We start from the raw sequence: 57,205 nt of genomic DNA, 5'->3' as shown, positions 1-57,205 counted from the left end.
AGGGCCTGGCCGACCTGCGTGGGCTGACCCCGCGCAAGCGCGCGCAGGTGCTGATCGACAACTGCGCGCATCCGGATTTCCGCCCGCAGCTGCAGGAATATTTCGACCGCGCCAGCCGCGAGAGCTACGGCAAGCACACCCCCCACCTGTTGCCGGAAGCGTTGTCGTGGCACCAGCGTTGGCTGGATACCGGCACGATGAAGGGCTGAGGCCCGCTCTTGTAGAGTCGAGCCATGCTCGACTGCGTTCCTCGGCAGCCGAGCATGGCTCGGCTCTACAAAGAGCAGCTCCGCAGAATCAATGTAGAGCCGAGCCCACGCTCGGCTCCACGGCAAGCGGGTTACCCGCGCAGCGCCGCCAGCGATTCGGCCTGCAGCCGCTCGTAGATCTCGAACTCGTCATTCACCGCCACGCCCAGCGCCTGCTCGAAGGCCTCGCGGTTGGCGTGTGCGGCATAGGCGCGCTGTTCTTCGCCCCCCAAGTTCGACTGGAAGATGCCTGCGGCGCTGACCGGCAGGAAATCCTCGTAGACGATCGGGTCGGCCGTGGCCAGGCCGGCGGCCACCAGCACTTCAGCCGGCAGATCCGCCACGCGCTCGGGCGCGGCACGGCCGGCGTCGGTCAGCTGGTAGCGGTAATAGCCCAGTCCTTCCTGGCGCAGCGTGTCATGGTCATCCGGGAAGCTGGCGAACACCGCCTGCAGGCGCTGGCCGTAGTCGCCACCGGTACTGCCTTCGCCACCGGCATCGCGTGCCTGCGACAGCAGCTGGTCGTACAGCGCGCGGCCCTTCGGGGTCAGCGCAAGGCCGCGCTGTTCGATCTCGCCGAAGCGCGCGGTGTGAGTGCCGGCATCGCCGCCTTCGTCGCCCGGGAAATGCACGGCTTCTTCCAGCGCCTTGAAGCTGGTCTGACGCAGCAGGATCGGGCAGGCGCGGCGCGGCGGGCCTTCGATGACCGCCTTGGCCGCCATGCCGTGTTCGATCATCGCGGCCTGTGCGGCGTCGATGTCCAGCGTGCGCGGGGTCAGGTGATTGATGTGCGGGCCACGGAAACTGACCACGTCGGCCACCAGCCGATGCGCGTTGTGCAGCGCGTGGTAGGTCGGCAGATCGACCGTGGCATCGCCGTGCCAGCGGAAGGTTTCCAGTGCTTCCTCGACGAAGTGCTCGGCATCGGCCTGCGCCAGGCCACCGTCACGCTCGGCCTGGTCGATCAGTGCCAGCGCGCCGTCGGTGAAGATGCGGCGGCGTTCGAGGATGCGCGCGGACTCGGCACGCAGTGCTTCATCTTCGATCAGCTCCAGGCGCAGCAGCGAGGTGAACACGCGGAATGGGTTCTGCGCCAGCGCGGCACCGGTCAGCGGGCGGAACGCGGTGGAATGCACCGGCACGCCGGCCACCGACAGGTCGTAGTAGCCGACCGGGTACATGCCCATCACCGCGAACAGGCGGCGCAGCGTGGCCAGCTCCTGCACGGTGCCGACGCGGATCGCGCCATGGCGCTCTTCATCCAGGCGCGCACGCTCATCGTTGCGCTGCAGCTGCGCGGCCAGCGCCGGGTCCTGGGCAAGCACCTGCGCGTTGATCCGCTCCACCAGTTCCACCAGCGTGCCGTACAGCGGCACTTCGGTGCGGTACATGCGGGACATGGCCTGTGCGAACAGGCGGCGGATCACATCAGGCGAAACGAAAGAGGCGCTCATCAGTCACTCGATTACGGGAACGGGGAACAGCTCGAACCCGTATTGTCGCCGGAGCGCACGGCGGCGGCGATATGCAGAGCAACATGACGCCTGGCCTGTTGCCAGGAGGACGACCTGTGAGCCGCTCTTGGTGGGTGCGAACCTTGGTTCGCACTGATCTGTCAGCGGCCGGTGCAGAAGCAGTGCGAACCAAGGTTCGCACCCACCAGACGCAGCCCAACACTACCGCTTGAGCTGGCGCTTCAGGGTGGCATCCAGGGTGATCGGCCGGTCCCAGTGCTGGTAGCTGGCCACGATGGCGTGGCGCACGGCACGGTAATGCAGGTTGTCCGGCTTGATGGGCATGCGCTTCACCACCGCCTCCCAGCCGCCCTCCGGGTCCTGGCTGAAGGCGCGCACGCTGTCGCGGCAGGTCTGGCCGCTGGCCTTGGCCCAGAAGCAGGCGAAGTAGATGTCCCCGGCCTGCCAGCCATGGGTGGTGAACAGCGCGCTGATGTAGCCGCGCGGCACGCCCGCATAGCGCGACACTTCGTCGAGGAAGGCGTCGGGGTAGCGCTCGGCGTAGTGATTGATGTCCTGCAGCTGGGCATCGACCCAGCTGTCACCGGTTTCTACCTCGTAGGCCGCCGAACGCTCGGCGGTCTGCTGGGCCAGCACGGTGGCCGGCACCAGCAGCAGGGACAACAACAGCGCGCGCAGTCGGACGTTCATGCCCCGATTCTGCCGCAGCCGCCGGGGTCCTGTCAGGCCGCCGCAGCGGCCTTGGCCTCGATCGCCGCCAGTGCGGCCGGCCAATCGTGGGCGGTGTCGGCGGTGACCATGCGCGGTTCGTCGTCGGCCACGCCGTGCTGGGTCTCGTGGGCCCAGGTCACCGCGTAGGGGGTATGCACGCCCCAACCACCGAGGGTGACCACCGGCTCGATATCCGAACGCAGCGAGTTGCCGACCATCACGAACTGCTGCATCGGCAGATCGAATTCGGCCAGCACGCGGGCGTAGGTTTCCGGGTCCTTCTCCGAGACGATCTCGATGCGCGGGAACAGCTCGCCGAGGTTGGCGACCTTGATCTTGGCTTCCTGGTGGAACAGGTCGCCCTTGGTGATCAACACCACCGGGTAGTGCTCGGCGATGGCCGCCACGGCTTCGCGCACACCGTCGATCAGCTCGACCGGGTGGCGCAGGGTATCGTGGCCGATATCGAGGATGCGCTGGATATCCTTGGCCTCGATGCGCTGGCCGGTGATGTCGATGGCCGCTTCGATCATCGACAGGGTCATGCTCTTCACGCCGTAGCCGAAGGTGCCCAGGTGGCGCTGCTGCACTTCCAGCAGGTGGCGCGCAGTCTGGGTGTCATGCACGTCGACATAGCGCGACAGCAGGTCAAGGTAATCCTGCTCGGCCTTGCGGTAGTAGTCCTCGCTCTTCCACAGCGTGTCGTCACCGTCAAAACCGACCAGGCCGATGGCGCGCGACGGCGCAGGCGTGGAGGTGTTCATCGGCCAAGGATACAGGGGTGGCGATGACGAGAAAAACCCGGGCGGCCGCAGCCGCCCGGGTCCCCATGCACCGGTCTTCCCGAATCAGGTGTAGATCAGCGGCCCTGGGCCGCGCCGGCACCTGCACCGGCCTGCTGCGCGGCCACGTAGGCCTTGTACTCATCGGCGCTCAGCTCGCCGTCCTTGTTGGTATCGGCCTGGTCGAACACCTGGGCCAGGCCCGCGTTCACCTGTGCTTCGGTCTTGCTGATGGTGCCGTTGCCATCGGTATCGATGCTGGCCCAGGTCTGGCCACCGCCATTGGCCTGCGCCGATGCCGCTGCGGCTGCGTTGGTCGCCTGGTCGGCGGCCTGGCCAGCCTGTGCAGCCGCCTGCTGGGCCTGTGCGGCCTCATTCTGCGCATGCGCCGCCTGCTGCTTGGCCGACTGCGCCATCGCCGGAATGGCCAGCACGCTGCCAGCGGCGACGATCAGGGCGATCAGGGGCTTGCGGTTGCGAATAGTCATCAGGGGTGTCTCCTGCCAATTGGGTGGTGTTGCGCGGCGTGTTGTCTCCGCACGGCACCTACCCTGCCACCGCGTTTCTGAATCGATTTTGCGTCGCGAGTGGCGTGCACACACACGATTAACCACTCGCCTCCACCCATGCATTAGCGCGGTGGTTAGCAGCAAGTGAGCAGCTCATAAGATGCGCATTCAGCGCCGCAGGATTTAACCGGCAACCAACGAAAAACCTGCGTCAGTCGACGGTTTTTTTTCGATGACCGCGAACTGAACAACACCCAGCCGAGCGCAACACCAGCGAGCGCGCCGGCGATTTCCAGCACCACGCGACTGCCGAGTTCGTTCGGATCGTGGATGGTTGCCAGGAACAGGCGCGCATACAGCGGCGACTCCAGCCGCACGATGCCCATGTAGAACAGCTTCCATGCATCGATGCCGGCGGAGATGATCACCGCGATGACACAGGACCAGCCGATCGCGTGACCGACTGTCCAGTGCAGGAGCCGGCACAGCTGCGACCACAGGAAGTACACCAGCAGCCCGACCAGCAGGGCGATGGCGCCGGCTTCCAGGGTACCGAGCAGGCCGAAGTGCAAAGGAAGGTTCATCGGATGGGCAGGGATGAAGAGGCGGCCAGTGTAAGGGATCTGCCCCGGACCCAATCCGGCAGCCACGGTAGATCCACGCCATGCGTGGATGAATCTCCACCGAGATCGAGTATCTCGACGATTGAACGGAAAGCATCCACGCATGGCGTGGATCTACCGTGTCGACCAAGGTCGACACCTACCAAGAGCAGCGGGAAATTGTCAGGGCGCAGCCCTGCCGATACCCCCTAAAGCACTGGCACGTCGTACGCGGTGCCGGGATCCGGTTCGGGCTGCAGAGTGTAATGCCACCACTCCTGCGGATAGTTGACGAAGCCACGGCGCGCCATCGCCTGCACCAGCTGCTGGCGGTTCGCCTGCTGCACAGTGCTCAGCCCGCTCGTCCGGGTATGCGCGCGCGGGCCAAAGAAATCGAAGTCGGTGCCCATGTCCAGTGGCGTGCAGGCGCCAGTGCGGCAATCCAGCAGGCCCAGATCAACCGTGGCGCCACGACTATGGCCAGAGCGCTCGGCGATGTAGCCGTCGGCCAGCAGCCGTGGCTTGTCCAGATCCGGGTACTGCTGTGCCTTGCGCGAGAGCTCGCGCGGATCGTTCACCCAGGCCATGAACGCCTGCACCGAGCGCACCGGCCGGTAGCAGTCGTAGAGGCGCAGGCCAAAGCCCTGCGCGCGCAGATCCTGTTCTACCTGCGCCAGCGCTTTCGCCACCGTCACCAGCAGGTAGCAGGACGGCGCCTCATAACCGGGCACGCGCGCGCCGGTGAAGTTGTTGGCACTGGCGTAGCGGATGTCCATGTCGATGCCTGGCGACAACGTGCGGATCTCCACCAATCCGCCGCTGGCCGCATCGGTGGCGGGTGAAACGCGCGGTGGCTCAGCGGCGTTGGCGGTCGCCGCCAGGGCAGTCGCCAGTACGAGTGAAATGCAGGTCCTGGAAGTCATAGCTGAAGTCGATGTCCGGGTCGATGGCACGCAGGTCCAGTGTGGGCGGCGCACCCTCACCTGGCTGCAACCAGGCCTGTGCGTCGTCGTCCAGCGTATCCCAGCGCAGCAGCCAGCGCCCCTGCAGTTGCAGCACGGCCCCCTGCAGCCTGGGCGACTTGTCCACGCTGAAGCGCAGGCCATCCTTGCCCGGGCACAGCGAAGCCGGGCCCAGCCACGGATCGGAGTAGCGGCCCTGCCAGCGCGGCAGGTCATTGCCCCGTGCCGGCTGTGCTGCTGCGGTCGCTGGCCGTTGATGGCCAGATGCTGCCTGCGCTGCCCGGTCAGCCTTCAGTTCGGCCAGGTACTCCATCGCAGGGCGCGCATCGTCTGGTGCGGTGAAGCGCTTCAGCGTGGCCTGCATCAGCGCTGTGCGCGCGTCCTCGCCGTCGCCATTGATCAGCATCACCACACCCACCTTGCGGTCGGGCAGCAGCGCCAGCGACGAGTACATGCCCGACAACGTGCCGGTATGCGCCACCTTCCACTGCCCGTCCATGTCAGACACCCGCCAGCCATATCCATAACCGTAGAAATGCGCGTTGTCCCAGCGCCGCTGGCGTTCACCCAACGGCATCGGCATGTGGAGGGTCCACAGCGTGCGCCGCTGCTCGCTGCCCAGCCAGTCCGGCACCAGCGCGGGATCGAGCAGCACCTGCATCCAGCGTGTCATGTCGCGCAGCGAACAACGGATGCCTCCCGCCGCCATCGAGGGCAGGTCCGGGCTGATCGCAGCATCGGCGTTCACCACCTCGTTGCGTTCACCACGCCAGGCATGCGGCTGTGCCACGTTGCCCACGCGCTTCACCGACCACGCACCCACCTGGCAGCGCGTCATGCCCAGTGGTTCGAACACCTGCTCGCGCATCAGCTGGTCATACGGCTTGCCACCCGCTGCCGCCGCCACTTCGCCGGCCACCACATACATCAGGTTGTCGTAGGCATAGTGGCTGCGGAAGCTGCTGACCGGTTTCAGGTGCGCCAGCCCCGCGATGATGTCGGCACGGGTGAACGCGTTCGGCTCCGGCCACAGCATCAGGTCACCGGCGCCCAGGCCAAGGCCACTGTTGTGGATCAGCAGGTCGCGCACCTGCATCTGCTCGCCCACCCACGCATCGTGCATGCGGAAGCCCGGCAGGTGTCGCTGCACCGGATCATCCCAGCGCAGCGTGCCCTGCTGCACCAGCCGCGCCAGCAGCGCGGCGGTCATCGCCTTGCTGTTGGAGGCGATCTTGAACAGCGTGTCCTCGTCGATGCGGCCGCCGTCACCGCGCGCGCCGGCCGCGTGGCGATGGACCACCTGTCCGTTCTCGACCACCGCCATGGCCAGCCCGGGCAGATGCTCGGCCCGGACCACGGTGGCGATGTCGGCCTCGATGGCTGCACTGTCGACCGACGAAGCGGACGCTGCGGCCAGTGCCGCCGCGAGGATCAGCAGGTGGTGCATGCGGGCAGCCCCTCCATTGCCCGCGCCGTCACGGTGGACGGCGCGGATCGTGGCCTCAGAAGTTCCAGGTCACCACCAGCTGGGTGTAGCGCGGTGCCTGCCAGCGCGTACCGGTAGCGAACGTCGCCTCGCGATACTGGCCGGGCTGCGCCTCGTAGCGCTGGTGCACGTTGATGGTCTTCTGGTTGTTGAACAGGTTGTACACCGACAACCGGGCACTGAGGTCGATGCCCTCCACCGGCAGGCGCCAGGTCACGTTGGCGCCCATGGTCCAGGTCCACGGCAGGCGACCAAACGCGCCGCGCGGGCTGTACTCGAACTGGCGCTGGTTGTACGGGCCCGAACAGTTGGCCACGCACAGCCAACCGGTGCCACCACCACTGCCTTCACTGGAGGTGCTGCCACCGGCGATGGAGTCGTTCGGCCACATCACGCCGTAGGCGGTGATCGGGCCACCGGACTGCACCTGCAGCGTGGTGCCGAACGACCACTGCTTGTTCAGCGCATACGCGGCACGCAGCTTGAACTGATGGCGGAAATCGTTGAACAGCACGCCATAACGTTCGTTGGTGGCCGGGTGGTCCCAGAACTGCACCATGCCGGTGTCGCCGTAGTTGGTATCGGAGTTTACCGGGCCTTCGAAGTTGCCCTCGCTCTTGGACCACAGGTAAGACGCGTTGAACATCCACTTCTCGTCCCACGCACGGTCGATCTGGAACTCCAGCGCCTTGTAGGTGCGCTTGGGCTTGGAGTAACCGATCACCTCGCCACTGCCGCCCTTTCGATAGCCGCTGTTGGCGGTGTCGATGGTGATCCAGCCTTCGTTGGCGCAGCCGATGCTCTTGTCGCCCCAGATCGTCAGGCTCTCGCCCGGGTTGGCGATCGGCCACAGCGTGCTGGGGGTCGGGCCGCACGGGGTGTAGTTGATGCGGATGTCATCCAGCGCGCGGGTCATGCGCCGGTAGGTGGCATTGACGCCCCACGACCAGGCCTGGTTGATCATGTTCTGGAAGCCCAGGATGTATTCGTCCTGGTAGACCGCCTTCAGGTCGCGGTCCACGCTCTGGCGCAGGTCGGCACCGCCGGTGTTCATGCGGGTGTCGGTCGGCCCGATCTGCTGGCCGACGACCGGTGCCATGTACGGTGAGCCGGTCGGTGAGGTTTTCCGCTCCCAGCCATTGAGTACGTAATAGCTGTACTCGTCGGTCAGACCGCCGGCGAAGTTCACGTTGATGTTGTTGGTGACCGGCAGGTAGTAGCGGCCAGCGTTGCCGAACAGCTTGGTGCTGCCGTCACCGCGCATGTCCCACGAGAAGCCGACACGTGGCGCGATCAGGTCGTCCATCTTGATGAACGCCTTGCCGGCGGCGGTACGGTTCTCGAAGCGGTCCCAGCGCACGCCCAGGTTCAGCATCAGGTTCGGGGTGATGTTCCAGATGTCTTCCACGTACAGCGCATTGGCTTCGGTCTCGAACGTTCCGCCCGACTTGCGGTTGCGCGCACGCAGCATCTCGGTGACGCCCGCCGGCACGTAGGCGTTGGCGCCATCCCAGACTTCATCGCCCGGTCGCGCCACGTAGGCGGTATAGCTCAGTTCGGTCGGACCGGGGTAGCGTGTGGATTGCTTGGTGGTCATCAACTCGCGGTCGACACCGAAGCGCAGCAGGTGATCACCCAGCTGCCATTCGAAGTCCAGTCGCGCCACGTCACGGGTATCGTCACGCTCGGCCACCGCCGTACCGGTGGGATGGCAGCCGGCACGAAGACCCTGCAGCTTGCCCAGTCGCGGGCCATACGTACTGTCAGTGAACACCGGGCTGCAGGCCTGGTCCAACGACGAATTGGTGAACGCACGCTGGTTGTTCTGGCCGACCATGGCACGGGCGGTAAAGTTCTGCCCGAAATGGCCGGTGTAGGTGGCCGACCAGTTGCGGCCGCCGGTCTCGGTGACCGAATCGCCGCCCCAGGCGCCGAGCTGGTCGGCGTTCCAGTTGTAGCCGTACGACGCATTGGTGACATCGCCCTCATCCGAGAACGCCAGCAGCGCCAGGCTGTGGTTGTCGTTGATGTTCCAGTCCAGCTTGGTGCCCCAGAATCCGTTGCCGGAATCATTCTTGAACCAGGTGCTGCCATCGGACGAGGTGTTGTGTCCCTTGTCGCTGCGGTCTTCGTACATCGCGAACAGGAACAGCTTATCCTTGATGATCGGCCCGGAGCCCCAGACGTTGGTCTTCAGGAACGAGTTGTTGTCGCGGCTGCCATACGAATGCGGGGTTCCATCACGATGGAAGTGGTCGCCGCCGCTGGAGCGCCATGCACTCGGCTCAGCGGTGACTTCCACGCCGCCTTCGAATTCGTTGCTGCCCGAACGGGTCACCGCATTGATCACGCCGCCGGTGGAGCGCCCGAACTCGACCGAGTAGCCACCGGTCTTGACCTGGAATTCCTTGAAGAACGCGAATGGCGCCGTGCTGAAGCCACGACGGGTATACATGTCGGTGACATTCAGGCCGTTGATGAAGACCGCATTCTCGGCCACCGATGAGCCGGCGAACGACAGGCCTCCGAATGACGAGTTGCCGCCGACCACGCCCGGCGCCATCAACGCCACGGCGGACAGGTCCTGCGCCACCGGCAACCGCGAGATTTCCTGGCGGTTGATGTTGAAGGATGTTTCGGTGGAATAGACGTCCACGCGGTTGACCACGCGGGTACCGACCACCTGCAGGGCATCCAGGTTGGTGACGCCGCCGCCACTCGCCAGGTTGACCGTGGTGGTGCCGCCTACCGCCACACTGACGGCGACCTGGTCGCCCAGCTTCTGGCCATCACGGCTGAGCTGCAGCTGGTAATCCCCCACCGGCAGCTGGCCCAGGCGATAACTGCCATCGGCACCGACCGTGACGCTGCGGGTCAGACCCGTGCTGCTGCTCACCACAGTCACCTGGTCGCCGGCGGTGGCGCGCCCGGCCACGGCACCGCTTACGTTCTGTGCCATTGCGATACCGGGCAGCATTGCGCCCAGACACGCCCCGAGAGCGACGCACAACGCCGCCCGCTTGATGCTGTAAGCCTTCATCCCCTGCTCTCTCCTGCAAGAATTGAATGGTGTGGAATGCGATGTGTCGCGCTAGCGTTGCCTGGCTGGCAGTACCCGCCACTGGAAGTCGTAGCTCCATTGGTCGAAGTACAGGTTGCCGCCTGCCCACTCGGCCTCGCCGCGCTGCGAGTCGACCGTTTCCGAGCGGAAGTGCTGCTTGGCCGGCACGAAGGGCTGGCCGAAATCGTCGTTGAAAGCGATGCGGTAGCCGTCGAGGCCACCCAGATAGAAATCGCGCAGTGCAGGCACATCGCTGGCAAGCGCGCCGGTGGTCACGTCCATCGGCAGCCAGCCATACGGCGCCAGGTAGACCTGCCCCCAGTCATGCAGGTTGTTGTAGCCGCTGCCATCGCCAGAGAACACCATGCCCGACTGCCAGCGCGCGGGAATACCGTTCATGCGCAGCAGCGCGATCAGCAGCAGGGTCTGCTGTCCGCAGTCGGCATGGCCGGCATGCAGCGCGTAGTCGCTGATGTTGCTGAGCGTGGAGTATTCGCGCGCACCGGCCCAGGGAATGCGATCCACGGCAGCAAACAGCTTGCGCAGCACTTCATACGGACGTGTCTCGCCCTGCAGTACCTGGTCGGAGAACAGCTTCAGCGCCGGGGTGAAGCGCACATGCGGCAGCTGCTCGGCCAGATAGGGCTTCAAGGCCGGATCAGCCGGGGTTGGCTGTACCTTGGCCGGGTCGATCGCGGTATGCCGGGCGAGGATCGTGACCGCGTAGCGGATCTCGAAGCGCGTCGGCTGCCCAGCCACTGCCTTGGCTTCCAGGTAGGCGGTGCGCTGCAGGGTACTGGCCGGTGCCACCCGCGCCTTGCCCGGGGTGCTGCCCAGCCACTGCACCTGTTCCTGCTGCCCGGGGATTTCGCGCGGGTACGGAATCCAGGCCCGTACAGTTTCGCCGGCCGGGACGGCGTCGGCCTTTACCGTGAGCGACTGGGTGAATTCGATGCGCTGTGGCAGTACCGATGCCTGGCCACTCTGTTCGGCCGCGGCAACCACACGCGCATGGTGTGCATTGAGCACCTCGTTCGGGCCCGGCGCTGGCATCGGTGCATCCGCGCGGCGGCGTGCGCGTGCTTCGGCGCTGAGCAGGAACAGGTTCGAAGGTGCGCGCTTGAAGTACCAACGCGTGCCATCGATGTCGAGATGCTCGATCAGGCCGAGCTGGTCCCAGCGTGCGAATTCCTCGTCGGTCAGGTCGGGAATCCAGCGCCGCACGGCGGCCTTGGCGGCGGTTTCGTCGAGGGAAAAATCCAGGCGGATGCGGCGCATGCGCTCTTCCTGGAACGCGATGTCGTCGAAACTGACGCCAGGCTCCGCCGCGTCCGCATCCGACCAGGTATTCAGTTCGCTGCCGGCTTCGGAGAACCGTCCCGCGTCGATCATCTGCACGACACGCGCAAACTGGATGGCTGAGGGTGGCGGCTCCGCTCCCGCCGACCACGCCCACAGCAGCAGCGCGGCACATAGGCCGGCAGCGGCAGGCAGACGCGGTTTGCGAACGGCAGACTCCACAGCGACACTTCCCCAGCGCGGGTGGTAACGGCTGTGTAACACGGGCCGGGATGCCGGTCAATAATTTATTCTTGATTTCATGGCCGAAAGGAATAAATATTCCAACAGGCATTCGAGGAGGGTGTGCACCGCATGAGCCTGGCTTCCCGCGAACCGCACCGGCGTTGGCCGCGCCGGTTGACCCTGGCCCTGTGCCTGCTGGCCGCACCGGCCTTCGCACAGGCCGCCCCGGCCCCCGATCCCGGCGCACCGCTGCCCTATGTGATCGGCCTGCACGAGGCCTACCTGACCCCGCAGTACTGGGCCGCGCGCCTGGACAACGCCGATGCGCCGATTCTGGACCGCGCGCAGATCGAAGCACAGAACGCGCGGATGCAGGCGCAGGACAGCCATATCCAGGACATCGCCACACTGCCCGCCCAGCTTGATGCGGCGACGGTGCGTGCCAGCATCAGCGCGCTGTCCAGCTGGCCCACGCGTGCACTGTTCAACGAGAAGGGCCAGGCGATCGCCCCCGCACTGCGCAGGGCGACCGAAGCCAACCTCGGCCTCGATGCGATTCCTGCCCAGACGGCACCGGCCTACGGGCTGGTGGTGAAGCGCGCGGCACTGCGCACCTTCCCCACCCGCGAGCGCGTCTTCAGCAGCGTCGGCGATACCGACATCGACCGCTTCCAGGAATCGGCACTGTTCCCCGGCGACAAGGTCGCAGTGGTTCACCGCAGTGCCGACGGCCGCTGGCTGTTCGTGCACAGCGAGCGCTACAGCGCATGGATCGAGGCCGATGCCATCGCCAGCGGCGACAAGGCCACGGTGCTCGGCTACGGCGCGAAGGGGCCGTACCGCATCGTCACCGGCGCCACCGCACAGACCGTCTACACCCCGGAAGAACCGCGCGTCTCGCGCCTGCAGCTGGACATGGGCGTGCGCCTGCCAGTGCTGGCCGACTGGCCTGCGTCTGAGCCGGTGAACGGCCAGCAGGCGCACGCCTCGTGGGTGGTGCAGCTGCCGGTCCGCGAAACCGACGGCGGCCTGAAGCTGGTGCCGGCCCTGCTGCCGCGCTCGCAGGACACCGCCGCCGACTACCTGCCGCTCACCCCGCGCCTGCTGCTGCAGCAGGCCTTCAAGTTCCTCGGCGAACGCTACGGCTGGGGCCACGACTACGACACCCGCGACTGCAGCGGGTTCGTCTCCGAGATCTACCGCAGCTTCGGCGTGCTGCTGCCGCGCAATACCAGTGCACAGGCGGTCAGCCCGGCACTGGATCGCCTGCCGTTCACCGACAAGGTCGGCAAGGCCGCGCGCGACCGTGCTGTCACCGACCTGCAGGTGGGCGATCTGGTCTACATCCCCGGCCACGTGATGATGGCCATCGGCCACGTCGACGGCCGCACCTGGGTCATCCACGATACGGCGGGCGGCAGCTGGTTCGGTGCCGACGGCAAGCGCGTGCAGGCCCATCTCAATGGTGTTTCGGTCACGCCGCTGGAGCCGATGATGGCCAGCGATACCGTCCGCTACATCGACCGCATCACCAACATCCAGCGCCTGCGGGCCAAGACTCCTGAATGAAGATCACCGCCATCGAACTGGGCATGCTGCGCGTGCCGCTGAAGACGCCGTTCAAGACTGCCCTGCGCACGGTGGAAACCGTGGAAGACGTGGTGGTGCTGATCCGCACCGACACCGGCCACACCGGCTACGGCGAAGCCCCCGCCACCGCCGTGATCACCGGTGATACGCACGGCTCGATCATCGAAGCGATCCGCCACTTCATCGCCCCGCGCCTGATCGGCCAGGACGTGGTCAACCTCAACCATCTGTGCACGCTGGTGCAGACCGCGATGGAGCGCAACACCAGCGCCAAGGCGGCGGTGGAGATCGCGCTGTACGACCTGTGGGCGCAGCTGCACGGTGCGCCGCTGTACCAGATGCTCGGTGGTGGCGACCCGGTGATCACCACCGACATCACCATCAGCGTGGACTACATCGACAAGATGGTGGCCGACTCGCTGTCGGCGATCGAACGCGGTTTCGAATCGCTGAAGATCAAGGTCGGGAAGGACATCGGCCTGGACATCGAACGGGTCAAGGCGATCCACGCCGCCGTGGAAGGCCGCGCCCTGCTGCGCCTGGACGCCAACCAGGGCTGGACCGCCAAGCAGGCGGTGCATGCGATGCGCACCTTGGAAGACGCCGGCGTGGTGCTGGAACTGCTGGAGCAGCCGGTGAAGGCCGCCGACATCAGCGGCCTGAAGTACGTGACCGACCGGGTCAACACGCCGGTGATGGCCGACGAAAGCGTGTTCAGCCCGAGCCAGGTGATGGACCTGATCCAGCAGCGCGCGGCCGACATCATCAACATCAAGCTGATGAAGACCGGCGGCCTGTCCAATGCGATCCGCATCGCCGACATCGCCGGCATCTACGGCGTGCCGTGCATGATCGGCTGCATGATCGAGTCCAGCATCAGCGTGGCCGCCGCCGTGCACCTTGCTGTTGCCAAGAGCGATGTGATCACCAAGGTTGACCTCGACGGCCCGTCGCTGGGCCAGTTCGACCCGGTCAGCGGCGGCGTGCATTTCAACGAATCGGAGATCAGCATCAGCGACGTGCCGGGGCTGGGCATTACCGAAGTGCGCGGGCTGGAGATGCTGGGTTGATCCCTGCCTTGTGGCTGGCCTGGCGTACAACTGACTTTGGGTCGGGCGTTACTTTTCTTTTCGCGAAAAGAAAAGTAACCAAAAGAAACGCTCCGCCGGCCGCGAGCCGACGTGCTGCGCACGTCGGTGCCCTGCGCTCCTCGGTCCGCCGAGGGACGGCGCGGAACTCGCTACGCTCAGACACCCGCGCCTCTTCGCCCTCGCCGGACCTGCGGTGCTCGGCTCGCTTGAAGGCGGACTCAACGTCAAAGGCAACAACTGCACTCCGTAACCTCTTCGCGGCTGGAACCCGCCCGACCCATTCCATGGCACGCTCTACGCTGCCAACCGCAACGCGCCTACACATGCCCGGATACCCCGCATGCCGCCCCTGCTGAAAATCCGCACCGAGCGCGGGCAGATGTCGGCCATTGAGCGCCGCATCGCCGACTTCATCCTCGACAACGCCCACCTTCTGCGTGACTACTCGTCCCAGCAGCTGGCCAGTGCACTCGGCATCAGCCAATCCAGCGTGGTGAAGTTCAGCCAGAAGCTCGGCTTCAAGGGCTACCCGGACCTGAAATACTCGATCGGCCAGGATGTCGCCCGTGCTGGCGCGGACCCGCAGCAGGCGCCCAGCGAACCCGACAGCGGCGATGACTACCTGCGCCTGGGCGAGGCCCTGCGCCGCAGCAAGGCACAGGCCGAAGAGGAAACCCGACAGGCCAATCCACGCGAGGAAATCGAGCGCATCGTGCAGCTGCTTGACGGCGCACCGAAGCTGTTCGTGTACGGCCTGGGTGACGATGGCCTGTTCGCACGCGAGTTCGCCATGCGGCTGTCGCTGCTCGGCCTGTTGGTGGTACCGCATACCGACCCGATCCTGATGCTGGCCAACCTGTCGGCTGCGCGCCCCGGCGATGCGCTGCTGGTGTTCTCCGAATTCGGCAACCTGCCGCAGCTTTCGCAGCTGTCACGCCAGTTCCAGGACATGGGTGGCAAGGTGATTTCCATCACCCGCCATACCGCCAACCCGCTACGCGCGCATGCTGACGCAGCACTTGTGGTGTGCGCGCACGATCGCACGCCGCAGGTCGCGCAGCTGCTGTACCGTAGCGCCATGCACGCCCTGCTCGATTTCCTGTTCGTGCTGCTCTGCCACACCAATCCGGACCGCCAGCAGCAGCTGGCGGTGAACCTGGAGCGGATCGACCACCTGCTGGATTCCTGACCGGAGCACCTGTTGATGAAATCGCTGGTCCGTCTCGCTACCGCTGCGCTGCTGCTTGCCGCGGCGGTGTCCGTCCACGCTGCGCCGCTGGAGGGTGCGCGCCAGCTGATCGTGGTCACCAGCGAAAGCTGGGACAGCACGCAGGGCCAGCTGCAGGCCTATGTGCGTGATGGCAAGGGCTGGCACGCGCATGGACAGGCGTTCCCGGTGGCACTGGGCCGCACTGGCAGCGCCTGGGGCCTGGGCCTGCACCCGGCGCAGGCCGATGGCCCGCAGAAGCAGGAAGGCGATGGCCGCAGCCCGGCGGGCGTGTTCGCGCTCGGCAGCGCGTTCGGCTATGCCGTCACCCGCCCCGGCACCGCGATGCCCTATCAGCCAATGCTGGACAGCAGCTACTGCATGGACGTACCCGGCTCGCCGTTCTACAACCGCATCGTCGATGAGAAGAAGGTCGGCAGTGCAGCGGTCAAGGGCTCCACCGAGCCGATGCGGCTGGACCTGCACAACAAGGGCGACGTGCGTTACCAGGAAGGCTTCGTGATCGCCCACAACCCGGACAACCAGCCCGGCAAGGGCAGCTGCATCTTCGCCCATCTGTGGCGCCAGCCGGGTGAGGCCACCGCCGGCTGCACCGCCATGCCGCAGGCGCGCATGCAGGCCCTGCTGGACTGGTTGCGCCCGCAGGATGCGCCGCGCTTCGTGCTGCTGCCGCGCGCCGAGTACACGCGCCTGCAGGCCCAGTGGCAGCTGCCCGCACTGCGCGGAGACGCCCGTTGAGCGCGCAGGACGAACCGCAGCTGCAGCGCGCGGTCAGCCGCTGGCAGATCGTCGGCCTGTCGATCAACGATGTGATCGGCAGCGGCATCTACCTGCTCCCAGCCGCCACCGTCGCCCTGCTCGGCCCCTTCAGCCTGTGGGGCGTGGTCGCCGCCGGTATCGTCGTGGCGCTGCTGGTGCTGTGCTACGCGCAGGCCGCCAGCTACTTCGATGAGCCCGGTGGCAGCTACCTGTATGCACGCGAGGCCTTTGGCCGCTTCGCCGGGTTCGAGATCGGCTGGATGATCTGGCTGACCCGCATCAGCTCGGCGGCCGCACTCAGCAATGCACTGGCCGACGCAGTCGCGCGGTTCTGGCCGTGGGCGGGTGCCGGCATGGGGCGCATCGCGATCATTGTGGTATCGCTGGGCTTCCTCACCGGCGTCAACATCATCGGTGTGCGCTCGGCCGCGCGCACCGGCGTGGTGCTGGTGATCGGCAAGATGTTGCCGCTGCTGCTGTTCGTGGCCATCGGCGCGTTCTACATCGACCCGCAGCTGGCCTTCTCCGGACAACGCCCGGACCCGCATGACCTGCAGCGCATGGGTGAAGCCGCCTTGTTGCTGCTGTACGCCTATGCCGGCTTCGAGAACATCCCGGCCGCCGCCGGCGAGTATCGTAATCCGCGCCGCGACATTCCGTTCGCGCTGATCACCATGATCATCACCGTCACCGTCATCTACGGCGCGGTGCAGGTGGTGGCGCAGGGCACGCTGGCCGGCCTGGCCAGCTCGGCCACGCCGCTGGCCGACGCCGCTGCCGGCTTTGGCGGCGAAGCACTGGCGCTGATCCTCACCGTAGGCGCGACCATCTCCATCCTCGGCACCAACAGCAACACGATGATGATGGGCCCGCGCTTCCTGTTCGCGCTGGCCCGCGATGGCTACGGGCCGAAGATCCTGGCGCAGGTGCATCCCCGCTTCCATACCCCGGCCGCGTCGATCCTGTGCCAGGGCCTGATCGCGCTGGGCCTGGCCCTGTCCGGTTCGTTCGTGCAGCTGGCCCTGCTGTCGATGACCACGCGCCTGTTCGCCTACATCGGAACGGCCGCTGCGGTACTGGTGCTGGCCAAGCGCTATGCCGACCGCCCCGGCGCGTTGAAGCTGCCGGGCGGTCCACTGATTCCGGTGTTGGCGCTGCTGCTGTGCGTTGCCCTGTTCGCCAGTGCCAGCTGGCAGAACATCGCTGCTGCGCTGGTGGCGTTCGCCATCGGCGCGGTGATCTACAAGCTGCCGCGAAAAGATGCCGACGCCGGATGACCGGTAGCGCCGGGCATGCCCGGCGGATTGATCTGGCGATCACGCTGCCGGACCGGGCCGTTAACCGCCACGCAGGCACGATCAGGCTTCGTCCACAACGGAGCCTTCCATGACCGAGTACCAGATCCCCGGCCGCGTACCGGACGACAGCACGCCGCGTGATGCGGTCAGCAACTACTGGCGTGAGCGCTACACGGCCGAACCGTATTACGACGACCAGCTGTTCTTCGAGGATTATGAACCGGCCTACCGCATCGGCCACGCCGCGCGTGCGCAGGACATGATCCGCGCCTACGAACAGGTCGAAGCTGAACTGGAGTCGCGCTGGGCCAGCGAGCGTGGCCGCAGCCGGCTGGAATGGGCGCAGGCGCGCGGTGCCGTTCGCCGTGGCTGGGAGGATGCACAGCTGGCGGATCCGCGGTTGAAGCGATAACGCCATGCTTTTGTCGGGCCGAGCCTACGCTCGGCTCGACTCCACAAACGCCGCACGACAGCCGAGCATTGGCTCGGCTCTACACCGGATCGATCACTCCTGTTCCGGAAGCGGCGGCACGACCGCGCTGCGCTTGCTCTCACCGCCACCGGCGGCGATCAGGTCGCGGGTGTTCTTCTGCACCGCCACCGCGCCGAACAGCGACAGTGCATACGCCATGCCGTAGAAGCCCTTCTCGCTCGGTGCCAGCGTGGCATTCCACAGGCCAACCAGCAGCAGCATCAACGCCGACAGCAGTGCGAACCAGCACAGCGCGTAGTACAGGCCACTCACCGGAATGCCCTCGACGCGGTCACGCACGCTCTTCTGCAGCGACACCGCCGCGAACAGGCCGAACAGCAGCAGGGTCAGGTAGTAGCCCTTTTCGTTGAGCGCCATCGTGGCGTTGAACAGACCGATCAGGTAGGCCGCCGCACCCAGCAGCAGGGCCACCCATGAGGCGGCGATGAAGGCGGTGGAGGGCTTGTGGGGCATGGCAGTGTTCATTGCAGATCCTTGGCAGGCAGACGGGCACGCTTTGCCCGGGCGTGCCCACCCTAGACGATCCCGCCGCGCTCGCACAGGGGGCGCAGGACCTTCGGGCCACGACGCTCACGGCGCCAGTGGTATACAAGGGACAGCCCGGCCATCCGCATCCCCGCACTGGAGATACCCATGACCCGCACGCCCCTGCTGCTCGCCCTCGGCCTGGTGCCGATCCTTGCCACCTCCGCCTGCAATGCCGCCGACCCGGCCGCCAACGGCGCCCAGACCACAGCGCCCGCAGCCTCCATCGCTGCCGACCAGCGCCCGTTCACCGCCACCGAAATCAGCCGCTTCGACCAGCCGTGGGCGATGACCTTCCTGCCGGACGGCAGCCTGCTGGTCACCGAAAAGCGCGGCAAGCTGCAGCACCTGGACCTGGCCAGCGGCCAGAAGCATGAGATCACCGGCGTTCCGAAGGTCGCTTACGGCGGCCAGGGCGGCTTCGGTGACGTGATCCTGCACCCGCAATTCGCGAGCAACCACGTGATCTACCTCAGCTATGCCGAGGAAGGCACGCTGGACACCCGCGGCGCTGCCGTGGCCCGTGCCACGCTGGCGCTGGATGCCAACGGTGCCGGCCAGCTGAAGGACCTGAAGGTGATCTGGCGACAGAGCCCCAAGGTCAGCGGCGAGGGCCACTACGGGCATCGCCTCGCCTTCGGCCCGGATGGCAAGCTGTGGATCAGCTCCAGCGAGCGCCAGAAGTTCGATCCGGCGCAGGACATGGGCGGCAACCTCGGCAAGATCATCCGCCTCAACGATGATGGCAGCCTGCCCGCCGACAACCCGTTCGCCTCGCAGGGCGGTGTGGCCGCGCAGGTGTGGTCGCTGGGCCACCGCAACATCCTGGGCATGGCCTTCGACGCCAACGGCAAGTTGTGGGCGCATGAAATGGGCCCGGCCGGCGGCGACGAACTGAACCTGATCGTGCGCGGCGCCAACTACGGCTACCCGATCGTCTCCAACGGCGACCACTACGACGGCCGCCCGATTCCCGACCACAGCACCCGCCCGGAATTCGCCGCGCCGAAGGTGACCTGGACGCCGGTGATCTCGCCAGCCGGCTTCGTGATCTACAGCGGCAGCCTGTTCCCGCAATGGAAGGGCAGCGGCTTCATCGGTGGGCTGTCGTCGACCTCGCTGGTGCGTGTGGCCTTTGATGGCGACAGCGCGCGCGAAGCCGAGCGCTTCAACATGGGCGAGCGCATCCGCGAAGTGGAACAGGGCCCGGATGGCGCGCTGTGGCTGCTGGAAGACGGCAGCAAGGCGCGCCTGCTGAAGCTGACACCGAAGACCTGATGCCCCGGTAGTGCCGGCCGCTGGCCGGCACGTCTGTCCGCAACGGCCCCGCACGCGGGGCCGTCTGCGCTCATTGGATGGTGATGACCTTCACCTCGGTCTTCGTGCAGGTCTGGTCCAGGCACTGCCCGTTCAACCACACCTGTCCATCGCCGATCATCACGCCCTGCTGGTTGACGAAGACCTTGCCGAAGTCCTGTTCGGACACCGCCTTGACCACCGCCGGGGTGATGATCTTCTCGTAGTTGCGCTGGAACTCACCGGGGCTGGTGATCTTCTTTCCACCGCTGATGTTCAACGGGAAGCGCACTTCCTCGACCACGGCAGCACGATCACCACCGACCACGGCGGTCTTGAACGCGTTGAAGACCTTTTCGTACTGCGCAGCATCACCGAGCACGCTCTCGATGCGCGCACGCGCGTCTTCCGCGGGCGCATCCGACGGTGCGGCTGCGGCAGGTTCGGCTGTCGGCGTCGCCGGTTCAGCCGCAGGCGTCGCCGCAGCACTGGCCTCCATCGGCGGTGGAGCATCGGCCGCGGGCTCGGCCGGCGGCGCCGGCTGCGAACAGGCCGCCAGCAGCAGGGCGGGAATCAACACAGCGATCGTACGCATGCGCGGGCATCCATCGGTTCAAGAACACCGATGGTAGCGCCGCCGCAGTGAGGACAACAAAAAGGGGACGGAGGGGATTAAGTCGTTAGTGCCACAAACGACTTAATCCCCTCCGTCCCCTTTTCTTCGATCAGGCCTTCAGCAGCTCGAACTGCACGGCTTCGCCTGCCGCCGACGAGGCGCAGACCCACAGGTCGAAGTGGCCCGGCTCGGCACGCAGCACGCCGTCGCGGCCGGTGAACGCCAACTGCTCGCGGGTGAGGGTGAATACCACGTCGGTCGACTCGCCCGGCTCCAGTGCCACCTTGCGGAAGTCCTTCAGTTCGCGCACCGGACGCACGCGGCTGGCCACGCGGTCGTGAATGTACAGCTGCACCACTTCCTCGCCGGCCACGTCGCCGCTGTTGGTCAGCGTGGTGGTGACGGTCAGGGTGTCCTCCCAGCCGAGCTGCGCCGCACTCAGCTGCGGCACGCCGTAGGCGAAGGTGGTGTAGCCGATGCCGTGGCCGAACGGGTACAGCGGTTCGTTCGGGATCTCGCGCCAACGGGCCTTGAACTCCGACATCGTCGGCAGTTCCGGGCGGCCGGTGCGCGGGTGGTTGTAGAAGTACGGCTGCTGGCCGGACACCTGCGGGAAGCTGACCGGCAGGCGGCCGGACGGGCTGTAGTCGCCGAACAGCACATCAGCCACGGCATGGCCGGTCTGCGTGCCCAGGTACCAGGTCACCGCCACCGCCTGTGCATTGCGCACCGCGCCCTGCAGCGCCAACGCGCGACCGTTGCGCAGCAGTACCACCAGCGGCTTGCCGGTCATCGCCACCGCCTCGGCCAGTGCCTGCTGTGCCGGCGGCAGGGTGATCTCCACGCGCGACTGCGCTTCACCGCTGTAACGCTGCGGTTCGCCCAGCGCCAACACCACCACGTCGGCGCGCAGCGCGGCCGCCACCGCGGCTTCGGTGCCGCCCGGAATCGCGGTTTCCAGCTCGCAGCCCGGCACGATCTCCAGCAATGCTTCATCGCCGATGGCGGCGCGCACGCCGGTTTCCAGGTCCACGTAGCGCTGCTTGTCACCGAACAGGGTCCAGCAGCCTTCGATGTTCTCGCGGTCCTGCACGAACGGGCCGATCAGCGCGATCTTCTGACCGGTCTTCTGCAGCGGCAGCACGTTGTCGCGGTTGTTCAGCAGCACGATCGAACGGCGTGCGGCATCGCGCGACAGTGCGTCATGCGCAGCAATGTGCGAGGTGTCGGCTTCGCGCGCCGGGTCCAGCGAACGGTACGGGTCGTCGAACAGGCCGATGGTTTCCTTCAGCCACAGGATGCGGCGCACGCCCTCATCCAGCACGCTCATCGGCACGTCGCCGCTCTCGACCAGGCCAGGCAGGTGCTCGGCATAGAAGCCACTCTGCATGCTCAGGTCCAGGCCGGCGGTGAACGCCTTGGCGGTGGCATCGCGGTCGTCGGCGGCATAGCCGTGCGCGACCAGTTCCATGTCGGCGGTGTAGTCGGAAATCACCACGCCCGGGAACTTCCATTCGCCGCGCAGGATGTCGGTCAGCAGTTCGGCGTTGGCACTGGCCGGCACGCCGTTGATGTCGTTGAACGAGGACATCACGGTGATCGCGCCGGCATCGAAAGCGGCCTTGAACGGCGGCAGGTGCACGTCGCGCAGGGTCTGCGGCGAAATATCCACCATGTTGTATTCCATGCCGGCCATCACCGCGCCGTAGGCGGCGAAGTGCTTCGGCGTGGCCAGCAGCGAATCGGCAGCGCGCAGGTCGCTGCCCTGGAAGCCACGCACGCGGGCGGCGGCGAACGCACAACCCAGTACCACGTCCTCACCGGCACCTTCGGCGCCACGGCCCCAGCGCTGGTCGCGGGCGATGTCCACGGCCGGGGCATAGGTCCAGTGCAGGCCGGCAGCGGTGGCCTCGATGGCAGTGGCGCGCGCGGTGCGCTCGGCCAGGTCCGGCTCGAAGCTGGCGGCCTCGCCCAGCGGGATCGGGAACACGGTACGCATGCCGTGGATGACGTCGGCAGCCAGGATCACCGGGATGCCCAGGCGGCTTTCCTCGGTGGCGACCTGCTGGATGCGGCGGCCCAGTTCGGCGCCCACACCATTGAACAGCGAGCCGACCTTGCCCTCGCGCACCTGTTGCAGCACCTGGTCGGCATTGCGCACGTTGGCTTCCGGGTTCACGTCCGGGGCGAACGGGCGGACCATGTCCGCGAAGACACCCAGCTGGCCGACCTTTTCCTCGACGGTCATCTGGGCAATGAGGGATTCGATGCGATCGGAGGCCACCGGCAGTCCTTGATGAAAACGTTTACAAGCCCGGCATTCTAGCGATCCCGAGCCGTTTGGCGAGAGGTTTCTTCATTCAGTTTCAGCCACCAGCGGGGACCGTATGGCCCCGCCGGGGGCACCGCAGCTTACTCCGAGCCGGCCAACTGGCGCTGCCCGGCCATCAACATGGCGTCGCTGGAGGCCTGGAACACCCGCAGGCCAAACGCCGGCAGGATCGCCAACAGGTGGTCGAAGATGTCCGACTGCACCGCCTCGTACTCGCCCCAGGCAGTGCTGCGGGTGAAGCAGTACAGCTCCAGCGGCAGGCCTTCGGTGGTCGGCTGCAGCTGACGTACCAGCAGGGTCATATCGGTATGGATGCCCGGGTGGCTGCGCAGGTAGCGCTCCACATAGGCCCGGAAGGTACCCAGGTTGGTCACGCGGCGGCTGTTGACCTCGGCCACGCCCTGCTCGCGCAGGCGCCCGTTCCACTGGCCCAGCTCCTGCTCCTTGGCCTGCAGGTAGTCGCGCAACAGCGCGAATTCGCCAAGGAAGGCCAGATCACCCTCATCCAGGAAGCCGACGCTGTGCTGGTCCAGGTACAGCGCGCGCTTGATCCGGCGGCCACCGGCCTCTTGCATGCCGCGCCAGTTCTTGAACGACTCGGTCACCAGCTTCTTGGTCGGGATGGTGGTGATGGTCTTGTCGAAGTTCTGCACGGTGATGGTGTGCAGGGCGATGTCGATCACATCACCGTCGGCGTTCTGGCTGGGCATCTCGATCCAGTCGCCGATGCGCACACGGCCATCGCCGCTGATCTGCACGCTGGCCACCAGCGACAGGATGGTGTCCTGGAAGATCAGCATCAGCACCGCAGTGGCTGCGCCGAGGCCGGTGACCAGCGGGCCCAGCTTCACCCCCAGCAGGGTGGCGATGATCGACAGGCCGGCGGCCACGAACACCACGATCTTGACCACCTGCAGGTAGCCCTTGATCGGCTTGTTGCGCGCATCGGGCTTGCGCTCGTACAGGCTGTTGGCCGCGTCCAGCGCATGCGAAAACGCCATCGACACCGTCAGTACGGCCCACACGATGCACAGCTTGATGATGACGTTGACCAGGCCCGGCGGCAGGTCGGGGATGAGGGTGATGCCCGAGGCGATCACCTGGCTGGGCACCACGTTGGACAGGCGCGAAATGACCCGCATCAGGTGGCTGCCACGCCCGGACTCGGCACCCGGCAGGCGCTGCAGCAGGCGCCGCAGGCCACGCACCAGGATGCGCTTGGTCACCCAGTTGGCCAGGCCGGCTGCGATCAGCAGCGCCGAGATCATCAACGCCAGGTAGGCGCCGGGATAGGGTTCCAGTGTGTTCTGCAGCTTTTCCAGCCACTGTACCGCCACCACCGCGTCCACCATCAGTTGTCTCCTTTCTTCATTGCTGTTGAGGTTGCCGGCCAACGACCGGCACTACCGGGTCTGCTGGCCAATGGCCGGCGCAACCGGGTCAGTCCCGCGAACGTTCGATGATCACGCCCACCGCGCGCGCACCGCGCACCGCGCCCGGCTTGCTCAGCTTCAGGCGCAGCCACTTCACGTCGAATTCGTCCAGCACAATCTGCGCGCAGCGCTCGGCCAGGGTCTCGACCAGGCCGAATTCCGACTCGCGCACGAACTGCTCCAGGCGCTTGCTCACCGCCTTGTAGTTCAGGGTGTGGGCGATGTCATCGGTGGCAGCGGGGCGACGGTTGTCGAAACCCATTTCCAGGTCGAACACCAGGTCCTGGCGGATCCGTCGTTCCCAATCGTAGATCCCGATCAGGGCGTCGATCGTCAGCCCTTCGATGAAAACCTTGTCCATTGCGCTTACCGGCACGAATACAGGCGGCCATGGTAACGGCACGGCGGTGAGCCTGCCCGGAACGGGCGGTGAGCGGCCGGCAGGGAGACAGAGCCGGAAAAGACAAAGGGCCCCACTAGCAGGGCCCTTTGGTACTACCGTTTGTCCCCGGGGGGAGCTGGAATCCAGCCGCGAGTCCCGGTGGCGCAGGCACGCAGATTAGGCAAGGACCAGATCGCCGGTCAAGGCCAATTCCGACAGGGCAGGTCAGGTATTCGTCCGAGGCAAAACGCAGAAAATCAGCCGCGCGGACAACGACGTTCCCTGATGGTCGCCGCCGCCCACTCTGGCGAACATCGATCCCTCCTTCACCACCGCACATGACGATGGCTCCCTACGATGTACTGCGGCGCGCGTTGTCAGCGGAGCGTCTGTCTACTTACGAGAGAATCGCATCGACCTGCAGCCCCGACGTCACAGCCGAATCCCTGTACCTGTGGAACATGCGGATGTGCAGTGCACTGATGATGCCGGTCCATCTGTGCGAAGTGGTCACCCGCAACGCCGCTGCAGCTGTGCTCGCCCGGCAGCATGGCCCGCGTTGGCCCTGGAATGATGCCTTCCGACGCAGGCTGCCAACCTCATCCAGTACTTCTCCGCGCACGGCACTGGAACAACTTGCCAGCCGCGTAACCGATACACCTGGGATCGTCGCCAACCTGCCAATGGTGTTCTGGCAGCAGCTCTTCACCTGTCGCTTCGACTCCACGCTTTGGATACCCGCACTCAGCAGGGTTCTGCAGCATGCTCCCTCTGCTCATCCCAGTGCCGTCAGGAAAGCCATCCATGCGGATATCGGACGCATCCGCCACCTACGCAACCGCATCGCGCACCACGAGCCCATCCTGGAACGCGACATCGGGGCCGACCTGGCCGCGATCGGGCGGCTGATCCACGCCCGCTGCCCGCACACGCTGGGCTGGCTGCAACGCCATGAGCGGGCGACGACGGTGTTGGCCGCGTCGCCGTTGGCAGGGCGTCCGTAATGTGTAGCCGGGCGTGGCCCGGCGCTACGGAGGCCTGCCTGTAGAGTCGAGCTTGCTCGACTGCTCTGTGTCCGTCATTGCGCCCAGTCGAGCAAGCTCGACTCTACAAACGCCGATCGAGCGGTTCGCGCGGCCGGGGGGCTCAGACCGCCGGCAGGGTCGCCATGTCCCAGCGCGGGGTCACATCCACCTTCGGCGGGCTGTGCTGCCCGGCCTGCAGGCGCAGCGCGCCGGCGAAGGCGATCATCGCGCCGTTGTCGGTGCACAGTGCCGGCCGCGGGAAGCAGGCGCGGCCGCCGAGGCGCTCGGCCATCTGCTGCAGGCGGGCGCGCAGGCGCTTGTTGGCGCCGACGCCGCCGGCCACCACGATCACGTTGGTCCCCGCCGCTTCCAGCGCGCGCTCGCACTTGATCGACAGGGTCTCGACCACCGCATCTTCAAAGCCCCGGGCGATGTCGGCACGGGTCTGCTCGCTCTGGTCGCTGTCGCGCCAGGCCATCAGGACCTGGGTCTTCAGGCCGGAGAAGCTGAAATCCAGCCCCGGGCGGTCGGTCATCGGCCGCGCGAAGCGGTACGCGCCCGGCGTGCCCTGCTCGGCCAGCCTGGCCAGCTGCGGGCCGCCCGGGTACGGCAGCCCCATCAGCTTGGCGGTCTTGTCGAAGGCCTCGCCGGCCGCATCATCAAGGGTTTCGCCCAGCAGGCGGTACTGGCCGATCGCATCCACCGCCACCAGCTGGGTATGGCCACCGGACACCAGCAGTGCCACGAACGGCGCTTCCGGCGGGTCGTCTTCCATCAGCGGGGCCAGCAGGTGGCCTTCCATATGGTGTACGCCCACGGCCGGTACCTCCAGCGCCCAGGCCAGCGAGCGGGCCACACCTGCGCCCACAAGCAGCGCACCAACCAGGCCGGGGCCGGCCGTGTAGGCCACGCCGTCGATGTCGTCTACGCCAAGGCCAGCGTCTGCCAGGGTCTGGCGCACCAGGGGCAGCAGCTTGCGGACGTGGTCACGGCTGGCCAGCTCGGGCACCACACCACCGTACTCGGCGTGCAGGGCGATCTGGCTGTAGACCGCATGGGCGCGCAGGGCCGCGCTGCCGGCAAGGTCGGTGTCATACACCGCCACGCCGGTCTCATCACAGGAAGATTCGATGCCAAGGACTCGCATGCCTGCTATTATGACGCCCCTGCCGCCCCCTCGGGGAGCGTGCAGATCTCACTGCTTTCGAACCCCCGGCCCGTATTCAGGGTTGGCCGCTTGCAGTTTGTTGATTCGCCGCTATAATGTGCGGCTCGCCGGGCGTGACCCGGTTCTACTGTGTCCCGGAGATTCCATGCCCAGCGTCAAAGTCCGCGAGAACGAGCCCTTCGAGTTTGCTCTTCGCCGCTTCAAGCGCACTTGCGAAAAGGCCGGTGTGCTGGCCGAAACCCGCAAGCGCGAGTTCTACGAAAAGCCGACCCAGGAGCGCAAGCGCAAGGCCGCCGCTGCTGTGAAGCGTCAGCTGCGCCGCTCGTCGCGCGACGTCACCAAGCGTCAGCGCCTGTACTGATCGGACGCATCTTCATTGCGGCGGGCCTGCCTGTCGCGATGGAGCCGAAGCCGGCACGCGCGAGCGTCGCCGGCTTTTTGCGTTTCCGGGTTCGGGCATCCGCCCCCGCCCCACCTACCACCACGAGGTTCCTCATGAGCATGAAGCAGCAGCTCACCGAAGACATGAAGGCCGCCATGAAGGCGGGCGAGAAGCACAAGCTGGGCGTGATCCGCCTGATCAATGCCGCCATCAAGCAGCGCGAAGTGGACGAGCGCATCGAACTGGACGACACCGCCGTGATCGCCGTGCTCGACAAGATGGTCAAGCAGCGCAAGGACTCGGTCAGCCAGTACGAAGCCGCCAACCGCGAAGACCTGGCCGAGATCGAGCGCGCCGAGATCGTGGTCATCGAAGCCTACCTGCCGGCCAAGATGGGCGAAGCCGAGATCGTGGCCGCCATCCAGGCCGCCATCGCCGAAACCGGCGCCTCCGGCCCGGCCGACATGGGCAAGCTGATGGGCGCACTGAAGCCCAAGCTCGCCGGCCAGGCCGACATGGGCCTGGTCTCCAAGCTGGTCAAGCAGCTGCTGGCGTAATCCAGCACTTGCGGTCGGATCCCTTCCGCGACACGGAAGGGCTCTGACCCCATTGATGCACCCGCTTCACCGCACCTTCGTCGGTCGCCTGCTACAACCGCACACATGGTTGAACCCGAGCCCAACGTTCCCGTGTCACTGCGCAAGTACATCAAGCGCCTGCAGGACAGCTTCCCGATGGCGGTGGCCAAGCGCTTCATCGACGTCGACGTGCTGACCCAGGCAGCTTCCGTCTCCTTCTACGCCCTGCTGTCGATGGCGCCGTTGCTGGTGCTGCTGCTGTGGCTGACCGCCTCGCTGTACCCACCGGCCCAGCAGGCGCTGATCGACCAGATCAGCTCGGTGGCCGGCAGCAGCGCGGCTACCGTGGCCGAAACCGTTCTGAAGAACGCTGACAACCAGCCGGATGTCGGCTCGCTGGCGGGCGTGTGGAGCACGCTGTTGTTGTTCGTCGGCGCCACCGCCGTGTTCGCCCAGCTGCAGAACGCACTGAACCTGATCTTCCGCACCAGCGGCGAGCGCCTGGAAGGCCTCAAGGCCTGGCTGCGCAAGCGCGTGTTCTCGTTCGGCGTGGTGCTGGCGCTGGGCTTCCTGCTGATCCTGTCGATGACCGCCACCACGGTGCTGCAAGTAGCCTTCGCGCAACTGCCCTCGATCCTGCCCGCGCTGGGGTACGTCACGAGCCTGCTGCTGTACGCGGTGGGGTTCGCCTTCATGTACCACTACCTGCCCGACCGTCGCGTGGCGTGGCGCCAGGCCTTCATCGGCGGCGTCATCACCTCGGCACTGTTCGCGCTGGGCCGCTATGGCATCGGCGTCTACATCGCCACCGTGGCCCCCGGCAGTGCCTACGGCTCGATGGGTGCGCTGGTGATCTCGCTGGTCTGGATCTACTACGCCACCGTCGTGTTCTTCGTTGGCGCCCTGATGACGGCGGTGATCGATGAGCGCCTGCGCGCGCGTCATCACCTGGCCGCAGCCGGCATTGATCCGGCAACCGCCAGCCAGGTGCCCGACAGGGGGTAAACTAGGCCGACCGCCCCCGGTTCCGTCGCGTGGTCCTGCACCGCGCCCTGCCCTGTTGCCCATGGCCCGTATCCCCGACGCTTTCATCGACGACCTGCTCGCCCGCACCGACATCGTCGAGGTGGTGGGCAGCCGCGTGCCTTTAAAGCGCCAGGGCAAGGAGTACGCCGCGCGCTGCCCGTTCCATGACGAGCGCTCGGCGTCGTTCACGGTCTCGCCCACCAAGCAGTTCTATCACTGCTTCGGCTGCGGCGCGCACGGCACCGCGATCAGCTTCCTGATGAACTACGACCGCCTCGAGTTCCTCGACGCGGTGGATGAGCTGGCCAAGCGCGCGGGCATGGAAGTACCGCGCAACGAGAACCCGCGCAGCCCCCAGCAGCAGGACGACAGCCGCGAGCTGTATTCGGCACTGGATGCCGCCGCCCGGTTCTTCCAGAAGAACCTGGAAGGCAGCGACAAGGCACGCAGTTACCTTGATGGGCGTGGCGTGGACGAAGAGAACCGCGCGCGCTTCCAGATCGGCTACGCCCCGGATGGCTACAGCGGCCTGCGCGATGCACTGGGCAAGGACGAGCGGCGCATGAAGCTGCTCGACCGCGCCGGCCTGTTCTCGAAGAATGACCGCGGCCACGTCTACGACAAGTTCCGCGACCGGGTGATGTTCCCGATCTTCGACCGCCGTGGCCGGGTGATCGCCTTCGGTGGCCGCGTGTTCGAGAAGGACGACGGCCCCAAGTACCTCAACTCGCCCGAAACCGCGCTGTTCCACAAGGGCCGCGAACTGTACGGCCTGTGGCAGGTGCGTCAGGCCAACCAGAAGATCGAGCGGCTGATCGTGGTCGAGGGCTACATGGACGTGGTCTCGCTGTTCCAGTTCGGTGTCACCCAGGCGGTGGCAACACTGGGTACCGCAACCACGCCGGACCATGCCGAGCTGCTGTTCCGCAACGCGCCGGACGTGTTCTTCTGCTTCGACGGCGACGCCGCCGGCCGCCGCGCCGGCTGGAAGGCGCTGGAGTCGGTGCTGCCGCGCATGAAGGATGGCCGCCAGGCCTTCTTCCTGTTCCTGCCCGATGGCGAAGACCCGGACACCATCGTGCGCAAGGAAGGCGCCGAGGCCTTCAACGAGCGCCTGAAGCAGGCCACGCCGCTGTCGCAGTTCTTCTTCGATGAACTGACCCGCGAGATCAACCTGGGCACGCTGGACGGCAAGGCGCGCCTGGCCGAACGCGCAAAGCCGATGCTGGCGCAGATTCCCGACGGTGCCTTCGGCGACCTGATGAAGCAGCAGCTGGCGCAGCTGACCGGGCTCGGCGGCAACGCCCAGGCTGCACGCGCGCCGATGCCGCAACGCCAGCCTTCGCGCACGATCCAGCCGGTGGCCAGGCGCAGCCTGGTGCGCGGCGCGATCGCCGTGCTGCTGCAGCAGCCGTCGCTGGCGCTGACCCTGGGCGGCAAGCATCACTTCCAGGGCCTTCGCCTGCCTGGTGTGGAACTGCTGCTGGAGCTGCTGGGGCTGGTCGAACAGCGCCCGGACATCAGCACCGGCGCCCTGCTGGAACACTTCGACGGCCGCGAGGAACAGGCCTCGCTGCATACATTGGCCGCACAGACGCTGCCCGGCACCGAAGCCAGCTGGACCCAGGAGCTGCACGACGCGGTGGCCCAGCTGGAGAAACAGCTGCTGGTGCAACGTCTGGAGGAGTTGTTGGCAAAGCAGCGCCAGCAGGGTCTGGACGATACTGACAAATACGAACTGCGCGAGCTGCTCAAGGCCCGCGCCGGGCTGCGCCTGTAGCAGCAGAACGTTTCACGGAGAGGACCATGCCGCTGCGCCTGACCTGCCTGCTGTTGTTGTCGCTCTGCCTGCCACTGACGGCCCTGGCCGAAGACGCGCCCCTCAACGAAGTCCGCGCCGGCCTGTATGCCGGTGGCCAACCCAGCGCCGCACAGCTGCAGGCCCTGGCCGCACAGGGCGTACGCACGGTGATTGACCTGCGCCAGCCCGACGAGGACCGTGGTTTCGATGAGACCCGCACGGCCGAATCGCTGGGCCTGCGCTATGTGCGCATTCCGGTGGCCGGCGCCGAGGGGCTCGATGCCGCCAACATCCGTGCCGTGCACCAGGCCCTGCAGCAGAGCCAGGGGCCGGTGTTGCTGCACTGCGCGTCCGGCAACCGCGCCGGCGCCGTGCTCGGCCTGGTCAACGCACGCTACGAACACGCCAGCCCGGAACAGGCACTGCAGCTCGGCCAGCGCGCCGGCCTGAAGTCACTGGAAGCTGCCACCCGCCAGCGTCTGGCCACGCCGATCACTTCGCCCTGAACCCTCCGCACCAAGGACTCTGCCCACCATGACCCGCTGGTGGTCGCGCCTGCGACCGGACAACTTCACCCTCGCCCTGCTGTGCACCGTGGGCCTGGCCTCGCTGCTGCCGATGAAGGGCGCCGCCGCCATCGTCCTCGATGACGTCACCACCGTCGCCATCGCCGCGCTGTTCTTCCTGCATGGCGCGCGCCTGCCGCGCGAGTCGATCATCGGCGGCATGCTGCACTGGCGGCTGCACCTGACCATCCTGGCCTGCACCTTCATCCTGTTCCCGCTGCTGGGGTTGATGTTCAAGCCGCTGTCGGGCTGGCTGCTGACTCCGGAGCTGTACCTGGGCGTGCTGTTCCTGTGCACCCTGCCCTCCACCGTGCAGTCGTCCATCGCGTTCACCTCGATGGCGCGCGGCAATGTACCGGCAGCGGTGTGCAGTGCCTCACTGTCGAGCATCCTAGGTGTGTTCCTGACCCCGCTGCTGCTGACCGCGGTGGCCGGCACCTCCGGCGGTGTGCACGACCCGCTGCATGCGATCGGCGGCATCATGCTGCAGCTGCTGGTGCCGTTCGTCGCCGGCCATCTGCTGCGGCCGTGGATCGCCGGCTGGGTGGAAAAGCAGCGCGCGCTGCTGCGCTACACCGACCAGGCCACCATCCTGCTGGTGGTGTACTCGGCGTTCGGCGAAGCCGTTACCGAAGGCTTGTGGAGCAAGACGCCGCTGCTGTCGTTGCTGGCCGTGGCAGTGGTGGCCGCGGTACTGCTGGGCATCGCCATGCCGCTGATCACGTTCATCGCCCGCCGCCTGCGTTTCAACCGCGAGGACGAGATCGCCATCGTGTTCTGCGGCTCGAAGAAGAGCCTGGCTACCGGCGTGCCGATCGCCAAGGTGCTGTTCGCCGGCGGCAGCCTCGGCGCGATCGTGCTGCCGGTGATGATCTACCACCAGATCCAATTGATCGTCTGCGGCGTGATCGCGCAGCGTTATGCGCGGCGCAAGCCCTGAGCCGCAAATCCATCCACGCATGGCATGGATCTACTGTAGAGCCGAGCCCATGCTCGGCTGACGGTTGAACGGCGCGTGGATGATCACCAGACAGAATCGCTGTCCAGCAGCCGCGCCACGCTGAAGCGCGGCAGCCATACCTGCAGGTCATAACTGCGGTCACCAGCAGTGTGTCGCCTGGGCGACTCACCGTTGTAACTGGGCAGCGGACGTACACCAAAGCGTTGAGGTGCCGTGCAGCCCCAGCCTTCCCCGCCACGCGCCTCGATACGCACGTTGTAAAGGTCCAGATCCTTCAGCAGTGCCGTCATCGGCGGGTACGCAATCATCTTCGGCTGCGTACGCATGCCATGTACGTTACCGGTCAGCACCAGCAGCCGCCCGTTCTTCGGCAGCGCCCGCGCGCGTGCTCTTACTTCTTCGGCCATCACCCGGTCACGCGTACCAGTGCCGGCCATGTTGGCGGGAAGCATGCGATCAAAGCCGAACACCTGCACGTCGCGCCCTTGGCTGCGCAGCACGCGTACCGCCTCGATCAGCTCAAGCATGTCCTCGCTGCGACGGCCGTCATGCATCCGGCTGCGGACGTTCCAATACGTCGTGCCACGCAATGCAGCGCGCGCCTCGGCTGTGCCGGCAGACGCCGTATAGGTCGCCAGCGCGGCGTTCTCGTCGGTCGGCAGCTCCAATGCCAACCGCACCGGTGTGCCATCGGCCGCGTAGGCCTCCATCAGCTCCCGTACCAGCAGCGGGGTCTCGCGGGTGCCGTGGAACTCACCCAGTACCAGCAGGCGTGGTCACCGGCATGCTGGCGGATCTGCGCGGCGGTGTCGTCGGCATGCGCACTGAGGGCCATGCCCAGCGCCAGCAGCAGCGCGGCGGTCCAGCGGAAGATCGAATGCATCCCTGCGCCTTCCTTTCCTTGGGGTCAGGAACAGCAATGGCGACGCAGCTGGAAGAGATCAAGTGCAGCGCCGAGCCCACGCTCGGCTGCTTCTCCGATCAGCCCTCAGCCGAGCATGGCTCGGCTCTACAGTTGATCCACACCATGCGTGGATACACCAACCGGTCACAACCAGGGCAGGATCCAGTGGTCAACCAGCAGGAAGGCAAACAGCGCCATCAGATAGACGATGGAGTAATAGAACATCTTCATCGAGAACAGCTCGTCCGGCGGGTTGAGCATGCGCCAGGCATACCAGAGGAACACCGCGTTGAGCACGATCGCACCGCCCAGGTAGAACGCACCGCTCATGCCCACCAGGTACGGCAGCAGGCACACCAGCGCCAGCACCACCGAATACACCATGATCTGCTTGCGGGTATGCACCACGCCGTGGGTCACCGGCAGCATCGGGATCTCCGCCTTGGCGTAGTCCTCGCGGCGGAAGATCGCCAGCGCCCAGAAGTGCGGCGGCGTCCAGATGAAGATGATCAGCACCAGCAGCGACGAGTACGCCCAGTCCGACGAGCCCTGCATGCCGGTCACTGCGGCCCAGCCCAGCATCGGTGGCATCGCGCCGGCCAGGCCACCGATGACGATGTTCTGCGAGGTCGCACGCTTGAGGTACACGGTGTAGATCACCGCGTAGCCGATCAGCGAGGCGAAGGTCAGCACCGCGGTGATCAGGTTCACCCACAGCACCAGGATGGTCATCGACAGCACGATCAGCACGCCGGCGAACACCAGCACCTGCCACGGCTTGACCTTGCCCACCACCAGCGGACGCCACGAGGTGCGCGCCATCTGCGCATCGATGTGCGCATCCAGCAGCTGGTTGATCGCAGCCGCGGCCGAGGCCGCCAGCCAGATGCCGAGGAAGCCGAGCACGCCGGCGCGCACCTGCTCCCAGCTGGGCACGCCCGGAATGGCCAGGACCATGCCGACCAGGGCGGTGAAGACGATCAGGGCGACGACCTTGGGCTTGGTCAGGTCCCAGTACTGGCGGTAATTGGAAAACATGGGATCAGTCCGGGGCACGCAGGCGGGCCAGCAGGCTGACCAGTACGAACAACAGGGCAACGGCCACGCCGTTGTGGGCCACCGCCACTTCCAGCGGCAGCGCCAGCTTCACATTGAGGATGCCGAGCGTGACCTGCAGCACCAGCAGCGCGATCAACGCGCTGGCCCAGCCACGCATGCTCGGCAGGCGGAACAGGCGCACGCCCAGCCACAGCAGGTAGACGGCCACCACCACCGCGAACAGGCGGTGCGCCATCTGGATGGCGATACGCGAAGCGCCATCCAGCACGCCGCCTTCGTAGTCCACGCCGATGCCGCGCCACAGGGTGAAGCCCTCGACGAAGTTGTGCTGCGGCCACCACTGGTTGGCACAGCGCGGGAAGTTGTCCAGCGAGGCGCTGCCGCCGCCGCAGGCCAGCGCCGCATAGTTGGCGCTGACCCAACCGCCCAGCGCGATCTGGGTGACCAGCACCGCTACGCCGATGCGCAACAGCCACTTCAGCTTCGGTGCTTCGGCCAGGGTGATCGGCATGTGCGTGGCGCGCCAGGCCATCCACACCAGCAGCGCGAACATCAGCATGCCGCCGAGCAGGTGTCCCATCACCACGATGGGTTTGAGCAGCAGGGTTACCGTCCACATGCCCAGCAGAGCCTGGAAGATCACCACCGCCAGGGTCAGCAGTGCAGCGCGCGCCAGGTCGATGTTGCTCCAGCGCAGCGCGGCGATCAGCAGGATCGCCTCGCCGATCAGCGCCAGCGCGCTGGCGGTGCCATGCCAGCCCATCATGTACAGCGGTATGCCGGCGGCCACCAATACGCAGGCGGTCACTACCGCCGTGCTTCCGAATCGCCGCTTGCGCGTGGCCAACAGCGCCAGGGTCAGGATCTCGATGCCCAGCGCGCCGGCCAGGAAGCGGTGCACCTGCTCACGCCAGGCCTTGTGGGTCTCCAGCGGGCGGATCTCCGTCGCCGGGTGGCCGATGGTCTCTTCCACGTGCTGCGGCCAGGTAGCCTGGCCATAGCAGGTCGGCCAGTCCGGGCAGCTCAGGCCGGCATCGGACAGGCGCACGAAGGCGCCGAACATGATCGTGCTCGCGGTCATGATCATGGCGAACCACGCCAGGCGGTGGAAATTGCGGTGCAGCGCCGGACGCGCGGAAAGGCTCATCAAACGGGACTCACTTCAGTTTCAGCAACGTGGCCATGTCCTTGCGCAGGCCACCCAGGTCGGTGCCCGGGGCATGACGCATGATCACGAAGCCGTTCGGATCGATCACGTAGACCGGCAATCCCGCCGGATCATCGACGCCAGGCAGCGCCGCGCGCAGGGCTGGCGACGGAGCCAGCGGCCGCAACGCGGGCAGCGAGGCGATCGACGCCGGTGGCGTTCCCAGCCACAGAATCTCGACATTATCGGCGTTATGGCCGAACAGCTGCCACACCTTGCCCAGTCCCTGCGACAAAGTGACGCACTGCGCGTCGCAGGCACCGGCCGGCGCCACCAGCAGGCGCCAGGTACGGGCCTCGGGATTCCACGGATAAGGCTGGCCGCTGGCCAGGGTGGGCGCCTGCTGGCGCAGGTCCACCGGCGGCTTCAGCAGCTGGCCGGCATTGCGGTGCCCGGCTGGCTGCCAGCCGGTGAAGCGCAGCACGGCGGCCAGCGCCATCGCACCGAAGAACACGGCAAACAGCAGCACCAGGGTCCGGCGGCCGGAGCCGCGCGCCTGCGGGGACGTAGCAGTGTTCATGCGGGGCATTTTCTCATGGTTGGGTAAGGGATGCCGGTAGTGCCGGCTGCCGGCCGGCATCCAGGAAACCGAGGGCTTGCCGCCCAACGGCCGGCACTACCGGGTAATCACGCGCCTCCGGCGCCACTCCAGCACCAGCGCGACCACCATCACGGTCAGGGCCAGCCCGAACCACTGCACGGCGTAGCCCAGGTGACGCTGCGGCGGCAGTGTGTTCGGCAACAGGTCCAGGTCGCGCTCATCGCCGAATGGCAGTGCCGGGTCCAGCCGCAGCACGCGGTCGGGCAATGCCGGCAGGCCAAGCGCCGCCGCCAGGCCCTCGGCGGGCAGGCGGGGTCAAACCCCGAGCATAGGGCCCCGGGGCTGGCTTTGTCCCGTCGGCCCAGTGCCAGTCCCGCTGATGGCGGCGGCGCCAGCAGCCCACGTACGGCCACCGGCGAAGGCGGCGACGGCACATCCGGCAGGGTGCGATCCGGCGGCAGCGCGCGCCAGCCGAGATCGACCAGCAGCACGCTGCCTTCGTCACTGCGGAACGGGCGATAGATTTTCACCCCGGCGCGGCCATGCCGGGTCTGGTTGTCCAGCAGCACCACGCCGGGCAGGAAGCGGCCGTGGTCGGCCACGCCGTGCAACGCGCCGGTCGCCGCGAGTGCCTGCGACAGCGGCAATGCCTGTGCCACAGCTGGACCCTGCGCATCCAACATTGCCTGTTTGGCATGCATGCGCTGCAGCTGCCACAGCCCCAATGCGGTGAAACCGGCCATGGCCAGCACTGCCAGCAGCCATCCGATCACGCGCGTGTGCTGGCGCATCATGACAAGTCCGCGCAAACGCGGTCAGATAGGCCCATCCACCCTGCCCTCGAGCCGCGCATGAGTGATTCGTTGAAGACCCTGCTGGTAATCGCGTTTCTGATTGTCATCGTCTGGAATCTGGGCGCCGGCCTCTATTACCTGCTGGTCGACCGCGGCCAGACCAAGCGCACGGTCAACGCACTGACCCGCCGCATCGCGGTATCGGTGGCGTTGATCCTGCTGGTGATCGTGAGCATCTACATGGGCTGGATAAAACCGCACGGCATCGGCGGCTGAGGCCACCGATGCGTGCGTGGTCAAAGCACGTAGACGAACATGAAGAGCATCAGCCACACCACGTCGACGAAGTGCCAGTACCACGCGGCGGCTTCGAAACCGAAATGGTTGTCGCGGGTGAAGTGCCCCTTGGCCGAACGCAGCCACATCACGATCAGCATGATCGTGCCCAGCAGCACGTGCGCGCCGTGGAAGCCGGTCAGCATGAAGAACGTCGAACCATAGATGCCAGAGCCGAGCGTCAGGTTCAGCTCCTTGTAGGCGTGGATGTACTCCTCCGCCTGCAGGGTCAGGAAGCCCAGGCCGAGCACCACGGTCAGGCCCAGCCAGATCAGCAGTTGGCGGCGGTTGCCGGCCTTCAGTGCGTGGTGGGCGATGGTCAGGGTCACGCCGGAGGTCAGCAGGATCAGCGTATTGATCAGCGGCAGGCCCCAGGCCGGAATGGTCTGGAATGCGCCACCGATCGCCGCCGGGCCGTTGGTCGGCCAACCTGCCGAGTAGCCCTGCCAGAGCAGCTCGTTGGTCATCACACCGCGACCTTCGCCACTGAGCCACGACAGGCCCAGGTTGCGGGTGTAGAACAGTGCGCCGAAGAAGGCGCCAAAGAACATCACCTCGGAGAAGATGAACCAGATCATCCCCATCCGGAATGAGCCATCGACCTGGTGGTTGTAGTTGCCGGCCTGCGATTCGCGCACCACGTCGCTGAACCACCAGAACAGGGTCAGCACCAGCATCGCGATACCGATGTAGAACGTCCAGCGCCCCAGCTGGCATCGTTGAGCCAGCTGGCCACGCCGACCATGGTCACCATCATCGCGATGGAACCCACGAACGGCCATTTGCTCTGGGCCGGGACGAAGTACACGTTGGCGTCGGTCGGTGTCTGGGCCATGTCGGTATCCGGGTCAGGGTGCGGCGTGCGCGCCTTCCGAGGTGGCGGCCGGGGCCAGCCGATCGGACAGCGCGTCGTTGCGGTAGAAGGTGTAGGACAAGGTGATCGTCCTGATCTCCGGCGGCAGGTCCGGATCGACGATGAAACGCACCGGCATGTCGCGCTTCTCGCCAGCCTGCAGCGTCTGCGCGGTGAAACAGAAACATTCGGTCTTGCTGAAGAAGCCCGAGGCACGCGCCGGCGCCACCGAAGGCACCGCACTGCCGACCACCGCCTGCTGGCTGTCGTTGCGGGCGAAGTACAGCGCCTCGTTGAGCTCGCCGGGCACCACGTCCATGGTCAGCTGTTCGGGGTGGAACGACCACGGCAGGCGCGAATTGACGCCGCCATCGAACTCGACGCGCACAGTGCGCTTGCCAGCCGCCGCCCCCGCACTGGCTTCGCCACCGGGGCCGCGCTCCAGACGCACACCGAACACCTTCTCGCAGGCGATGCGGTACAGCGGCACCAGCGAGAACGTGAGCAGGAACACCGCCACCGCCACGCCGATCAGGCGCGGCAGCCCCGCACTGCGTGACGGTGTGCTGGCCGGTGCCTCGCTCATCGGCCGATCACCCCGCTGAGGATGAAGCCGACGTAGACCAGCACGGCGATGGCGCCGACCCACATCGCCGTGCGCCTGGCGCGCTGGCGTTGCTGCTCGATGCCGTTTTCCGGGGCATCACCCGGGCTGTTGTAGAGCCGAGCCATGCTCGGCTGCTCCACGTCAGCCGAGCATGGCTCGGCTCTACAGGTCTGCAGCGGGCTCTCGTTATGCATGCCCCACCTCAATGCGTGATGTCGTCATGCGCCAGATCTCCCGGGCGGATGGTCGGCGGCGTGGTGAAGGTGTGCGCCGGTGCCGGCGACGGCAGCGTCCACTCCAGGCCGCGTGCACCCTCCCAGGAACGGGCCTCGGCCTTCTCGCCATTGCGCAGCGAGGACAGCAGGATCGCCGCCATCATGAACGGGGTGACGAACATGCCGAACGCACCGATCGAGCTGATCAGGTTCCAGTCGGCGAAGGCCACGCTGTAATCGGGAATACGGCGCGGCATGCCGGCCAGGCCGAGGAAGTGCTGCGGGAAGAACAGCAGGTTGACGAACACGATCGACCACCAGAAGTGCACCTTGGCCCACTTCTCGCTGTACATGCGCCCGGTCCACTTCGGCCACCAGTAGTACACCGCGGCGATCAGCGCGAACACCGCGCCGGTCACCAGCACGTAGTGGAAGTGGGCCACCACGAAGTAGGTGTCGTGGTACTGGAAGTCGGCGGCGACGATCGCCAGCATCAGGCCGGAGAAGCCACCGATGGTGAACAGGATGACGAAGGCCACCGACCACAGCATCGGTGCCTCGAACGTCAGCGAGCCACGCCACATGGTGCTGACCCAGTTGAACACCTTCACCCCGGTGGGGATCGAGATCAGCATGGTGGCGAACATGAAGTAGATCTCGCCGCCCAGCGGCATGCCCACGGTGAACATGTGGTGGGCCCAGACGATGAACGACAGGAAGGCGATCGCGGCGGTCGCGTACACCATCGCCTGGTAACCGAACAGCGGCTTGCGGCTGAAGGTCGGGATGATCTCGCTGACCACGCCGAAGGCGGGCAGGATCATGATGTAGACCTCGGGATGGCCGAAGAACCAGAAGATGTGCTGGTACATCACCGGGTCACCGCCACCGGCGGCGTTGAAGAAGCTGGTGCCGAAGAACTTGTCGGTCAGCAGCATGGTCACCGCACCGGCCAGCACCGGCATCACTGCGATCAGCAGGAAGGCGGTGATCAGCCAGGCCCAGCAGAAGATCGGCATTTTCAGCAGGTCGATGCCTGGCGCGCGCATGTTGAGCACGGTGGCGATGATGTTGATCGCGCCCATGATCGAACTGATGCCGGCCACGTGGATGGCGAACACGCTGAAGGCGACGTTGTAGCCACCCTGCAGCGACAGCGGCGGGTACAGCGTCCAGCCACCGGCCGGTGCACCGCCAGGAAGGAACAGGGTCAGCAGCAGCAGGCTGAAGGCCACCGGCAGCAACCAGAACGACCAGTTGTTCATCCGCGGCAGCGCCATGTCCGGCGCGCCGATCTGCAGCGGGATCATCCAGTTGGCCAGGCCGACGAAGGCCGGCATCACGCCACCGAAGATCATCACCAGCGCATGCACGGTGGTCATCTGGTTGAAGAACTCGGGCTTGACGAACTGCAGGCCCGGCTGCGCCAGCTCGGCGCGGATCACCACGCTCATCGCCGCACCGATGATGAACATGATGAAGCTGAAACCGAGGTACAGCGTGCCGATGTCCTTGTGGTTGGTCGAGAAGAACCAACGCTCGAAGAAGCTCTGGTGGTGATGGTGATCGTCGTGCCCAACTGCCGAGTGCGCCATTGCAAAACACCTCTCAGAATCGGTTGTCACCACGGCCGCTGGCGGCCGCGGGCTTTACATCACGCGCCGCTGGCCGCTGTGGCAGGTGCGCTGCCCGCTTCTGCAGCAGCAGGCGCAGCCGGTGCTTCGCCCGCCGGTGCAGTCGGTTCGGCCGGTGCCGCAGGTGCCGCCGGCGTGGCAGGCGCCGCCGGCTTGCGCTGCGCCAGCCACTGTTTGAATTCCTCCTTGGACACCGCCTCGACCACGATCGGCATGAACCCGTGGTCCTTGCCGCACAGCTCGGCGCACTGGCCGCGGTAGACGCCCGGCTGCTCGATGCGGGTCCAGGCTTCGTTGATGAAGCCGGGGATGGCGTCCTGCTTCCAGCCCAGCGCCGGCACCCACCAGGCGTGGATCACGTCGTCGGAGGTGATGACGAAGCGCACCTTGGTGTCGACCGGAAGCACCAGCCGGTTGTCCACGTCCAGCAGATAATGCGGATGGCTCTCGCGGGTCGGCACGACGCCACTCTGCCGTATGCGGTCGGACTCGCGGTCCAGGCGGCTGGTGAAGGTGACGTTCTCGCCGAGGTATTCGTACTTCCACATCCACTGGTAGCCGGTGACCTTGACCGTCATCTCGGCGTCGCGGGTGTCGTACATCTTGATCAGGTTGGCCGTGGCCGGCCATGCCATCACGATCAGGATGATCACCGGGATCACCGTCCAGATGATCTCGGCCTTGGTGTTGTGGCTGAAGGTGGCCGCAACCGCACCCTTGGATTTGCGGAATTTGAAGATGGCGTAGGCCATCGCTCCGAACACGATGACGCCGATCACCGTGCAGATGATCAACGACAGGTTGTTCGATTCCCAGGCCAGGCGCGAGGTCTGGGTCACCCCCTTGCCCATGTTCAGCTGCCACGGCTTCGGATCGGCCGCCTGGGCCCAGGCCAACGCCGGCATCAGTCCCCCGGTCGCCAGCACTGCGGCAACCGCGTTCACGCACTTCGTGCCCCACCTGCTGCTTTGCTTCATTGCCTAGACCCTTAGCGTCGTCGGTTGCCGCCATCGCTGGCGGCGAGCAAGCTTTCAAGTGTCTCTGCGAGCGTCTGACGTTCGGCCGGCGCGAGGAAACTCCCCACCTCCACCTGCCGGCCGCTGGATGCCAGCCGGACCCTCTCATCGTCGGTGAGCAGGCGCACCCAGTGGGGGTGGGCCCGGAACACCGGCGATCCACCGGGTACGGGAATGACCTCCACGTACGCCGGCACTACCCGGATCTCCTCCTGCCGTTCACCGCTGCGCCACAAGGCACGCAGCGCGGCCGCCAGCACCAGGCTGTACAGCAGCGCGAACAGGGGGGCGAATGCATTGCCGGCCAACCACCCGAGGGCGGACACCAGCCACATCGCACCCGACAACACGGTGAACAACAGGACGAACTGCCGGGCATCGAGCGCCCGTGGGGGACGCAGCCGCAGCTGCGTACCTGACCCATCCGGAGCTGGAAGCACCTCGATCATGTCGCAACCGCGTTCCTGCCGCGGGAAACGTCTCGATGGTAGCCCCGGCCTCTCGCCGGTAGCAAGGGTGCATTCACACTTTTTCCCATGCTGCAACACAGCATGAGGTCGGCGGCACGAATGACGAATTCAGCACAAATTCTGCGGCGCTTGCTGAACACGCTGAATCCACCGCAGCTAGGGACTATCAGCGCTTCACGAAGGTGGCTGCGGGGCACTTCCGCAACCCGCAAAAATGATTAAAATCGCCAAGTTTTCCATTGGCCGGACCGGCATGAACGCACCCTCCTCCTCCCCTGCCGCCCACGACGCCCTGCGTCCCGGCGCGCTGCTGTCGCCGGAATTGCCGGCGCCCCCCAACCCGTTCCGCCAGGCCATTACCGATGCCTGGCTGAAGGACGAGGCCAGCCACGTGCGCGAGCTGCTGGCGCAGGCCCGCCTGCCCGCCGAGGAACAGGCCAGGGTGCAGGCGCTGGCCGCCGACCTGGTCGGCCGCGTGCGCGTGCGCGCCAAGGACCAGGGCGCGATCGAAGCCTTCATGCGCCAGTACGACCTGGGCAGCGAGGAAGGCGTGCTGCTGATGTGCGTGGCCGAGGCGCTGCTGCGCATTCCGGACCAGGACACCGCCGACAAGCTGATCCGCGACAAGCTGGCCGATGCCGACTGGGAAAAGCACCTGGGCGGCAGTGACTCGGTGCTGGTCAACGCCTCCACCTGGGGCCTGATGCTGACCGGCAAGCTGGTGCAGATGAACGATGCCACCCGCGCCGATGCGCCCAGCGCGTTCAAGCGCCTGGTCGGCCGCGTGGGTGAGCCGGTGGTGCGCCTGGCCGTGCGCCAAGCGATGAAGATCATGGGCCACCAGTTCGTCATGGGCCGCACCATCAGCGAAGCGCTGTCGCGCTCGCACAAGGGCGACAACGCGAACTACCGCTACTCCTTCGACATGCTGGGCGAAGGCGCGCTGACCATGAAGGACGCGCTGCGCTACCTGGAAGACTACCGTCGTGCGATCCACGCCATCGGCGGCGATCACAAGGCACGCGGCGGCGTCCGGACGGCGACGTCAACAACGCCCCGGGCATCTCGATCAAGCTGTCGGCGCTGTACCCGCGCTACGAGCACGCCAAGCGCGAGCGCGTGCTGAAGGACCTGGTGCCGGGCGTGCTGGAACTGGCGCAGCTGGCCAAGAGCTACGGCATCGGCTGCACCGTCGACGCCGAAGAGTCCGACCGCCTGGAACTGTCGCTGGACATCATCGAGCAGGTCTTCTCCGACGCCTCGCTGGCCGGCTGGGACGGCTTCGGCGTGGTGGTGCAGGCCTACCAGAAGCGCACCCCGTACACGATCGACCATCTGGCCGACATGGCACGCCGCGCTGGTCGCCGCCTGCAGGTGCGCCTGGTCAAGGGCGCCTACTGGGATGCCGAGATCAAGCGCGCGCAGATCGAAGGCTATCCGGGCTACCCGGTGTTCACCCGCAAGCAGAACACCGACGTGTCCTACCTGGCCTGCGCCAAGCGGCTGTTCACCCATGCCGACGCGATCTACCCGATGTTCGCCACGCACAACGCGCACACCATCGCTGCCGTGCGCAGCATCGCCAATGGCGGCGTGTACGAGCACCAGAAGCTGCACGGCATGGGCGACGACCTGTATGCCGAAGTGGTGCCGGCCGACCGCCTGAACCTGCCCTGCCGCGTGTATGCGCCGGTCGGTTCGCATGAAGACCTGCTGCCGTACCTGGTGCGCCGCCTGCTGGAAAACGGCGCCAACTCCAGCTTTGTCAACCGCATCACCGACGAGCGCGTGCCGATCGCCGACCTGATCCGCGATCCGGTCGAGATGGTGTCCTCGTTTGAATCGATTCCGCATCCCAAGATCCCGCTGCCGGTTGACCTGCTGCGCAGCCAGAACCACGACAGGAAGAACTCCATGGGCGCCAACCTCGCCAACGACAACGAACTGCGCGCCCTGGCCGAGCAGATCAACGCGGCCGTGAAGCCCTGGCAGGCCGCCCCGCTGGTGCCGGGTGCCAACCCGGCCGGCGCCGCGCTGCCGGTGACCAACCCGGCCGACACCCGCGAAGTGGTCGGCCAGTGGCTGGCCGCCGATGCCGCCACCGTGCAGAAGGCCCTGGCCAACGCCGTGGCTGCGCAGCCGGCCTGGAACCGCACCCCGGCCGCCAGCCGCGCCGCCATCCTCGAGCACGCCGCCGACCAGCTGGAAGCGCGCATGCCGGAGTTCATGGCGCTGTGCGTGAAGGAAGCCGGCAAGAGCCTGCCCGACAGCATCGCCGAAGTGCGCGAAGCCGTGGATTTCCTGCGCTACTACGCCAAGCAGGCGCGCGAGCAGTTCAGCCACGCCGAGAAGCTGCCGAGCCCGACCGGTGAATCCAACGAGCTGCAGCTGCACGGCCGCGGCGTGTTCGTCTGCATCAGCCCGTGGAACTTCCCGCTGGCGATCTTCTTGGGCCAGGTGGCCGCTGCACTGGCCGCCGGCAACAGCGTCATCGCCAAGCCGGCCGAGCAGACCAACCTGATCGGCTACTACGCGGTGAAGCTGCTGCACGACGCTGGCGTGCCGGCCGAGGTGGTGCAGTTCCTGCCGGGCGACGGTGCCACCGTCGGTGCCGCCCTGACCGCCGACCCGCGCGTGGCTGGCGTGGCCTTCACCGGCTCCACCGACACCGCCCGTGCGATCAACCGCGCGATGGCCGCACGTGACGCCGCCATCGGCGTGCTGATCGCCGAGACCGGTGGCCAGAACGCCTTCATCGCCGACTCCTCGGCACTGCCGGAACAGCTGGTCAAGGACGCGATCGGTTCGGCCTTCACCTCCGCCGGCCAGCGTTGCTCGGCCGCGCGCGTGCTGTTCGTGCAGGACGACATCGCCGACAAGGTGATGACCATGCTGGCCGGTGCGATGAAGGAACTGAAGGTCGGCAACCCCGGCCTGCTGTCCACCGACGTCGGCCCGGTGATCGATGCCGATGCGCTGAAGATCCTGCAGGACCACGCTGAGCGCATGGACCGCGAAGCGCGCCTGATCGCGGCTGCCGAACTGTCCACCGAAGCCGCCAACGGCACCTTCTTCGCACCGCGCGCGTACGAGCTGAAGGACCTGGGCCAGCTGCAGAAGGAAGTGTTCGGTCCGGTGCTGCACGTCATCCGCTGGAAGGGCGACCAGCTCGACGCGGTGATCGATCAGATCAACGCTACCGGCTACGGCCTGACCCTGGGCGTGCATTCGCGCATCGACGAGACCGTCGACCGCATCAGCAACAGCGTCCACGTCGGCAACGTCTACGTCAACCGCAACCAGATCGGTGCAGTGGTCGGCGTGCAGCCGTTCGGCGGCCAGGGCCTGTCGGGCACCGGCCCGAAGGCCGGTGGCCCGCATTATCTGCTGCGTTTCGCTACCGAGAAGACGGTGACGGTGAACACCACTGCCGCCGGCGGCAACGCCTCGCTGCTGACCCTGGGCGACTGATCGCCTGCGTGATGCGGCAAACGAAAAACCCCGCGAAAGCGGGGTTTTTTGTGCTTTGCTTCCTGTGGAGCCGAGCATGGGCTCGGCTCTACAGAGGCTGGCCCAGACTGAACCGATTGTCCGCACGCTTCGCCAGCTCGCGATGCACCCGCGCGATGCGCGTCTCCAGATCGCCCTCCAGCAGCACGTACTCGACTCTCTCTGCCTGCAGCTGCGCCAGGTACCACGCATGCTGCTGCGCCCGGAAGGCTTCGCCCACGCGCGTTCCGTCCTGGTCGAACGGAATATCCGGCGCGCACAGGAACTGCAGGTCGTAGCGTCGTCGTGCCGCCTGCCGCAGCGACTCCGGTGCCGTGCCGAACATCCAGCCGCTGTAGCCCAGCGTCACCAGCGGCGTGGTATCGCAGAACAGCCAGCGATGCGCATGGCGTGCGGCCTCGTCTTCGTGCTGCGGCTGTGCCATTGCGATGCGAAGCAGATCATCTGGCGTCAGCTCTCCGCCCTGCTGCTCCCATAGTGTGCGGCCATACTCCGGCACCCAGGCGGTCTGCAGGCGCTCGGCCATCATGCGCGCCAGCGTGGTCTTGCCGCTGGACTCGCCACCAATGAACGCCACGCGCTGCACATAGCCGGCATAGACCTGCGGCGCGAGACCATGGCGGTGCGCATGCGGATCGGCGCGCAGCTGGGTGCCACACGCCTGCCCGGCGTCCAGTGCGCGTTCGAGCCGCTCATGGCGTACCGGCGCACCGAAGTACGTGGCCAGCGCCTGCGCGAAGCCGTCACCGTAGTCCTCACCGGTGTACACCGCCTGCACCGGCCCACCGAACAGGTTCAGGCACAGCCAGGCGGTAAAGTCGCGCTGCACCTGTTCGTCATCACTGTCCTGCGGCAGCGTTCGCACTGGCAAACCGTGCTCCGTGCACAATGCCGCCAGTCGCGCGTCATCCAGCACCGCTACCGTCGCTCGCGGGAAACGCGCACGCAGCCAGCGCTCGCGGCGCTCGGCGCTGTAGCCGGCAAAGCCCGGCTGCGACCAGCCGATCACCAGCAGTTGCGTACAACGCGTGGCGGCAAACTCGATCAGGTGTTCGTGACCCAGATGCAGCGGGCAGAACTTGCCCACCACCAGGCCGCGTGCAACGCGCTCAGGCAGCAGCATCGGCCGTCTTGGCCTCGTCACGCATCAGGTGCCGCCAATGGCGCAAGGCCACCAGCGCATTGATCCAGAAGCCCACGTACAGGATCGAGGTCAGGTGCAGGCCACGGCTGTAGTACAGCGGTACCGCAACGGTGTTCACCAGCAGCCACACCCACCACGATTCCAGCTTGCGTCGCATCATCAGGATCTGCGCGATCACACTCAGCACCAGCACTGCCGAATCGATGTACGGCGCATAGGCGTTGGTCAGTCGGGTCAGCATCCAGCCGTAGCCGAAGGTGGCCACTACCACCAGCGGCGCCAGCCAGGCCCAGGCACATGGGCGCAGCGCGGTGATCGGCAGCGGCGCGCCATGGTCACCACGCAGCCACTGCCACCAGCCCAACACGCTGATGGCGATGAAGAAGAACTGCAGCACCATGTCCGCATACAGGTGCGATCGTTCGAACACGGCAGCAAACAATGCGCAGCCGACGATGCCCAGCCACCAGGTGTGCACGTTGTTGCGGCCGGCCAGCAGGATCGAGCCGGCGACGGCGATGTTGGCGGCCAGCTCCAGCTGGAAGTTCGGATCGGACAGGTTCATGGCGCTATTGTCATGGATCCTGGCCACCGATGGAGACACTCGCGCTGGATCCATTCCAGGCGCGGGTGGTCCGAGGCCCCCAAAAAAAAGACCCCGCTTGCGCGGGGCCTCCTTCGCACTGCTTCAGGCAATCGCCTGGATCAGAACTTGTACTGCAGCGAAGCCGCCAGCACGTCGCCGCTGACCTTGTACTTGCCAGTCACGGTGTTGGCCGTGGCCGAGGTCGAGTTGACGTTCGGATCCTTGGTGAACAGGTGGGTGTAGCCCACGCTGTATTCCATCTTGTCCGAAGCGGCGTAGGTCATACCCAGCGACAGCCACTTGCGGGTGGTGTCCGGCACGCGCACGTCACGGTGGGCGTCGGTGGTCGGGGTCTGGTCATAGGCCAGGCCGCCACGCAGGGTCAGCTTGTCGTTCACGCGGAAATCGGTACCGATCGACGCGAAGGTGGTGTCGCGGTAGTGGAACGGCAGCACGCTGTCCGGCTGGTTGGAGTCATAGTCGACGGTGACCTGGTCGAACTTGCTCCACGCGGTGCGCGTGACTTCGGCCATGATCTGCCACTGGTCGTTCACGCGGTGGGTGAAGCCCACGGTGGCGCTGGCCGGCAGGGTGATGGTGGCGCGACCGTTGCTGTCGATGAAGGTGCCCGGGGCAGCCTGCGACAGGAACGCGGCAGCCTGCGGCGTCATGGTGAAGTCGGCCTTGCCGTCGGTGATCTTGTGCTCGACCTTCGAGCGGTAGCTGAAGGCGATGTTGGTGCCTTCCACCGGGGTGACGGTCACGCCGAGGGTGTAGCCCACCGACACTTCATCACCCTTGATGCGCAGGTAGCCATCGGCGGTACCCGGCGAGAAGCCGAGCTGGGCGGCCTGGCGTGCAGCTGCCTGCGACGCCGCTGCGGCCTGGGCCGGGGTGCCACCCGCAGCCAGTACACGCGCCGCAGCAGTGCGCTGGGCGCTGGCGTTGATCGCGGTGCCGCCGTCAACGGCGCTGGTCAGGTCGACGTTCAGGCGCTCGGCAAACACCGACGCACCGAACGAGAGGTACGGGTTGACGTCGTAGGAGAACGCGACGCCCAGGTCGATCGCCTGCAGCTCGGTCTTGACGCCGTTGTAGCGGCCGACCCAGTCGCGGTCATATTCGGTCTTGAAGCCGAACGGCACGGTCAGCGATGCACCGAAGTGCATGTTGTCGTTCTCGCCGAACGGCAGGTGGAAGTAGGCCGCCGGAACCGGGGCGATCATGCCGGCGTCGCCGCCGTTGCCGCCGGAAATCGGAGCGCCGTTGGCGTACTTGCCCTGGCCACGGAACTTGGCGCCGAAGCTGATGGCGCTGACGTCGCCCTGCAGCATGGTGCCGTCGAGCAGGCGCATGGAGGCCGGGTTGGTGGCGATGACCGAGGCGTCACCTTCGGTCGAGGTGGAGCCGGCGAACGCGCGGCCCAGGCCCTTGGCGCTGTTTTCCTTCAGCTGGAAGGCGGCAGCATTGGCATCGGCGGCGGCCAGCGCACCGGCAACGCCGACGGCCAGCAGGGTCAGTCGGGCAATGGTGGAAGCGGTTTGCATCGTAGTTCTCTCTCTCCGGTAAGCGGTGATGGTGCTCTGAGTGCGCCTGCGCCCGGCAGGCCCAGAGGCCCGTCGAAGCGCGCCGGATTCCCCTCCCGACATACGACGCCGTATGCGAGTATTACCCAGAGCCGTTAATGAAACAATAACGACGCAGGCGGTTTTTTCGTCTCAAAAGCTGAACAGGACAATCCCCGTCGCAAGCGCCCGCACGCTAGGCTAGTGCCATGTTCGTCTCCCTCCCGTCTCGCAAGAAGGCGGCCCTGCGCTGGGCCACGCCCGTGCTGTTTGCGGCACTGTGGCTGGCGTTCCTGTGGTCGATCTCGCGTCCGGACGATGCCCGTGGCAGTCTCTGGCTGGACTGGGGCGCCCTGTCCACCGGCCTGACCCATCCACTGGACTGGTGGGCCACCCTGCAGGACGGCAGCGTGCTGCGCCTGTTCACCGCCCTGTTCCTGCACGCCGATTGGTCGCACCTGCTGGGCAATCTGGTGTTCCTGCTGATCTTCGGCCTGCCTGCTGAGCGGGTGCTGGGGCCGTGGCGGTTGCTGCTGCTGTTCCTTGTAGGCGGTGCGGTATCGAACCTGGTGGCGATCTACACCATGGGCAGCCCGGACCAGATCATCATCGGCGCCAGCGGCGCGGTGTCGGCGCTGATCGGCGCCTATCTGGCCCTGTTCCCGGGCGCCCGGCTGGGCGTGGTGATCCCGCTCGGCCTGTTCCTGGAATTCGTGCGTGCCCCGGCCTACCTGCTGATCGGCGTCTGGGCCGCACTGCAGGTGGTGTTCGCCCATATCGGCCCCAGCTTCGGCATGGTGGCCTGGTGGGCGCACATCGGCGGCTTCGTGTTCGGCGTGGTGTACGGGGTCTACGTGCGGGCGGCCATCGCCCGCCGCCTGCGCAAGCGCCACGGCTTCTGACGCCGGATAGTGCCGGCCGCTGGCCGGCTCCACGCTCACCGGCCGGTTCGTAGATCAGTCGAGCAGGGCTCGACTCTGCAGAATCAGGGCTTGGCCGGGGCCGGTGCGGGCTTTGCTTCCGGCTTGCTCTCCGCCTTCGGTTCGACCTTGGCATCCGGCTTCGCCGCAGCGGCCTTCGCGGCCTTGGCCGCATCCGTCTTGGCGGCTTCGGCCTTCAACCGTGCGGCCACCGAGCCTGGGTTCTTCAGCTCGGCCAGCGCGTCGTTGATCGGGCCATCGCCCGGCAGCACCGCGCCGGCGTGGTAGCCCTCGGTGCCTTCGTCATCGCCGCGCAGGTGGCCCGGCAAGGTCGCTTCGCTGTAGTCGCTCAGGCTGGCCGGCAGTGCATCTTCCGCCGGCGTCGCGGCCGGCTTCAGTTCAACGTCCGGCACGATGCCGGTGGCCTGGATCGACTTGCCGCTGGGCGTGTAATAGCGCGCAGTGGTCAGCTTCACCGAATCACCGTTGTCCAGCGGCAGCACGGTCTGCACCGAGCCCTTGCCGAAGGTGCGGCTGCCGACCACGCGCGCGCGCTTGTTGTCGCGCAGCGCGCCGGCCAGCACTTCCGATGCGCTGGCCGAACCGGCATCGGCCAGCACCACCACCGGTGCGCCCTTCAGCAGGTCGCCCGGGGTCGCGTCAAACCGTGCATCGCTGATGCTGATGCGGCCACGGGTGCTGACGATGTTGCCCTTGTCGAGCAGATCATCGGCCACCTGCACCGCAGCGGTCAGCAGGCCACCCGGGTTGCTGCGCAGATCGAGCACCAGGCCCTTGAGCTGGCCACCGGCCTGCTTCTGCAACTGCTGCACCTGCTTCTGGAAGTCCGAACCGGTATCGGCCTGGAAGGTGCTCAGACGGATGTAGCCGTAGCCCGGTTCCAGCATGCGGCTCTTCACGCTGGTCACGCGAATGGTCTGGCGGGTCAGGCTCACGTCGAATGGCTTGGGCTTGCCTTCGCGCACGATGGTCAGCACCACCTTGCTGCCGGCCGGGCCACGCAACGGTTCGCTCGCATCAATGGCGCTGATCGGCTTGCCGTCGATGGCGATGATCAGGTCACCGGCGAGGATGCCGGCCTTGGCCGCCGGCGTGTCGTCGATCGGCGAAATGACCTTCATGCTGGCGTTGTCCGGCTGCTGCTGCAGCTCCACGCCGATGCCCTCGTAGGCACCGTTGGCCTGCTCGTCGAAGGCCTGCGCGTCTTCCTTGTTGAAGTAGGTGCTGTGCGGATCGAGGTCGAGCAGCAGGCCGCGCACGGCCGACTGCATCAGCTTCTTGTCATCGACCGGGTCGACATAGGCGGCGCGCACCGCGTTGTATACGGCCACGAAACGGCGGATTTCCTCCAGCGGCACCTTCGAGGTCACCGCCTCCTCGCTGTTCGCTGCCTGCCCGCTGGTTTCCTGGCTCGGGGCGGGCGCGGTCTGCTGCGCCCAGGACAGCGCTGGCAACAGGGCCAGCAAGAGGGTGGCGGTACGGGCTGCGCGCATGGATCACTCCTGTCGACGGTGGCATGGTGCCCAAGGCACATGCACCGATTATGCGCGAAGCACAGCTAAATTCCCGTTGAATCCAGCTCGCACGTGGCGGGCCGGGATTCAGCGCCGCTGCAGCCAGCTGTCCGGATTGACCGGCTGCCCGCCACGGCGCAGCTCGAAGTACAGCGCGGTCACGCCCTGGCCCCCGGAATTGCCGACCTTGGCCACCGCATCGCCGCGGCTGACCCGCGCGCCGGCATCCTTCAGCAGGGTGTCGTTGTGGGCATACAGGCTCATGTAGCCATTGCCGTGGTCGACGATCAGGATCATGCCGTAGCCGGTCATCCAGTCGGAGAACACCACGGTGCCGTCGGCCACGGCGGTGACGGTGCTTCCGGCCGGGGCGCCGATCAGCACGCCGCTGCTGGTGCGGCCATCGGGCAGCTTGCCGCCGTAGCGGGCCAGCAGGTTGCCGGACAACGGCCAGCCCAGGCCACCGACCTTCGGGGCCGGCGCGGACGCCACCGCCGGCGGAACCTGGGGGCGGCGGCGGCCGCCCCATGCCGCGGCCTGGCGTGCGGCGCGCTCGGCAGCGGCCTTTTCGGCGGCGGCTCGACGTGCAGCCGCGCGACGCTCGGCCTCGGCGCGGGCCGCAGCAGCACGCAGATTGGCCAGCAGTGTTTCCAGCGCCTTGGCATCCTGGCCTAGCGCCTGTTCCTTCTCGCGCTGGTCCTTGAAGCGCTCGTCCAGCGAGGCCACGGTCTTTGCGCGATCGCGACGGTCGGCTTCCAGCGCCGCGGCCTGCTGCTTCTGGTCCTGCTGTGCACCCTGCAGCTTCTGCCTGCGCTCGGCGATCTGCGCCTGCAGCGCTTCCAGTTCCTTCAGGTCAGCGGTCAGCGTGGTGATGCGCTGTGCCCGCTCGCGCTGCAGGTAGCGGTGGTAGGCCAGGGCGCGATTGGCATCGGCCACCGTGTCCTGCGACAGCAGCAGTTTCAGGGGGGCGTGATTGCCCAGCTGATAGGCCGCACGCAGCAGGCCAGCCAGTTCGCGGTGCTGCTGGGCGAGGTTGGCCTGCAGCGTGCTGCGGCGCTGTTCGGCCTCGGCCAGGGCCCTGCCCTGCTCGCGCAGCGCGGTTTCGGTCTGCGCAAGCGCACGGCCGGTGCGGGCCACCTTCTCATCGGCCTCGCGCAGCTGCTGCGAGGCCTGGCCACGCTGTCCCTCGATCTGCCGACGCTCCTGCGCCACGCCCTTCAGCTCACTGCGCAGTTTCTGCAGCTTGCGCTCGGTCTCGCGGGTGGTCTGCGCTGCGCCCGGCAGCGGCAACGCCAAGGCGATCGCCAGCCCCAACAGCAGGCAGCGCCCGCCGCGTACGGCGGCGATGTGATGTCGGCGTGATGGGAAGGCGTTGTCGCGCAAGGGCTTTCCAGTGACTTCAGGCAGTTGCAGGGGGTACCGGGGAATGGTGACATCTCCGCACGCGGCCTGCCAGCCGCACATCCATCGAGGTCTCCATGAAAACTCTTTCCATTCCGCTGCTGTTGGGCGTACTGCTGGCCACCGGGCCGGTCTATGCCCAGGAGAACATCAGCAAGGTCAACGGCAGCATCAGCGCCGAAGCCGGCCAACGCTACGGCAAGCTCGACACCGTCAACGGTGGTATCCGTGTCGGCGAAGGCGTCGAGACCGGCAGCATCGACACCGTCAACGGCGGGGTCAAGGTGGCCGACCGTGCACGCACCGGCAAGATCGAAACGGTCAACGGCGGTGTGCGCCTGGGACGTGAGGTGATCACGCGCGGCAGCGTCAGCACGGTCAACGGCAGCATCTTCACCGACCGCGGCACCCAGGTCGAAGGCGGCGTCGAAACCGTGAACGGCGGCATCGGCCTGGTCGAAAGCCGCGTCGGCAAGGACGTGGAGACCGTCAACGGTGACATCACCGTGGGCATCGGCTCGCAGGTCAACGGTGGCGTGCACGTACGCAAGCCGAACTTCAGCGTCTCGCTGACCGCCAGCCGCAAACCACGCGTGATCATCGGCCCGAATGCCGTGGTCAATGGCCCCCTGCAGTTCGAACGTGAGGTGGTGCTGTACGTACACCGCAGCGCCCGCATCGGGCCGGTCACCGGCGCCGAGCCGATCCCGTTCGACACCGAAACCGCTCCGGCGGACTGAGCGCACCGCGCCTTCGGGTTCGGTGATACTCGCTGACACCGGCCGTGCACGACGCGCGGCCGCCCTTTGTTACCCAGGAATCGACGATGCCCCGCAAACTCCTCCTGTGCCTGGCCGCTGCGGCCGCGCTCAGTGCCTGCAAAGGCGAAGACACCCCGGCCGCCGCGCCAGCCACCGACACCGCTGCAGCGAAGCCGGCCGCCCATCAGTTCTCCCCGGAAATCAACGCCGGCGACTTCGCCGAGATGGTCAAGACGCTGGCTTCGGACGAATTCGAAGGCCGCGCCCCAGGCAGCAAGGGCGAGGAGCTGACGGTCAACTACATCCGCGACCAGATGCAGCGCATCGGCCTGCAGCCCGGCAACGGCGACAGCTGGTTCCAGGATGTGCCGATGACCGAAACCACGGCCGACGAGTCGACCGTGCTGAAGATCACCCAGGGCGGCAAGACCACCGAACTGAAGTTCGGCACCGACATGGTGGTGGGTACCCGTACCGGCCAGGCCGAGGTGAAGGTCGATGCCAGCGACCTGGTGTTCGTCGGCTACGGCGTCGATGCACCAGAGCAGAAGTGGAACGACTACGCCGGCCAGGACTGGAAGGGCAAAACGGTCGTCATGTTCGTCAACGACCCGGGCTTCCATGTCGATGACGCGAAGCTGTTCGACGGCAAGCGCATGACCTACTACGGTCGCTGGACCTACAAGTTCGAGGAAGCTGCGCGCAAGGGCGCCGCTGCCGCGCTGATCGTGCACGACACCGCCGGCGCGTCCTACGGCTGGGACGTGGTGAAGAACTCCTGGGCGGGCCCGCAGTACGACCTGCCGGCCAAGGATGACCCGGAAGCCCGCATTCCGGTGCAGGGCTGGCTGAGTGCCGACGCCGCCAAGGCACTCTTCGCCGGTGCCGGCCTGGACCTGGCGCAGGCCTACAAGGACGCCAGCAAGCGCGGCTTCAAGCCGGTGCCGCTGAAGGCCACCGCTGCGGTCGACCTGAAGAGCCAGATCGCGCAGAAGCAGTCGCGCAACGTGGTGGGCGTGCTGCCGGGCAGCAAGCGTGCCGACGAGGCCGTGCTGTACATGGCGCACTGGGATCACCTGGGCAAGCATGAGGGTGAGACCGGCGACAACATCTACAACGGGGCGGTCGACAACGCGACCGGCGTGGCCGGCATCCTCGAGGTGGCTGAAGCGATGGCCCACCAGGAGCCGAAGCCGGAGCGTTCGGTGGTGTTCCTGGCGGTGACCCTGGAAGAATCCGGCCTGCTGGGCTCGAAGTACTACGTTGCCCATCCGACCTTCCCGCTGGACAAGATCGCCGGTGTGATCAACATCGACGCGATGTCGGTGGCCGGCCGCGCGAAGGACGTGACCGTCACCGGCTTGGGCAGCTCGGAGCTGGAAGACATCCTCAAGCCGCTGGCTGCGGCCCAGGACCGCACCCTGCACGGCGAGACCTCGGTGCAGAGCGGCTTCTACTTCCGCTCGGATCACTTCAACTTCGCCAAGGCCGGTGTGCCGGCCCTGTACGCCGATGGTGGCGAGGATCTGCGAGAGGGTGGCGTGGACGCCGGCCGCAAGGCTGCGGCGGACTACGGTGCCAACCGCTACCACGGCCCGAAGGATGAGTTCGATGCAGCCACCTGGAAGCTGGACGGCACCGTCGAGGACCTGCAGCTGATGTACGGCGTGGGCAAGGAACTGGCCGGTGGCGATCGCTGGCCGAACTGGTACGAGGGCAACCCGTTCAAGGCCGCCCGCGACGCGATGATGAAGGACAAGGCACCGGCCGCAGCAAAGTAGAGTCGAGCCATGCTCGACTGAACATCGTTGAGGTCAAAGCGGCGCCCCTTGGGGCGCCGCTTTTTTTTTGCGTGGCTAACCGCCCCGCCGCTGGTAGGCGCCACGGTTGGTGGGTGCCAACGGACCCGCTGCTGGTGGGTGCCAACCTCGGTTGGCACCGCTTTCCGCGGGGACCATCTCATCCACGCATGGCGTGGATCTGCCGGGCAATGCAACGCCATCGGGTTGCCGGCCAGCGGCCGGCACGTCCCGCATTTACTGCGCACAAAGAAAAACCCCGCTGCGTGAGCAGCGGGGTTTTGGGGTGTAAACCCTGGCGATGACCTACTCTCGCATGGCTTGAGCCACACTACCATCGGCGCAGCTGCGTTTCACTTCCGAGTTCGGGATGGGATCGGGTGGTTCCACAGCGCTAATTTCACCAGGGAGACGGTTGCAGCAGCGCTTGCAGCGCCAGCTTCGCGATCTTGCCCTTGGGGCGGAAGGCGTCCAGAAAAGCAATGCCTTCACTTAATAAGAAAAACCCCGCTGCGCATGCAGCGGGGTTCTCGGGTGTAAACCCTGGCGATGACCTACTCTCGCATGGCTTGAGCCACACTACCATCGGCGCAGCTGCGTTTCACTTCCGAGTTCGGGATGGGATCGGGTGGTTCCACAGCGCTAATTTCACCAGGGAGGCTTTTGGAGAGTCGCACTCGTCCCTGAGGGACAAGGCGCCAGCCTCGCATAGTTCTTGTGACGTAGCGTGCACTTGGATGCTCTTACGACGTTGTCGTAAAGCCAAGGCAACTTGAGGTTATATGGTCAAGCCTCTCGGATCATTAGTATCAGTTAGCTCAATACATTGCTGTACTTACACACCTGACCTATCAACCACGTAGTCTACATGGTTCCTTCAGGGGGCTTGTGCCCCGGGAGATCTCATCTTGAGGCGCGCTTCCCGCTTAGATGCTTTCAGCGGTTATCGCTTCCGAACATAGCTACCCGGCAATGCCACTGGCGTGACAACCGGAACACCAGAGGTTCGTCCACTCCGGTCCTCTCGTACTAGGAGCAGCCCCTCTCAAATCTCCAACGCCCATGGCAGATAGGGACCGAACTGTCTCACGACGTTCTGAACCCAGCTCGCGTACCACTTTAAATGGCGAACAGCCATACCCTTGGGACCGACTACAGCCCCAGGATGTGATGAGCCGACATCGAGGTGCCAAACACCGCCGTCGATATGAACTCTTGGGCGGTATCAGCCTGTTATCCCCGGAGTACCTTTTATCCGTTGAGCGATGGCCCTTCCATACAGAACCACCGGATCACTAAGTCCTAGTTTCCTACCTGCTTGATCCGTCGATCTTGCAGTCAAGCACGCTTATGCCTTTGCACACAGTGCGCGATGTCCGACCGCGCTGAGCGTACCTTCGAGCTCCTCCGTTACTCTTTAGGAGGAGACCGCCCCAGTCAAACTACCCACCATACACGGTCCCCGACCCAGATAATGGGCCCAGGTTAGAACGTCAAGCACGACAGGGTGGTATTTCAAGGATGGCTCCACTGCAGCTAGCGCCACAGTTTCATAGCCTCCCACCTATCCTACACAGACGAACTCAACGTTCAGTGTAAAGCTATAGTAAAGGTTCACGGGGTCTTTCCGTCTTGCCACGGGAACGCTGCATCTTCACAGCGATTTCAATTTCACTGAGTCTCGGGTGGAGACAGCGCCGCTGTCGTTACGCCATTCGTGCAGGTCGGAACTTACCCGACAAGGAATTTCGCTACCTTAGGACCGTTATAGTTACGGCCGCCGTTTACTGGGGCTTCGATCAAGAGCTTCGCCTTGCGGCTGACCCCATCAATTAACCTTCCAGCACCGGGCAGGCGTCACACCCTATACGTCCACTTTCGTGTTTGCAGAGTGCTGTGTTTTTGATAAACAGTCGCAGCGGCCTGGTTACTGCGACCCTCTTCAGCTATAGCTCGCACGAGCCACCAAAAAGGGTGCACCTTCTCCCGAAGTTACGGTGCCATGTTGCCTAGTTCCTTCACCCGAGTTCTCTCAAGCGCCTGAGAATTCTCATCCTACCCACCTGTGTCGGTTTACGGTACGGTCTGCGTAAGCTGAAGCTTAGGAGCTTTTCCTGGAAGCGTGGTATCAGTGACTTTGCCATAAAGGCTCGTCTCGGTGCTCGGTCTTGAAGGATCCCGGATTTGCCAAAGATCCAAACCTACCGCCTTTCCCCAGGACAACCAACGCCTGGTACACCTAACCTTCTCCGTCCCTCCATCGCACTTACGCGAGGTGCAGGAATATTAACCTGCTTCCCATCGACTACGACTTTCGTCCTCGCCTTAGGGGCCGACTCACCCTGCGCCGATTAACGTTGCGCAAGGAAACCTTGGGCTTTCGGCGTGCGGGTTTTTCACCCGCATTATCGTTACTCATGTCAGCATTCGCACTTCCG

At 66.2% G+C, this 57,205-nt stretch carries 47 protein-coding genes, 3 rRNA genes and 5 pseudogenes (2 of these 55 only partly in view); 20 read left to right on the top strand and 35 right to left on the bottom strand.

All coding sequences use genetic code 11. The features are described 5' to 3' along the window. Positions 1-209, top strand: partial view of a succinyl-CoA:acetate CoA-transferase ScpC gene (locus FQS62_RS01995; RefSeq protein ID WP_049449372.1) — the final stretch only. Its footprint begins 1,306 nt before the window's first position; the window shows 209 of its 1,515 coding nt (coding positions 1,307-1,515); the start codon falls outside the window, past its left edge; the stop codon is at positions 207-209. A gap of 131 nt (positions 210-340) precedes the next feature. Here FQS62_RS01995 and FQS62_RS01990 read toward each other — a convergent pair whose 3' ends face one another. From FQS62_RS01990 to FQS62_RS01950, 9 genes and pseudogenes are all read right to left on the bottom strand, one after another. After that, complete coding sequence (locus FQS62_RS01990; protein WP_208043020.1) at positions 341-1,702, bottom strand: 2-oxoadipate dioxygenase/decarboxylase HglS; 1,362 nt, start codon at positions 1,700-1,702, stop codon at positions 341-343. Positions 1,703-1,924: 222 nt separating this feature from the next. Next, positions 1,925-2,413: a hypothetical protein gene (locus FQS62_RS01985; RefSeq protein WP_049449376.1), complete on the bottom strand. Its 489-nt coding sequence runs from the start codon at positions 2,411-2,413 to the stop codon at positions 1,925-1,927. 32 nt (positions 2,414-2,445) lie between these two features. After that, the gene (locus tag FQS62_RS01980) at positions 2,446-3,198 is read right to left on the bottom strand and encodes an HAD family hydrolase (protein ID WP_049449377.1); all 753 of its coding nucleotides are present in this window, start codon (positions 3,196-3,198) and stop codon (positions 2,446-2,448) included. Between the two features lie 95 nt (positions 3,199-3,293). Then, positions 3,294-3,704, bottom strand: coding sequence for an EF-hand domain-containing protein (locus FQS62_RS01975; protein WP_049437070.1), 411 nt, complete (start codon positions 3,702-3,704; stop codon positions 3,294-3,296). A gap of 245 nt (positions 3,705-3,949) precedes the next feature. Then, positions 3,950-4,309: pseudogene (locus tag FQS62_RS01970) on the bottom strand (hypothetical protein); the annotation flags it as partial. Positions 4,310-4,536: 227 nt separating this feature from the next. Next, positions 4,537-5,250: a M15 family metallopeptidase gene (locus tag FQS62_RS01965; protein ID WP_208043021.1), complete on the bottom strand. Its 714-nt coding sequence runs from the start codon at positions 5,248-5,250 to the stop codon at positions 4,537-4,539. After that, on the bottom strand, positions 5,183-6,736 hold the full coding sequence (locus FQS62_RS01960) for a serine hydrolase domain-containing protein (protein ID WP_208043022.1): 1,554 nt from the start codon (positions 6,734-6,736) through the stop codon (positions 5,183-5,185). The genes FQS62_RS01965 and FQS62_RS01960 overlap by 68 nt, the downstream gene beginning before the upstream one ends. A gap of 55 nt (positions 6,737-6,791) precedes the next feature. Continuing rightward, the gene (locus FQS62_RS01955; RefSeq protein WP_049449385.1) at positions 6,792-9,815 is read right to left on the bottom strand and encodes a TonB-dependent receptor; all 3,024 of its coding nucleotides are present in this window, start codon (positions 9,813-9,815) and stop codon (positions 6,792-6,794) included. 51 nt (positions 9,816-9,866) lie between these two features. Further along, a complete protein-coding gene (locus FQS62_RS01950; RefSeq protein ID WP_208043023.1) occupies positions 9,867-11,357 on the bottom strand; it encodes a transglutaminase-like domain-containing protein in 1,491 nt (496 codons plus the stop codon). Between the two features lie 132 nt (positions 11,358-11,489). On the opposite strand from FQS62_RS01950, the gene FQS62_RS01945 reads away from it, so the two are divergent. From FQS62_RS01945 to FQS62_RS01920, 6 genes are all read left to right on the top strand, one after another. Next, positions 11,490-12,929 carry a C40 family peptidase gene (locus tag FQS62_RS01945; RefSeq protein WP_208043024.1) on the top strand — a complete coding sequence of 480 codons (1,440 nt, stop codon included), beginning with the start codon at positions 11,490-11,492 and terminating at the stop codon, positions 12,927-12,929. Continuing rightward, the gene (locus FQS62_RS01940; RefSeq protein WP_100477436.1) at positions 12,926-14,020 is read left to right on the top strand and encodes a dipeptide epimerase; all 1,095 of its coding nucleotides are present in this window, start codon (positions 12,926-12,928) and stop codon (positions 14,018-14,020) included. Before FQS62_RS01945 ends, FQS62_RS01940 begins: the two co-directional genes overlap by 4 nt. A gap of 361 nt (positions 14,021-14,381) precedes the next feature. After that, positions 14,382-15,230 carry a MurR/RpiR family transcriptional regulator gene (locus FQS62_RS01935; protein WP_088479731.1) on the top strand — a complete coding sequence of 283 codons (849 nt, stop codon included), beginning with the start codon at positions 14,382-14,384 and terminating at the stop codon, positions 15,228-15,230. Positions 15,231-15,245: 15 nt separating this feature from the next. Further along, positions 15,246-16,007 carry a L,D-transpeptidase family protein gene (locus FQS62_RS01930; protein WP_049449394.1) on the top strand — a complete coding sequence of 254 codons (762 nt, stop codon included), beginning with the start codon at positions 15,246-15,248 and terminating at the stop codon, positions 16,005-16,007. Then, entirely contained in the window at positions 16,004-17,305 is a 1,302-nt protein-coding gene (locus FQS62_RS01925; RefSeq protein WP_088479733.1) for an APC family permease, read from the top strand. The genes FQS62_RS01930 and FQS62_RS01925 overlap by 4 nt, the downstream gene beginning before the upstream one ends. Before the next feature lie 109 nt (positions 17,306-17,414). Further along, on the top strand, positions 17,415-17,738 hold the full coding sequence (locus FQS62_RS01920) for a hypothetical protein (RefSeq protein ID WP_033833647.1): 324 nt from the start codon (positions 17,415-17,417) through the stop codon (positions 17,736-17,738). Between the two features lie 93 nt (positions 17,739-17,831). Here FQS62_RS01920 and yiaA read toward each other — a convergent pair whose 3' ends face one another. Then, positions 17,832-18,284: an inner membrane protein YiaA gene (yiaA, locus tag FQS62_RS01915; RefSeq protein WP_005407812.1), complete on the bottom strand. Its 453-nt coding sequence runs from the start codon at positions 18,282-18,284 to the stop codon at positions 17,832-17,834. 168 nt (positions 18,285-18,452) lie between these two features. On the opposite strand from yiaA, the gene FQS62_RS01910 reads away from it, so the two are divergent. Continuing rightward, complete coding sequence (locus FQS62_RS01910; RefSeq protein WP_208043025.1) at positions 18,453-19,622, top strand: PQQ-dependent sugar dehydrogenase; 1,170 nt, start codon at positions 18,453-18,455, stop codon at positions 19,620-19,622. 70 nt (positions 19,623-19,692) lie between these two features. Here the strand turns inward: FQS62_RS01910 and FQS62_RS01905 are convergent, their stop codons facing one another. The 4 genes from FQS62_RS01905 to folB all read right to left on the bottom strand — a co-directional run bounded on the left by FQS62_RS01905 (position 19,693) and on the right by folB (position 24,382). Beyond that, positions 19,693-20,235, bottom strand: coding sequence for a hypothetical protein (locus tag FQS62_RS01905; RefSeq protein WP_226053545.1), 543 nt, complete (start codon positions 20,233-20,235; stop codon positions 19,693-19,695). 130 nt (positions 20,236-20,365) lie between these two features. Then, positions 20,366-22,540: a glycoside hydrolase family 3 N-terminal domain-containing protein gene (locus FQS62_RS01900; protein ID WP_049449405.1), complete on the bottom strand. Its 2,175-nt coding sequence runs from the start codon at positions 22,538-22,540 to the stop codon at positions 20,366-20,368. A 128-nt stretch (positions 22,541-22,668) separates the two neighbouring features. After that, the gene (locus FQS62_RS01895) at positions 22,669-23,940 is read right to left on the bottom strand and encodes a mechanosensitive ion channel family protein (protein WP_049449407.1); all 1,272 of its coding nucleotides are present in this window, start codon (positions 23,938-23,940) and stop codon (positions 22,669-22,671) included. A gap of 88 nt (positions 23,941-24,028) precedes the next feature. Continuing rightward, positions 24,029-24,382, bottom strand: a complete 354-nt coding sequence (gene folB, locus FQS62_RS01890) for a dihydroneopterin aldolase (RefSeq protein ID WP_005415016.1) — start codon at positions 24,380-24,382, stop codon at positions 24,029-24,031. Between the two features lie 359 nt (positions 24,383-24,741). Between folB and FQS62_RS01885 the strand changes: the two genes are divergently transcribed. Next, positions 24,742-25,407 carry a hypothetical protein gene (locus FQS62_RS01885; protein WP_057501830.1) on the top strand — a complete coding sequence of 222 codons (666 nt, stop codon included), beginning with the start codon at positions 24,742-24,744 and terminating at the stop codon, positions 25,405-25,407. 142 nt (positions 25,408-25,549) lie between these two features. Here FQS62_RS01885 and tsaD read toward each other — a convergent pair whose 3' ends face one another. After that, the gene (gene tsaD / locus FQS62_RS01880) at positions 25,550-26,575 is read right to left on the bottom strand and encodes a tRNA (adenosine(37)-N6)-threonylcarbamoyltransferase complex transferase subunit TsaD (RefSeq protein ID WP_010484223.1); all 1,026 of its coding nucleotides are present in this window, start codon (positions 26,573-26,575) and stop codon (positions 25,550-25,552) included. 166 nt (positions 26,576-26,741) lie between these two features. Here tsaD and rpsU point away from each other — a divergent pair, with 166 nt between their 5' ends. From rpsU to FQS62_RS01850, 6 genes are all read left to right on the top strand, one after another. Continuing rightward, positions 26,742-26,957 (top strand): 30S ribosomal protein S21, encoded by a 216-nt coding sequence (gene rpsU, locus FQS62_RS01875; protein WP_002808376.1) that lies wholly within the window; start codon positions 26,742-26,744, stop codon positions 26,955-26,957. A gap of 134 nt (positions 26,958-27,091) precedes the next feature. Next, complete coding sequence (locus tag FQS62_RS01870; RefSeq protein ID WP_005412032.1) at positions 27,092-27,535, top strand: GatB/YqeY domain-containing protein; 444 nt, start codon at positions 27,092-27,094, stop codon at positions 27,533-27,535. A 105-nt stretch (positions 27,536-27,640) separates the two neighbouring features. Continuing rightward, positions 27,641-28,561 (top strand): YihY/virulence factor BrkB family protein, encoded by a 921-nt coding sequence (locus FQS62_RS01865; protein WP_049402636.1) that lies wholly within the window; start codon positions 27,641-27,643, stop codon positions 28,559-28,561. Between the two features lie 61 nt (positions 28,562-28,622). Further along, on the top strand, positions 28,623-30,362 hold the full coding sequence (gene dnaG / locus FQS62_RS01860) for a DNA primase (RefSeq protein WP_208043920.1): 1,740 nt from the start codon (positions 28,623-28,625) through the stop codon (positions 30,360-30,362). A 26-nt stretch (positions 30,363-30,388) separates the two neighbouring features. Beyond that, on the top strand, positions 30,389-30,889 hold the full coding sequence (locus FQS62_RS01855; protein ID WP_208043921.1) for a protein tyrosine phosphatase family protein: 501 nt from the start codon (positions 30,389-30,391) through the stop codon (positions 30,887-30,889). Between the two features lie 28 nt (positions 30,890-30,917). Next, positions 30,918-31,889: a bile acid:sodium symporter family protein gene (locus FQS62_RS01850; RefSeq protein ID WP_099590223.1), complete on the top strand. Its 972-nt coding sequence runs from the start codon at positions 30,918-30,920 to the stop codon at positions 31,887-31,889. 83 nt (positions 31,890-31,972) lie between these two features. Here the strand turns inward: FQS62_RS01850 and FQS62_RS01845 are convergent. The 6 genes and pseudogenes from FQS62_RS01845 to FQS62_RS22230 form a co-directional block, all read right to left on the bottom strand. Then, positions 31,973-32,793: pseudogene (locus FQS62_RS01845) on the bottom strand (calcium-binding protein). Between the two features lie 165 nt (positions 32,794-32,958). Then, positions 32,959-33,852, bottom strand: coding sequence for a heme o synthase (gene cyoE / locus FQS62_RS01840; RefSeq protein ID WP_005407798.1), 894 nt, complete (start codon positions 33,850-33,852; stop codon positions 32,959-32,961). Between the two features lie 4 nt (positions 33,853-33,856). Continuing rightward, complete coding sequence (locus FQS62_RS01835; protein WP_049449421.1) at positions 33,857-35,020, bottom strand: COX15/CtaA family protein; 1,164 nt, start codon at positions 35,018-35,020, stop codon at positions 33,857-33,859. Positions 35,021-35,030: 10 nt separating this feature from the next. After that, positions 35,031-35,600, bottom strand: a complete 570-nt coding sequence (locus tag FQS62_RS01830) for a redox-active disulfide-containing membrane protein (RefSeq protein ID WP_049449423.1) — start codon at positions 35,598-35,600, stop codon at positions 35,031-35,033. 96 nt (positions 35,601-35,696) lie between these two features. After that, positions 35,697-35,876 carry an SURF1 family cytochrome oxidase biogenesis protein gene (locus FQS62_RS22235; RefSeq protein WP_328421839.1) on the bottom strand — a complete coding sequence of 60 codons (180 nt, stop codon included), beginning with the start codon at positions 35,874-35,876 and terminating at the stop codon, positions 35,697-35,699. A 188-nt stretch (positions 35,877-36,064) separates the two neighbouring features. Then, positions 36,065-36,322: pseudogene (locus FQS62_RS22230) on the bottom strand (SURF1 family cytochrome oxidase biogenesis protein); the annotation flags it as partial. Between the two features lie 150 nt (positions 36,323-36,472). On the opposite strand from FQS62_RS22230, the gene FQS62_RS01820 reads away from it, so the two are divergent. Next, a complete protein-coding gene (locus tag FQS62_RS01820) occupies positions 36,473-36,691 on the top strand; it encodes a twin transmembrane helix small protein (protein ID WP_005412025.1) in 219 nt (72 codons plus the stop codon). Positions 36,692-36,711: 20 nt separating this feature from the next. Here the strand turns inward: FQS62_RS01820 and FQS62_RS01815 are convergent. From FQS62_RS01815 to FQS62_RS01790, 6 genes and pseudogenes are all read right to left on the bottom strand, one after another. Continuing rightward, positions 36,712-37,586 (bottom strand): annotated as a pseudogene (locus FQS62_RS01815) (cytochrome c oxidase subunit 3). Positions 37,587-37,599: 13 nt separating this feature from the next. Beyond that, positions 37,600-38,190, bottom strand: coding sequence for a cytochrome c oxidase assembly protein (locus FQS62_RS01810; protein WP_099551639.1), 591 nt, complete (start codon positions 38,188-38,190; stop codon positions 37,600-37,602). After that, positions 38,187-38,405 (bottom strand): hypothetical protein, encoded by a 219-nt coding sequence (locus tag FQS62_RS01805; RefSeq protein WP_053498719.1) that lies wholly within the window; start codon positions 38,403-38,405, stop codon positions 38,187-38,189. Before FQS62_RS01805 ends, FQS62_RS01810 begins: the two co-directional genes overlap by 4 nt. An 8-nt stretch (positions 38,406-38,413) precedes the next feature. Next, entirely contained in the window at positions 38,414-40,021 is a 1,608-nt protein-coding gene (ctaD, locus tag FQS62_RS01800; RefSeq protein WP_005407790.1) for a cytochrome c oxidase subunit I, read from the bottom strand. Between the two features lie 59 nt (positions 40,022-40,080). Then, entirely contained in the window at positions 40,081-41,037 is a 957-nt protein-coding gene (coxB, locus tag FQS62_RS01795; protein WP_088479798.1) for a cytochrome c oxidase subunit II, read from the bottom strand. A gap of 11 nt (positions 41,038-41,048) precedes the next feature. Further along, positions 41,049-41,525: a DUF2244 domain-containing protein gene (locus tag FQS62_RS01790; RefSeq protein ID WP_004153894.1), complete on the bottom strand. Its 477-nt coding sequence runs from the start codon at positions 41,523-41,525 to the stop codon at positions 41,049-41,051. Between the two features lie 274 nt (positions 41,526-41,799). Between FQS62_RS01790 and putA the strand changes: the two are divergent. Continuing rightward, positions 41,800-45,017, top strand: a pseudogene (gene putA, locus FQS62_RS01785) (bifunctional proline dehydrogenase/L-glutamate gamma-semialdehyde dehydrogenase PutA). 88 nt (positions 45,018-45,105) lie between these two features. Here the strand turns inward: putA and FQS62_RS01780 are convergent. The 3 genes from FQS62_RS01780 to FQS62_RS01770 form a co-directional block, all read right to left on the bottom strand. After that, positions 45,106-46,179, bottom strand: a complete 1,074-nt coding sequence (locus FQS62_RS01780; protein ID WP_154348376.1) for an AAA family ATPase — start codon at positions 46,177-46,179, stop codon at positions 45,106-45,108. Beyond that, entirely contained in the window at positions 46,166-46,765 is a 600-nt protein-coding gene (pnuC, locus tag FQS62_RS01775) for a nicotinamide riboside transporter PnuC (RefSeq protein WP_208043923.1), read from the bottom strand. The genes FQS62_RS01780 and pnuC overlap by 14 nt, the downstream gene beginning before the upstream one ends. 140 nt (positions 46,766-46,905) lie before the next feature. Further along, on the bottom strand, positions 46,906-48,333 hold the full coding sequence (locus tag FQS62_RS01770; protein ID WP_208043924.1) for an outer membrane protein transport protein: 1,428 nt from the start codon (positions 48,331-48,333) through the stop codon (positions 46,906-46,908). 227 nt (positions 48,334-48,560) lie between these two features. Between FQS62_RS01770 and FQS62_RS01765 the strand changes: the two genes are divergently transcribed. Further along, positions 48,561-49,253 (top strand): rhomboid family intramembrane serine protease, encoded by a 693-nt coding sequence (locus FQS62_RS01765; RefSeq protein ID WP_019662230.1) that lies wholly within the window; start codon positions 48,561-48,563, stop codon positions 49,251-49,253. A gap of 83 nt (positions 49,254-49,336) precedes the next feature. On the opposite strand, the gene FQS62_RS01760 is transcribed toward FQS62_RS01765, so the two are convergent. Together FQS62_RS01760 and FQS62_RS01755 are read right to left on the bottom strand one after the other, a co-directional pair. After that, entirely contained in the window at positions 49,337-50,785 is a 1,449-nt protein-coding gene (locus FQS62_RS01760; RefSeq protein WP_208043925.1) for a S41 family peptidase, read from the bottom strand. A gap of 108 nt (positions 50,786-50,893) precedes the next feature. Beyond that, the gene (locus FQS62_RS01755) at positions 50,894-52,189 is read right to left on the bottom strand and encodes a murein hydrolase activator EnvC family protein (protein WP_268923677.1); all 1,296 of its coding nucleotides are present in this window, start codon (positions 52,187-52,189) and stop codon (positions 50,894-50,896) included. A 95-nt stretch (positions 52,190-52,284) separates the two neighbouring features. Here FQS62_RS01755 and FQS62_RS01750 point away from each other — a divergent pair, with 95 nt between their 5' ends. Continuing rightward, positions 52,285-52,947 carry a DUF4097 family beta strand repeat-containing protein gene (locus FQS62_RS01750; RefSeq protein ID WP_208043926.1) on the top strand — a complete coding sequence of 221 codons (663 nt, stop codon included), beginning with the start codon at positions 52,285-52,287 and terminating at the stop codon, positions 52,945-52,947. An 86-nt stretch (positions 52,948-53,033) separates the two neighbouring features. Continuing rightward, entirely contained in the window at positions 53,034-54,749 is a 1,716-nt protein-coding gene (locus tag FQS62_RS01745) for a M28 family metallopeptidase (RefSeq protein WP_208043927.1), read from the top strand. 311 nt (positions 54,750-55,060) lie between these two features. Here FQS62_RS01745 and rrf (FQS62_RS01740) read toward each other — a convergent pair. The 3 genes from rrf (FQS62_RS01740) to FQS62_RS01730 form a co-directional block, all read right to left on the bottom strand. After that, positions 55,061-55,175: ribosomal RNA gene (gene rrf, locus FQS62_RS01740) — 5S ribosomal RNA — on the bottom strand. Between the two features lie 133 nt (positions 55,176-55,308). Further along, positions 55,309-55,423 (bottom strand): 5S ribosomal RNA (rrf, locus tag FQS62_RS01735). A 126-nt stretch (positions 55,424-55,549) separates the two neighbouring features. Next, positions 55,550-57,205, bottom strand: a 23S ribosomal RNA gene (locus FQS62_RS01730); it runs 1,224 nt beyond the window's last position.

Source organism: Stenotrophomonas sp. SBJS02 (genome assembly GCF_020428325.2).
GTDB classification, from domain to species: Bacteria; Pseudomonadota; Gammaproteobacteria; order Xanthomonadales; family Xanthomonadaceae; genus Stenotrophomonas; species Stenotrophomonas africana.
This window is presented reverse-complemented; position numbering and strand designations above follow the sequence as displayed.

Coding starts and splice junctions, on each gene's coding strand:
- FQS62_RS01990 (WP_208043020.1), bottom strand. CDS start 1,702: ATGAGCGCCTCTTTCGTTTCGCCTGATGTGATCCGCCGCCTGTTCGCA.
- FQS62_RS01985 (WP_049449376.1), bottom strand. CDS start 2,413: ATGAACGTCCGACTGCGCGCGCTGTTGTTGTCCCTGCTGCTGGTGCCG.
- FQS62_RS01980 (WP_049449377.1), bottom strand. CDS start 3,198: ATGAACACCTCCACGCCTGCGCCGTCGCGCGCCATCGGCCTGGTCGGT.
- FQS62_RS01975 (WP_049437070.1), bottom strand. CDS start 3,704: ATGACTATTCGCAACCGCAAGCCCCTGATCGCCCTGATCGTCGCCGCT.
- FQS62_RS01965 (WP_208043021.1), bottom strand. CDS start 5,250: ATGACTTCCAGGACCTGCATTTCACTCGTACTGGCGACTGCCCTGGCG.
- FQS62_RS01960 (WP_208043022.1), bottom strand. CDS start 6,736: ATGCACCACCTGCTGATCCTCGCGGCGGCACTGGCCGCAGCGTCCGCT.
- FQS62_RS01955 (WP_049449385.1), bottom strand. CDS start 9,815: ATGAAGGCTTACAGCATCAAGCGGGCGGCGTTGTGCGTCGCTCTCGGG.
- FQS62_RS01945 (WP_208043024.1), top strand. CDS start 11,490: ATGAGCCTGGCTTCCCGCGAACCGCACCGGCGTTGGCCGCGCCGGTTG.
- FQS62_RS01940 (WP_100477436.1), top strand. CDS start 12,926: ATGAAGATCACCGCCATCGAACTGGGCATGCTGCGCGTGCCGCTGAAG.
- FQS62_RS01935 (WP_088479731.1), top strand. CDS start 14,382: ATGCCGCCCCTGCTGAAAATCCGCACCGAGCGCGGGCAGATGTCGGCC.
- FQS62_RS01930 (WP_049449394.1), top strand. CDS start 15,246: ATGAAATCGCTGGTCCGTCTCGCTACCGCTGCGCTGCTGCTTGCCGCG.
- FQS62_RS01920 (WP_033833647.1), top strand. CDS start 17,415: ATGACCGAGTACCAGATCCCCGGCCGCGTACCGGACGACAGCACGCCG.
- yiaA (WP_005407812.1), bottom strand. CDS start 18,284: ATGAACACTGCCATGCCCCACAAGCCCTCCACCGCCTTCATCGCCGCC.
- FQS62_RS01910 (WP_208043025.1), top strand. CDS start 18,453: ATGACCCGCACGCCCCTGCTGCTCGCCCTCGGCCTGGTGCCGATCCTT.
- FQS62_RS01905 (WP_226053545.1), bottom strand. CDS start 20,235: ATGCGTACGATCGCTGTGTTGATTCCCGCCCTGCTGCTGGCGGCCTGT.
- FQS62_RS01895 (WP_049449407.1), bottom strand. CDS start 23,940: ATGGTGGACGCGGTGGTGGCGGTACAGTGGCTGGAAAAGCTGCAGAAC.
- folB (WP_005415016.1), bottom strand. CDS start 24,382: ATGGACAAGGTTTTCATCGAAGGGCTGACGATCGACGCCCTGATCGGG.
- FQS62_RS01885 (WP_057501830.1), top strand. CDS start 24,742: ATGACGATGGCTCCCTACGATGTACTGCGGCGCGCGTTGTCAGCGGAG.
- tsaD (WP_010484223.1), bottom strand. CDS start 26,575: ATGCGAGTCCTTGGCATCGAATCTTCCTGTGATGAGACCGGCGTGGCG.
- rpsU (WP_002808376.1), top strand. CDS start 26,742: ATGCCCAGCGTCAAAGTCCGCGAGAACGAGCCCTTCGAGTTTGCTCTT.
- FQS62_RS01870 (WP_005412032.1), top strand. CDS start 27,092: ATGAGCATGAAGCAGCAGCTCACCGAAGACATGAAGGCCGCCATGAAG.
- FQS62_RS01865 (WP_049402636.1), top strand. CDS start 27,641: ATGGTTGAACCCGAGCCCAACGTTCCCGTGTCACTGCGCAAGTACATC.
- dnaG (WP_208043920.1), top strand. CDS start 28,623: ATGGCCCGTATCCCCGACGCTTTCATCGACGACCTGCTCGCCCGCACC.
- FQS62_RS01855 (WP_208043921.1), top strand. CDS start 30,389: ATGCCGCTGCGCCTGACCTGCCTGCTGTTGTTGTCGCTCTGCCTGCCA.
- FQS62_RS01850 (WP_099590223.1), top strand. CDS start 30,918: ATGACCCGCTGGTGGTCGCGCCTGCGACCGGACAACTTCACCCTCGCC.
- cyoE (WP_005407798.1), bottom strand. CDS start 33,852: ATGTTTTCCAATTACCGCCAGTACTGGGACCTGACCAAGCCCAAGGTC.
- FQS62_RS01835 (WP_049449421.1), bottom strand. CDS start 35,020: ATGAGCCTTTCCGCGCGTCCGGCGCTGCACCGCAATTTCCACCGCCTG.
- FQS62_RS01830 (WP_049449423.1), bottom strand. CDS start 35,600: ATGAACACTGCTACGTCCCCGCAGGCGCGCGGCTCCGGCCGCCGGACC.
- FQS62_RS01820 (WP_005412025.1), top strand. CDS start 36,473: ATGAGTGATTCGTTGAAGACCCTGCTGGTAATCGCGTTTCTGATTGTC.
- FQS62_RS01810 (WP_099551639.1), bottom strand. CDS start 38,190: ATGAGCGAGGCACCGGCCAGCACACCGTCACGCAGTGCGGGGCTGCCG.
- FQS62_RS01805 (WP_053498719.1), bottom strand. CDS start 38,405: ATGCATAACGAGAGCCCGCTGCAGACCTGTAGAGCCGAGCCATGCTCG.
- ctaD (WP_005407790.1), bottom strand. CDS start 40,021: ATGGCGCACTCGGCAGTTGGGCACGACGATCACCATCACCACCAGAGC.
- coxB (WP_088479798.1), bottom strand. CDS start 41,037: ATGAAGCAAAGCAGCAGGTGGGGCACGAAGTGCGTGAACGCGGTTGCC.
- FQS62_RS01790 (WP_004153894.1), bottom strand. CDS start 41,525: ATGATCGAGGTGCTTCCAGCTCCGGATGGGTCAGGTACGCAGCTGCGG.
- FQS62_RS01780 (WP_154348376.1), bottom strand. CDS start 46,179: ATGCTGCTGCCTGAGCGCGTTGCACGCGGCCTGGTGGTGGGCAAGTTC.
- pnuC (WP_208043923.1), bottom strand. CDS start 46,765: ATGAACCTGTCCGATCCGAACTTCCAGCTGGAGCTGGCCGCCAACATC.
- FQS62_RS01770 (WP_208043924.1), bottom strand. CDS start 48,333: ATGCAAACCGCTTCCACCATTGCCCGACTGACCCTGCTGGCCGTCGGC.
- FQS62_RS01765 (WP_019662230.1), top strand. CDS start 48,561: ATGTTCGTCTCCCTCCCGTCTCGCAAGAAGGCGGCCCTGCGCTGGGCC.
- FQS62_RS01760 (WP_208043925.1), bottom strand. CDS start 50,785: ATGCGCGCAGCCCGTACCGCCACCCTCTTGCTGGCCCTGTTGCCAGCG.
- FQS62_RS01750 (WP_208043926.1), top strand. CDS start 52,285: ATGAAAACTCTTTCCATTCCGCTGCTGTTGGGCGTACTGCTGGCCACC.
- FQS62_RS01745 (WP_208043927.1), top strand. CDS start 53,034: ATGCCCCGCAAACTCCTCCTGTGCCTGGCCGCTGCGGCCGCGCTCAGT.